Consider the following 57,671-nt stretch of genomic DNA (forward strand, 5'->3'; position numbering starts at 1 on the left):
TCATCCAACTCCTCACGGATACCGCCGAAGACGTGCAACTCGAAGCCCTTCACGCGCTGTCCCGTCGTGCACACGTGCCCGCCAGCGTCTTCGTCCCACTGCTTTCCGCGTCGTCCCCATTACAAGTCCGCCAACAGGCGCTTCGGTCGCTCGTCCTGCGTGGCGACGCCAGTGCTTGCGAACCCATTTGCCGGCTGCTGACGGCCCCTGAATCTTCGCTCCGCAGAATGACGATTCTCGCCACCGCACGGCTCGGCTGCTCCGGTGCGACGCGCGCCCTGCTGGAGATGCTGGCCCGGACACGCGACGAAGATGAACGGGCGGACCTCGTCACCGCGCTCGGTCAACTCGGTGGACCCGAGGCATGGGAGGCGCTTCGCCAGGCACTGTCGGATGAATCCCTCCGCGTCAGGCGCGCCGCCATCTCCGCCTGGACCTCGGACGCCGCACCACCAGACGCAACCACGGTGATGCTGGAGCACCTGCGAGGTGCCCCCGACATAGAAACGCGGAAGGCCGTTGTCCTGGCCCTTCTGAACAACCGCCCGGAGATGGCCCACCGCGCCCTGCGGCTCGCGCTCGAGGACTCCGCGCCCGAGGTCCGGCGGATGGCCGTGCGAGCCCTGGGCCTCGAGGCCAGCCCAGAGGCCCTTCAAATCCTGCGCGAGCACCAAGCCACCGAACGTGACCCAGACGTTCTGCGGCACCTGGGCGCGGCGCTGGAGCGACAGCAAGCCCCTGGCGACACGCCTATCTCAGTGGACTCGCCCGCCGAACGTCTCCTCTTCGACCCGGCGCGAACGGGACAACATGTGGCGGAGTGGCTCGCGGTCCCCGAACGCTACCCCGCGACCGAGCGCTTCTACTTCTACGCAGGCGGAAACCTGGAGCAACTGGGCACCGACAGCCGACTCCACGCCTTCCAGTACACCGCGCTCGGAGACCAACTCCACATTCAACCCGAGGGCGCACCCGGCCGAAGCACGGCCTTCACCGTGACGCCCGAGCCGCCAGCCTCCAACGGCATGCCGCACCGCTTCCGCCTGGAACTGGCCCGGGACATCCTCTTCGGAACGGACGCACCGCGAACGCTGCACTTCATCGAGCCCAAGCAAACCGACACTGAGTCGGACGACGACTTCTGACGCCCCGGGCGCCCCTTACGCCGCGGCGGACCGGGCGCCCTCCCAATCCTCCACCTCGTAGAGGAACTTCGAACCGCCTATCAGCTTCCGGTTGGCCGAGGTGCTCTGCACGAAGACGACGTACTTCTCCAGGCTGGAGGGCCGGATGCGCACCGTCTCGCCGGGCGGCAGACCAAGCATCTCCCGGGCCCGCTCGCCGCTGTAGAGGTCGCCCGTCTTGCGGTCCATCAGCACCACTTCCTTGCGGCCCTGGATGGTCTCCGTCTTGGTGAACTCGTAGAAGCCCCGGCCCGTCTTGAAGCCCAGTCCGTTCTCGTGCACGAAGTCCTTGATGGGCTGGGTCCGGTCCACATCCAGCACCTGGAAGCGGCCCGGAGGCACGGCGCGCAGGTCCGCCTCGCCATGGAGCGGCGGCGCAGTTCGCTGGAGCATGGTGCTGAACATCACGTTGAGGCCGCGGCTCATGCGGCCCTCGCGCACCACTTCCTGCTCAAACGATTGAAGCTGCACGTCCGAGGCCTGCTTGTAGCAGACGGCCAGCAGCAGGTCGGTGACGTGGGCGAACTGGTCCAGGCTCAGGTGGAAGCCACCCGACTTCTCCGCCAACTCCTTGTAGAAAGCCGTCGCATGGCGGCGCGCCAGGGCTTGCACGCCATACACTGGCACGCCCATCCGCCCCAGCGCGGCCACCTCCTTGCGCCAATCCAACTGGTGGGGATTCTGCGAAGGCCCATGGGGTACGTCGTCGCCAATCAATACCAACGCCCGCGTGTACCCGACCGTCCAGGACAGGCTTTGCGCCTGACGCAGCACGAACTCGTAGCATTCGGGCGCATCGCCCCCGCCCGTCTGCTCCACACGGTCCACGAAGCGGACGACGGCGCTCTCGTCGTCCGTCAGGTCCAGCATCTTGGTGACATACGTGGAGCCCGCGTCGCAGTAGTCCCCGTGGGCGATGATGCCGATGCGGATGCCCGGAATCTCCTTCATCAACCGGGACACGGTGCCCCGCAGCTTCTTCCGCACCTGCGCCAGACACGGATACATGCTGCCGGTGGTGTCAAAGCTGAAGACGATTTCGACGCGGTTATCAATGACTGACGTGCTCATTCCGGTGCCCCCTCGTGACCGCCGACGAGGACAAATCTACGCGCCGGGTCTGACATGAATCAGGCCTGGAGACGGCTCGGGAAACGAGGGCTGGACGGGCCTTCGTCGACCCGATGTCACGCAATCGCACCTGCCGCTTGCCCTGGACGCCGCGCGACCGCAGCATGCGTGCCCATCGTGTCCGCCACCGTCGAGCCCCCATCCCCGCATCGTACGTACACCGAGCGCCGTGCCGCCGCGCAGGCGGAGCTGACCGCGCTGGACCGCGTGAGCGCCCGCTACGCCAATTTTCGAACACTCGCCTTCCTTGCCGCGGCCGGCGTCGCGGGCTTCGTGCTGGCGGGGCGTCTGCCCAAGGTGTGGTGGTGGGCCAGCGCCGCCGCGTTGGTGCTCTACGGCGTGCTCGCCATCCTCCACCACCAGGTCTTCCGCCGCGAGGCCCGGACGAAGCTGTATGTGACGCTCAACGAGCGCGGACTGGCGCGGCTGGGGCCCGGCTGGCACGACTTCACCGAGCGCGGTGAGCGCTTCCTGTCCCCCAGCCACCTGTACACCCCGGACCTGGACGTCTTCGGCCAGGGCAGCCTCTTCCAACTCCTCAACGAGACGGCCACGCGCGCCGGAGAAGAACGGCTGGCGGCGTGGCTCTCCGCCCCCGCGTCCGCCCAGGAGGTCGAAGCCAGACAGGGCGCCGCGCGCGAGCTGGCGCCCAACCTGGACTTCCGCCAGGACCTCTGCGTGGACGCGCGGGACGCCTCGCGTGAGAAGGCGGACCCGGCGCTCTTCATCCAGTGGGCGGAGCTGGGTCCGCAACTGAACTCCATCCGCTGGGCCCGGCCGGTGGCGGTGGTGCTGCCCCTGGTGACGCTGGCCGTCTACGTCCTGGGCAAGTTCGAGGTGCTGCCGGAGTCTGCCTTCTGGGTGGGGCTGGCCGCGCAGTTGGGCGTGGCCGTCATCACCCGCCGCCCGCTGAAGGTCATGGACGAAGGCGTGGAGGTGGGTGAGCGCGGCTTCGTGCGCTACGCCCCCATCTTCGAGCGCGTGGAGGCCCAGCGCTTCGAGCACCCGCGCCTGAAGTCGCTCCAGTCCGGCCTCCAGCAGCCCGGCCAGCCGCCCGTGTCCGAGCACTTCAAGCGCTTCAGCCGGCTGTTCTCCTTCATCGAGTTCAAGCGCCACCAGTTCCACCCCCTGATTCACTGGCTCACGCTCTGGGACATCCACGCGCACTTCGCGCTGGAGCGCTGGCGCGAGGCCCACGGCAAGCAGCTGCGCCAGTGGTTCGAGGCCCTGGCCGAACTGGAAGCCCTGTCCTGCGTCGCGGGCCTCGCCCATGACCGGCCGGACTTCACCTGGCCCGTCATGGCCGCCAGTGGCCCCTGCGTGGCGGCGACGGCGCTGGGCCACCCGCTGCTGGACGCGCCGGTGCCCAACGACGTGTCCCTGCCCGGCCCGCGGCACGCGCTGCTCATCACCGGCTCCAACATGAGCGGCAAGACGACGCTGATGCGCGCGGTGGGCGCCAACGTGGTGCTGGCATTGGCGGGCGCGCCGGTGAGCGCGAAATCCTTCCGCCTGACACCGCTCCAGACGCTCACCAGCATGCGGGTGAAGGACTCGCTGGAGCGCGGCGTCTCCTACTTCTACGCGGAGGTGCAGCGAATCAAGGCGGTGCTGGACGCGGCGCAGGCCGCGCGCGGGCAGGTGCTGTTCCTCCTGGACGAAATCCTCCTGGGGACGAACACGCGCGAGCGGCAGATTGCCTCGCGCGAGGTGCTGCGCCTGCTGCTGGGCACCGGCGCCATCGGCGCGGTGACGACGCACGACTTGTCCCTGGCGGTGCTCGCGGACGAGCCGGGCGCGCACGTCGTCAACGTCCACTTCCGGGACCACCTGGAGGCCGGGAAGATGATGTTCGACTACAAGCTGCGCCAGGGCGTGGTGGACACCACCAACGCCCTGCGCGTGCTGCGCCTGGCTGGCGTGCCGGTGGACGACCCGGACGAAGCCGCGACGGCGCGCTGAGCCCGAAACGACACGGGCCCCGGGGTTTCCCCCGAGGCCCGCGCTTGAATCAGTGACTCACGTCGAAGCAGTGACTACTTGGGCGCCTCGATGAGGGCGGCGAAGCCCATGCCGCCGCCGATGCACATGGAGACAACGCCGTAGCGGCCGTTGCGGCGCTTCAGCTCGCGCAGGATGGTGGCCACCATGCGCGCGCCGGAGACGCCCAGCGGGTGCCCCAGGGCGATGGCGCCGCCGTTGGGGTTCACCTTGTCCGCGGGGATTCCCAGCTCGCGCACGCAGTACAGCGCCTGCGCGCCGAAGGCCTCGTTCAGCTCGAAGACGTCGATGTCCTCGACCTTGAGCTTGTTCTTCTCCAGCAGCTTGCGGACCGCGGGAACCGGGCCGATGCCCATGATTTCCGGGGGCACGCCCGCCACCGCGGCGTCCACGAAGTAGCCCAGCGGCTTGACGCCCAGCTCCTTCGCCTTGGCCTCGCTCATCACCACCGCGGCGGCGGCGCCGTCCGTCAGCGGCGACGCGTTGCCGGCCGTCACCACGCCCTTGGGGTTGAAGGCCGGGCGCAGCTTGGCCAGGCCCTCCTGCGTGGTCTCCGGGCGGAGGATGGTGTCCACCGTGACGGTGACGTTCTGCGCCACGCCGTCGTCGTCGTAGTACGTCGTGGTGACGGGGACGATCTCCTCCTTGAACTTGCCCTGCTCGCGCGCGGTGGCGGCACGGCGCTGGCTCTCGGCGGCGAACTTGTCCGAGTCCTCACGCGACACGCCGTAGCGCGACGCGATGTTCTCCGCGGTGGCGCCCATGGAGGTGTAGATCTCCGGCAGACGCTCCATGGCCTCGGGGTTGGCGCTCGCCTTGTTGCCGCCCATGGGGACCATCGTCATGGACTCGGTGCCACCACCGATGCCCACGTCGTACATGCCCGCCTGGATGGCCTGGGCCACCTGGGCGATGGCCTGCGAACCGGAGGAACAGAACCGGTTGATGGTCATCGCGGGCACCGTGACGGGCAGGCCCGCCAGCAGCGTGGCCACGCGGGCCACGTTCATGCCCTGCTCGGCCTCCGGCATGGCACAGCCCAGGACGACGTCACCGATGTCCTCCGGCTTCAGGCCGGGGACCTGGGCAACCGCCTCCTTGATGGCGATGGCGGCCAGGGTATCCGGCCGGGTGTCCTTGAACTCTCCCTTGTGGGCGCGGGTGAAGGGCGTGCGGACCGCGCTGGCAATCACGACTCGACCAGCCATTTTGATGTCTCCTTGCCCGGGGGGCACCCGGGCATTCAGCGAATCTCAGGTTCAGTAGCCTATGGATACTGGCCGGCCGTCAGTTCCGCAGCGGCTTGCCCTTCTCGATCATGTGCTGCAGGCGGTCCTGGGTTTTCTCCTCGCCGCACAGGCTCAGGAAGGCCTCCGCCTCCAGCTCCAGCAAGCGCTCTTCCGTCACGAGCAGCGACGGGCTGGTGTTGCCACCCGTCAGCACCTTCGCCAGCTTCTGGGCGATCTTCCGGTCGTGCGCGCTCACCTGGCCGTTGAGCTCCATGTCGTAGAGCATCATGTCGATGGTGGCCGCGCCGCTGGTGCCCGGCAGGCGGAAGCGCGTGGGACGGGGCGCCTTGAAGCCGGCGTCCGCCATGCCCAGCACGCGGGCCTTCGCGTCGGACAGCAGGAAGTCCCGGTTGGCGCTGATGCCATCCGCGTGCGTCAGGAAGCCCGCCTCACGAGCCTCCTCGGCGCTGGTGGCGACCTTCGCCATGCCGATGGTGAGGAAGATCTTCTTCAGGAAGGGGAAGAAGTCGAAGTCCTTGTCCGTGCCGAACGGGCCGTACACGTTGCGCAGCAGCTGCATGTTGCCGCCGCCGCCCGGGATGAGGCCCACGCCCACTTCCACCAGGCCCATGTACAGCTCGGCGCTGGCCTGGATGGCGTTGCCACCCATCGTCACCTCGGCGCCGCCGCCGAGCGTGAGGTTGAAGGGCGCCGTCACCACCGGCACCGGGCTGTAGCGCATGCGCTGGTTCACGGCCTGGAAGCCCGTCACCAGCTTGCGGATGGACTCGAACTCGCCGCTCTTGGCCGCCCACAGCAGCGCCACGATGTTCGCGCCCGCGGAGAAGTTGGACCCGTCGTTACCGATGACGAGGCCCTTGTGATTCTTCTCCGTCTCGTCCAGCGCGGTGTTCATCATCTCGATGATCTGGTCATCGATGGAGTTCATCTTGGTGTGGAACTCGAGCAGCGTCGCGCCGTCGCCCAAGTCCCACAGCGTGGCCCCGTCGTTGCCGGCGATCTTCTTGTTGCCGCGCTTGAGGTACTCCACGCGCTGCGTGCGGGCGTTCTCCGGCACCACCTTCACGGACTTGGACGGGATGTCCCAGTACGTGTCCTTGCCGTTCTCCACGCCGTAGAAGGACGTGCGGCCCGCGGCCAGCATCTCCTCCACCCACGCGGCCGGCTTCAGGCCCAGGGCCTTCATCCGCTCCACGCCCTTCTTCACGCCGTAGGCGTCCCAGACCTCGAAGGGCCCCAAGTCCCAGCCGAAGCCCCAGCGCACGCCGCGGTCCACGTTGACCACGTCGTCGGCGATCTCCGGGATGCGGCGGCTGGTGTAGGCCAGCACGTCCAGGGTGACGCCCTCGGCGAACTTCGCCGCCTTGTCCTCGGCGTTCATCACCGAGGCCACGCGCTCACGCACGTCCTCGATGTCACGCGCGGCGCCCAGCGACTCGTAGCGCACCTTCGCCTGCGGCCGGTACTCCAGCGTCTTCAGGTCGAGCGCGAGGATCTCCTTGCCCTGCTTCTTGTAGAAGCCGCCGCCGCTCTTGTCGCCCAGCATGCCCTTCTCCACCATCTTCTGGAGGAAGGCGGGGCTGGCGAACACGTCACGCTCTTCGTCGTGCGTCAGCGTGTCGTAACAGTTCTTCGCCACGTGGGTGAACGTGTCCAGGCCCACGATGTCCGCGGTGCGGAAGACGGCGGACTTGGGACGGCCCATGGCCGGGCCGAAAATCTTGTCCACCTCTTCGATGGACAGCTCCGCCTTGTCCATGGCGGCGATGGTCCGCATCATCCCGTACACGCCAATGCGGTTCGCGATGAAGTTGGTGGTGTCCTTGCCGTAGACGATGCCCTTGCCCAGCACCTCTTCGCCAAAGCGGTGCAGCGTCTTGAGCACCTCCGGGGAGGTCTCCTTGCCGGCCACCAGCTCCAGCAGCTTCATGTAGCGGACGGGGTTGAAGAAGTGCGTGACGAGGAAGTTCTTCTTGAACTCCGCGCCGCGGCCCTCGGTCATGCCCACAATCGACATGCCGGAGGTGTTGGAGGACACGATGGTGCCCGGGCGGATGAGCTTCTCCACCTTGGCGAACAGGTCCTGTTTGATCTTCAGGTCCTCCTTCACCACCTCCACCACCCAGTCGCACTCGGCGATGCGGTGCAGGTCGTCCTCGAAGTTGCCCACCTCGATGTTGGTGAAGACCTCACCGGAGACGATGGGGCTCGGCTTCTGCTTGCGCAGGTTGGCCAGCGCGCCCTGGGCGAACTTGTTGCGAAACGCCTTCGAGGAGGTGTCCTCGCCCGGCGCGGCCTTGGGCGGAACGATGTCCAGGAGGAGCGCACGCACGCCCGAGTTGGCCAGGTGCGCGGCGATGCCGCTGCCCATTACTCCGGCGCCCAGCACAGCCACTTTGCGGATCCGCGTCGTCATGTGGAAAAGGCTCCCTGTTGGGAAGGAGGGGATTGCACAAATGTAGGCGATTGACCCGAAAGTCAATCGGATCGGACGGCCAGGGCGCTCGCCACAAGAGGACAAGCCGACTAGATACCGGCCCTCCATGGCTCGCCTAGACCCGCACTCGTACAACGACAGCACGCAGCCTGAGACGGAAACCCTGGACTGGAGGGCCCGCGTCGATTTCAAGACGCAGCGGCTCCACGCGGAGGTCACCCACACCCTCAAGGAAGCCTCGGCTGGGCCGCTGGACCTGGATACCCGGGATTTGGAAATCCGTGACGTCGTCGACGCCGCGGGTCGCCCCTTGCCCTACATCCTCTCCCCTTCCGAGCCGATTCTCGGCAGCCGGCTGCGCATCGAGCTGCCGGTGGGGCTGCGGCAATTCACCGTGCGCTACCGCACGGCGCCGCACGCCAGCGCGCTCCAGTGGCTGACGCCCTCCCAGACAGCCGGGGGGCAGCACCCCTTCCTCTATAGCCAGTGCCAGGCCATCCACGCCCGAAGCGTGGTGCCGCTCCAAGACACGCCGCGCATCCGCATCCGCTACACCGCGTCGCTGCGGATTCCCAAGGCGCTCAAGGCCGTGATGGCCGCCAGCTTCCTGCGGCGCGACGAGCACGGCGTGGAGGCGGAGGAGCACTACGAGATGCCCCAGCCGGTGCCGCCGTACCTGCTGGCCTTCGCGGTGGGCAGCCTGGCGCCGAAGGAGCTGGGGCCGCGCTCGCGCGTGTGGGCGGAGCCGGAGTTGCTGGAGGACGCGGCGGAGGAGTTCTCCGGCGTGGACGACATGCTGCGCGCCGCGGAGTCGCTCTTCGGGCCCTATGACTGGGAGCGGTTCGACCTGCTCACCATGCCGCCCTCGTTCCCCTACGGTGGCATGGAGAACCCGCGACTGACATTCCTCACGCCCACGCTCATCACCGGGGACAAGAGCCTCGTCAACGTGGTGGCGCATGAGCTGGCGCACTCGTGGACGGGCAACCTGGTGACGAATGCTTCGGCGGAGCACTTCTGGCTCAACGAAGGCTTCACCGTCTTCGCCGAGCGCCGCATCCTGGAGGCCCTGGCCGGTCCGGAAGTGTCGGCGCTGCACGGCGCGCTGGGCCGCCGCGCGCTGGACTCCGCGCTGCAGCACTTCCGCGCGCACCCGCAGCTGACGTCGCTGCGCACCCACCTGGCCGGCGTGGACCCGGACGAGGCCTTCTCCCAGATTCCCTACGAGAAGGGCTACCTGCTGCTGCGCGCCATGGAGGACGCGGCCGGTCGGCCCGCCTTCGACGAGTTCCTCCGCCGCTACCTGGCCACCTACCGCTTCCGCGCGCTCACCACCGAGGAGTTCGTCGCCTTCGCGGAGAAGGAGCTGCCCGGAGTGCTGACCAAGGTGGACGCGGAGGCGTACCTGCACCGGCCCGGCGTGCCCCCGGGGGCGCCGTCACCGCGCTCGCTGCGCTTGGAGGCCATGGACGCGCTCCGAGGCAAGGTGCCCACGCCGGAGCAGGCGAAGGACTGGACGCCGGCTGAGTGGCAGCTCTACCTGGAGTCACTACCCCAGGAGACGCCGCGGGACGTCTTCCAGCAGCTCGACGCGCGCTTCAGCCTCACCCAGAGCCGCAACTCGGAGGTGCTGGTGGCGTGGCTGGTGTCGGCGCTGCGCGCGGACTGGGAGCCGGCCGTGTCCCGCACCGAGACGTTCCTCGGCGAGGTGGGCCGGATGAAGTACCTCAAGCCGCTATACGGGGTGCTCTCCGCGTCGCACGCGCACCGGAGCCTGGCGCGCGCGCTCTTCAAGAAGCATGGGGAGCGCTACCACCCCATCGCCCGTCAGGGCGTGGAGCTCATCCTGTCGCGCGCCTGAGTGCGCGCGAGCAGGACGGGACTACTTCGACGCCGCCGCGTTCAGGCGCTTCTCCGACAGGGCGAGGTACTTCTCGTCCATGTCGATGCCCACGTAGCGGTGGCCCAGCTTGAGGGCCGCCACGCCCGAGGTGCCGCTGCCGTTGAAGGGGTCCAGCACCAGCGCGTCCGGGGGGCAGCTTGCCTCCAGGATGCGCTCCAGCAACGCCACCGGCTTCTGCGTGGGATGGCTGCCGAAGGCCTTCTCCTCGCCGCCGCGCGGGACGGTGAGCGTCCACAGCCGGCCCTCGCCGTCCGCCGTCAGCTCGGCGTCACCGGAGGGCGGCAGCACCCACGCGTCGCGCATCTGCTTGCCGCCGTTCTCCGCCTTCATGCGCGAGTAGTTGAACGTGTGCTGCAGCTTGCCGCCGGACTTCGGCGAGGCCCAGATGAGCAGCTCCGTGGAGTGCGTGAAGTAGCGGCACGCCAGGTTGGGGCTCGCGTTGGGCTTGAACCAGGTGACGGTGTTGAGCAGCTTGTAGCCGAGCTTCTGCATCGCGAAGCCGACGTTGAAGATGACGTGCTGGGTGCCGCTCACCCACAGCGTGCCGGTGGGCTTGAGCAGGCGCTGGCAGGCCGCGAGCCACTCGGTGGTGAACTTGTGGTCCTCCTCCACGCCACGCGACACGTCCCAGCCGCCCTTGGCCACCGAGGCGCGCTTGCCGCCCTTGCAGGTGAAGCCGCCGTTGGAGAGGAAGTACGGCGGGTCGGCGAAAATCATGTCGAACGTCTGGGGCTCGAACTGCGACATCAGCTCCAGGCTGTCGCCGTGCAGCAGCGTATAGGCCTCCCCTTTCGCGTAGACGCTCTCGTTGAGCGAACGGCGGACGACTTTCAGGGAAGGGGCTGCTGCAGCGTGCGCGGACATCTCGCCTCCGTCGGACTCTTCGTCGTGGACGCGGCGGACTGTGCGGTCGCTTCGGTGCTACGTCTAATTTCTGGCCTGTAGCACCCTGAAACTTGACGGGTGATTCAGGCCGTAGAAGCGCCGCGAGCAGGGCGGGAGCGCCTCTCGTGGAGGCCCTCCGACACCCTGCTCGACGGGTACTGCCTGGACTGTGGCGGGGCCCATGGAAGGCCCCCGCGGCCTTACGCCTTCTTGGCGGAGGTCGGCGACGCGCCGTACTTCTTGCGGAAGCGGTCGATGCGGCCGGCCGTGTCCACGAGCTTGTACTTGCCCGTGAAGAAGGGGTGGCAGTTCGAGCAGATTTCCACCGAGAACGAGCCGCGGGTGGACTTCGTCTCCACGACGTTGCCGCACATGCAGGTCACGCGGGACGGCGGGTAGACGGGATGGATTTCAGACTTCATGGCACGCTCCAGTATGCCTTGCCCCCACCCGCTGACGGGTAGGAGGTCCGGCGCTGAGGGATGGTCGGCGCTTATAATGGCGCTTGGACCGCTTCACAAGGCCAGCACGGCTCAATGGGCCGCCGAGCCAGGAGGCTCGACGCGTTCCACCCATTTCTGGACGACCGGATCCGCCGGGACGTCACTGCCAAGCTGGATGTACGACAACAGATGCGTGCGCCCGGCGTCCGTTGCGCCGCCGGACAGATCCTTCTGGTAGGCCGCACGCGAGGCTTCCAAGCGGGCAATCGTCGCCTCCAGGGGCTGCTTTTCCGCCGGGTCCTGGGTCCCCGCGAGCCGCGCCTTCGCGCGGGTGAGGTTGCCTTCGAGCAGGCGCAGCTGCTGCCGCGTGCGCTCCTGCACGGAGGCGTCGGCGAAGCGGCCCGTCCCCTCCAACTGGAGCACCAGCTTCGCCAGCTCGCGGCCCCGGGCCCCGGAAGGAATCACCGTGGCCTGGGCCTGCCGCTGAGCGATGCCCTGCCCCCGGCCCTCGTGGGACTGCACCACGAAGTCCACGCCCTCCACCTGGTCAGCCAGTTGGAGCGCCTCGTCGTGGGGCACCGCCGCGAGCACGACCACCAGCTCCACCTTCGACTTCTCACGCAGGCGCTTCGCCTCGGCGGCCACGGCGGGCTGCACCGGCAGGCCCTGCACCTGTTCCTGGGCCTGGCCCGGAACGGCGAGCCCCACCGGCGTGGGCCTGGTCATGGCGGGAGAGACGCCCACCACGCCCACCTTCACGCCGCCCACCGTCGTCACCAGCGATGCGGGGAACAGCAGCTTACCCTGCGCGTCCACGAGGTTCGCCGACAGGAGCTTCAGCTTCGCCTGCCGCGTCTGCTTCCGGAGGAAGCCCACGCCGAACCCGAGGTCGCGCGCGCCCACGGCCATGGCCGCGGTGCCCTGCGCGTCCATCTGCGACAGCACGAGCTCCGCGCGCGCCCGGGCATCCGGCGCCTGCGCGCTGTCCCGGCTCTTGAAGAGCGCATTGCCGGCGTCCAGCACGAGCACTGGCGCGCCCTGCTTGCGCTCCTTCTCAATCGCGACTTTTCGTCTGGCCAGACCGCCAGATGGATTGTGCCTTCAACCACAGGGGGCGACTTCGCCCCCATTGTCTCCGGTGAAGAGGAGGACAAGCTGCTTGGGCGCCGCGCCCGCCACCAGGGGCAGCAGGAGCAGCAGCGCCAGCGCGGCCAGCTTCACCGGGCGCGGGCTCACTTCTTGGCCTTCTTGGCGGGCGCCGCCTTCTTGTCCATCTCGGCGATGCGCTCCTTGGCCGTCTTCGCCTCGGCGGACTTCGGGTAGCTCTTGATGAGCTCCTCCAGCGCCAGCCGCGACTCCTCCTTCATCTTCAGCTGCGCGAAGCAGTCCGACGAGCGCAGGTACGACTCCGGCGCGGACTCCGCCTTCGGGAAGTCCTGCAGCACCTTGCCGTACTCGAAGAGGGCCTCGCGGCACTTGGATTCAGAGAAGTACGTCTCACCGAGGCCGAAGTGGGCGTCCCCCACCAGCGGGTCCTTGGGCCACTTCTTCATGAACTCGTTGTAGAGCTGGCGCGCCAGCAGCACGTCGCCGGCCTTGGCCTTCTCCTTGGCGAGCGCCAGGAACTCCTTCTTGTCCGTGGGGCGCTTGAGTTCCTCGGCCTTCTTCTTCGCCTCGGCCTCCTTCAGCGCCGCCTCGCCCTGCATGGCGATCAGCTTCTGGTCCTGCGCGGCCAGCGCCGTCTCCAGCTCGGTGATTTTGTGGAGGTACGTCTCCACCTGGCCACGAAGCTGGGCGAGGTCCTCGACCGTCTTCTGGAACTGCACGCCGATGTCCGCGTCCTTGCGGCGCGCCGCGGTGTCCAGACCCTTGAGGGCCTTGGTGACCTCCGCGACCTTCTCGTCGATTTTCGGGAGCGTGGCGGCGAGCTGCTCGCGCGTCTCCTTCAGCTCCGTCTGAATCTGGGCGGAGTCGGTGCCGAGCCGGTCGACCTTCGCCTCGAGGGCGCGGCCGCGGTCAGCGGGATAGAAGCAACCAGGGAGGGCCAGCAGGGATATCAGCGCCAAGCTTCGCATCGGGCGCCATCTTAGGCGCAAACGCCCTGCCCGTCCGGTCTTCTCTCGCCCATGTCGGGCTCCGGGGGAGCCTGCCCGGCTGGCCGGTCACCGCTTCTGGATGGAAAACTCCAGCCGCTCGGCAGCATGCGCGCAAGCCACCCGGAGGCGGTCGGGGTTGAGGAAGAAGGCCACGGGGCGCGAGCGGCCCGACTCCAGGGCCTGGAAGGCCCGGCGGTACTCGGAGGCCGCCTCGGCGGTGCGCCGGCACTGCTCCAGGAGCAGCCCGAGCAGGTAACGGGCGGCCGCGTGGTCCGGGTCCAGCGTCAGGCAGCGACGCAGGTCGCGCTCCGCCACGGCGTCGGAGACACCCGAGGCGGCGCCATCCAACACGCAGGCGAAGAGGAGGTCCGCCTCCGCGTAGGCCTCCGGGCCGGACTCGGGTGTGGTGGCCACGGCTCCCCGGGCGCCCCCTGCATCCAGGTGAGCCGGGACAGAAAGCCCATGGTGGGCCTCGGGCCGGGCGCGCTCAGGGGCTCGGCCTGGGGGCACGGTCGTGCCACGCTTCCTTGAAGGAGACGCAGCGCCGTTCCAAGGGTGCTGGACAGCCCGAGCCTCGGACTCCCCTTCCTCCAGCCGGACGTAGAAGAAGGCCTGCTCTCCGCGCTGCACACGGAGCGCCGGTGGGACACGAAGCAGCGGCTCGGACGCGGACAGCACCAACACGCCACCGGGCGACAGGCTCCCCGCGAGCGCCTCTACGGTGCGATGGAAGGCCTCCTCGGTGAAGTAGATAAGGACGTTGCGGCAGAAGATGACGTCGAAGCCGCCTCCGCCGGGCGCCACCGGATATGGCGACTCCATCAGGTTGTGGCACTGGAAGCTCGCGCGCTCCCGCAGCGCGGGCGTCAGGGCTTCTTTCGCGCCGGACCGGACGAAGTACCGCGAGCGCAGCTCCGGTGGGACGCGGCGCAGTTGCTCCCGGCCGTAGGCCAGCCACCGCGCACGGCGCAGCGTGTCCCCGGCGATGTCCGTCCCCAACACCGTGCTGTCCGGGTCGGCCCCTGCCTCCGCGAGCAGGACGAGCAGCGTGGCCACCTCCTCGCCCGTGGCGCAGCCCGCGCTCCAGACGCGCAGGGGCCGCCGATTCCGCGTCACCAGAGGGGTGAGGACCTGCGCTCGGAACGCGGCGAGCTGCACCTCGTCGCGGAAGAGGTCCGTCTTGTTCACCACCACCGCGGCGATGAGGTCCTCCAGGTCCGTCACGCCCGACGGGGACTGGAGGAACATCAGGTACTGGTGCGGCGTGAGGCCCTGGCTGCGCGCCGCCAGTCGCTCATCCAGCCGGCGGACCTGAGGGCCACTCAGGGCCATCCCCGTCCGCGCCGACAGGAAGGCGCGCACTCCAGACCATGGCGCGCCGTCAGTCACCCGGGCTCAGCGCCCCACCGCGAGGGACTCTCCCCGCGCCAGTCGCACCAACGTCGCCGCGACTTCGTCACCGTGGATGAGGTGGTCCACCGCCTTGCGCTCCACCGCCGCGCCCGGCATGCCGAACACCACGCAGGACTCCTCGTTCTGCGCCACCGCCAGTCCGCCCGCCTGCTTGATGGCCAGCAGGCCATCCGCGCCGTCCGCGCCCATGCCCGTCAGCACCAGGCCCACCGCGCGCCGGCCATAGGTGCGAGCGGCGCTCTCCAGCAGCACCGTGCCGGACGGCATGTGCCCATCCCGCTCCACGCCCAGCTTGATCCCCACGCGTCCCCGGAAGGGGATGACGGTGTGCTGCCCCGGCGGAGCGATGAGGACGTGCCCCGGCATCAGCGGCTCTCCGTCCTGCGCCAGCCGCACCTTCAACTTGCTGGCCCCGGCCAGCCACCCCGCCAGGGACTCCGCGAAGGCGGCGTTGATGTGCTGGACGATGACGATGGGCGCCGGGAAGTCCGCGGGCAGCTCCGACAGCATCTTGAAGAGCACCTGGGGCCCGCCCGTGCTCGCCGCCACCACCACGACGCCCATGGACACCGCCGGCAGCACCGACGTGGCCACCCGGGGCGGCAGCAGCGGGCCGCGCTGGGGCCGGCGCAGGTGGCGGATGACGCGCACCGAGGACAGCAGCCGGATTTCGCGAACCAGGTTCCACGCGTCCGGCCCGGCGTCGATTGCGGGCTTGATTTGCAGGGCGAGCGCGCCCAGCTCCAGCGCGCGGTACGTCAGCTCCGGCGCCTGGGAGCGCGGGTCCGCCGTGAGCACCAGGATGGGCGTGGGGCACTCGGCCATGATGTGCTCGGTGGCCGTGAGCCCGTCCATGACGGGCATGTCCACGTCCATGGTGATGACGTGGGGACGCAGCTCCTTGGTCATCTCCACGGCCTGCTTGCCGTCCGCGCAGGTGCCCACGACTTCGATATCGGGGTCCTTGCTCAGCGCCTCGCAGATGAGCTGTCGGCAGATGAGGGAGTCATCGACCACCAGCACCGACACTTTCTTGCCCATGCCCTGTCCATACCCCGTGCGCGAGCCCGGGAGTATAGCCAATGCAAGGGTCTGTCAGCCCAGCAGTCGCCGCACCACATCCACCAGGTCCTGGCGCACCAGGTCGCCCTTGGTGATGTAGCCGTCCACCCCTGCCGCCAGCCCCCGCCGCCGGTCCTCCTCCCCCCCACGGGTGGTGAGGATGACCACCGGGAGCCTCGAATGGACGGGGTGCCCCTTCAGGCGCCGGGCCAGCTCCAGGCCGTCCACCCCCGGCATCTCCAGGTCCGTGACAGCCAGGTCCACGGGATGAGAATCCAGGACCTCCAGGGCCTCGGCGCCGTCCGAGGCGATGACGGTGTCGTACCCCACCGCCTCCAGCAGGTTGGCGATGAGCTCCCGGGTGAGGGGCGAGTCGTCCACCACCAGGATGCGGCGCCGCCGGGCCTCGGGGCCGGGCGCTACCGACGGGGGCGGACGTGGCAAGGCATTTCCATGATGGGCACTGGCGGTGAGGAAGGCCGCCGAGAGCACCATGGCCAGGCGCCCATCCGCCAGGGACGTGGCCCCCGTGAGGTGGCCGAAGCGGCCCAGGATGCCCTTCAAGGGGAGGATGGCCTGAACCCGCTCCTCCAGGACGCGGTCCACCACCAGCGCCGCCGCGCCGCTCTGGCTCTTCACCACCAGGGCCAGCTCACCCTCGCGGGCGGGCCGCGGAGGCCCCAGCCCCAACAGTGACGACAGCGGGGCCAGCGGCAGCACCCGGCCTTCCACCAGGAGCGACGGGCGGCCGGCCACCTCGCATTGGTCCGCCGAGTCCACCTTCAGCGCCCGCGAGACATGGGTGGCGCTCAGGGCCAGCGTCTCCGTCCCCACCTGGATGAAGAGCAGCGGGGCCACGGTGAGGGAGACGGGGACGCGCAGCTCGAAGATGGTGCCCCAGCCCGGTGCCGACTCCACCCCGACGTCGCCGCCCAGGGCCTGGATGGAGGTGCGGACCGCGTCCAACCCCACGCCCCGGCCCGACAGGTCGGTGACGACGTCCCGCGAGGTGAAGCCCGGCAGGAAGATGAGCTCGCGGGCCGCGGCGTCCGACAGGGCGTTGGCGGCGCTCTCATCGAACAGCCCCCGGCGCACGGCCACCTTGCGGAGCTGGACGGGGTCCACGCCCATGCCGTCGTCCTCGACACGGAGGATGATGCGGCTGCCCTCTCGAGCGGCACGCAGCGTGAGACAGCCACGCGGCTTCTTGTCCGCAGTGACGCGGTCCACCCGCGTCTCCAGTCCGTGGTCCAGGGCGTTGCGGACCAGGTGCATCAACGGCTCGCGAAGCGCCTCCACGACGGCGCGGTCGGCGCGAGTGTCCTCCCCGTCGACGACCAGCTCCACCTCCTTGCCCAGCACGCGGGACAGGTCGCGCACCATGCGGGGGTAGGGCTCGAAGAGGACGGAGAGCGGCAGCATGCGCAGCGTCTGCACCTCCTCCACCAGCATGCCCAGGTCGCGCAGCTCCGCGTTGGAGAGCAGCTTCGACTCGCGGTGGAGCACCGCGGCCATCTCCTTGGCCGAGCCCAACCGTGCCGCCAACGCGGCGCCCGCGGGCCCCAGGTCTTCCGCCTCGCGGGCAAGCTGGCTCAGCTCGCGGGCCAGGGCCAGGCGCCGGGCGTTGGCCAACTCCCGGCGACGCGCCACCTGCGTGAGGTTGGTGACGGCACTGGTGAGCAGGTCCAGGCTCTCCACGCCGATGCGCACCGCGGTGTCCGGACGAGGCTCGGGCTGCCGGGGCGCCGAGATGCCGTTGGAACCCTGCACCGTCGGAGCCGAGGAGGTCGCCCGGGCTCCCACGCCAGAGGACGCCGCGGTACCGGAGGCCGGCGGAGAGACGCGGCTCGGCATCGCGCTCCGGCCGGCTGAAGGCACGTGAGGCCGGCTTCCCTCCGCGACGGGGACCGTCAACAGCCGCCCCGGAGAAGCCCCCGGGCTCGCCCGCACGGTGGCGGGTGGGCCACCTTGGGCCCCCACCCTGCCGACAGCCTCCGGACTCGGGGGGGCTCCTTCTGCGGGCGCGAGACTTCCGGGCGGCAGCCGCACAGACTCGGAGCGGACGCACTCCTGCAACCACGCGACGAGCCGCTCCACCGCGGGCGGCGGCTCATCAGCGGCCTGCGTCCCGGAGAACACGAGCACGGCGTCCGCCGTGGTCAGCAACGCATCCGTGGACGCGGGTGAGAGCGCGTAGCGAAGGGGCTCGGTGCAGCGGACCAACTCCTCCATCTCGTGCACCAGCACGTTGACGTCATCGAAGCCCATCATCCGGGCTTCACCCTTCAAGCCGTGCAGCTCTCGCAGCACGCCCCGCCCCGCCTCCGCGCTGGCGCCGGACTCCAGCTCCATCAAGGACCGGGTGATGCGCTCCAGGCGCACCGTCACCAGGTCCCGGAACTGCCTGAGCAGGCGCTCGCTCGGGGTCACCCGCCCTCCTCCCCCAGCGGCTCCTGGCCAATCTGGAAGCGCTCCACCACGCCCTGCAGGTCCCTGGCGAGCACGAGCAGGTCCGTGTTCGCGGTGGTCACCTGCTTGGTGGCGTTGAGGCTCTGCTGGGTGATGCGGAGGATGTCCGCCATCGTGTCGGCGAGCTGGTCGGTGCCCTGCTGCTGCTGCTGCGTGGCCAGGGAGATGCTGCGCACCGCGTAGGACGTCTGCCCGGCCAGGTCGACAATCTGCCGCAGCGACTCGGACACCTGCTGCGCCAGCGTGGTGCCCGTCTCCACCGCGCGCACGCCGCCCTCGGTGGCGGACACGGCCGCGGCGGAGGCCTCGCGCACCTCCTCGATGAGGCCTTCAATCTCCTTCGTGGACTCCAGCACGTTCTCCGCCAGGCGCCGCATCTCAGCCGCCACCAGGGAGAAACCCCGGCCCACCTCACTGGCCTTGGTGCCCTCCAGTTCGGCGTTGAGCGCCAGCAACTCCGACTTGTCGGCGACGCCGTTGATGAACTCGACGATCTTGCCAATCTGCTGCACACGCTTGTTGAGCCGCACCACGGCGGAGGAGATGGCGCCGTTGTCCTGGCGCATGCGCGCCATGGAGCCCAGGAAGGCCTCCGCGCTCCCCTGCCCCTGCTGCGCCGCGCCCAGCGTGCGCTGGGCAATCTCCGCCACCGAGCCCGCGTTCTCGGCGATCTGCCGCGCCGAACGTGCCAGCTCCTCCGTGGTGGCGCTCGTCTCGTCCAGCGAGCTGGCCTGCTCCGTCGCGCCCGCTTCGTAGCGTCCCGACGTGGTGAGAATCTCCTCCGTGGTCGCCGAAATCTGCGCGCCCGCGCGCTGCAACTGCGACATCACGTCCGCCAGATGCACGCGCATGGTGGTGAACGCCGCGGAGACGTCCCAGACCTCGTCCTCCGCGGGCACCACGCGCGGGCTGGCCAGGTCCCCCTCGGCGATGCGCTTCGCCTCGCGCGACAGCTCCCGGAGGGGCCGCCCCAGCATGGTGCCGCCCAGGTAGGCGGCCGTCAGCGCCAGCGCGAAGACGAGCAGCACCAGCCCTCCGCCCTGCGTCAGCGCCTCGACTCGAAGCTCCTGCGCCAACATCAGCTGACGGCTGACGTCCCGCTCCGCCATGAGCCGGGTGAAGATGTGGTTGCTCAGCGCCGACGCGAGCTGCGCGGACAGCACCGCGGGCGTCACCACCGCCACGAAGGCGAAGGCCGCCAGCCGCGCACGCAGCTCCGCGCGCCGGGGCATGGCCTCGATGAGCTGCGCGTGCGTCATGCCCAGCTCCGCCAGCCACAGCACCACCTTGCGCGAACGAAGCACGACGAGGCAGTACACGAGCAGCGCGGTCAGCGGCCCGAAGAGCAGGCCCAGCGCGGCGATGCGAGCGGCCACCGCCAACTCCACGCCCACGCCCAGCCACATGCACACGCCCAGCGCCAGCGTGGTGACCAGCCACAGACCCAGCGAGCCCAGGAAGGCCTCGTCCGGCGCGCGCGTCACCTCCGCCACCGCCGACGCCAGCGTCTGCGGCGTGGTGGGCACATCCCCACGCTCCAGCCCGCGCAGGGTGCGCTGCCGGCCCAGGGACACAGCGGCCCCCGATACCAGCGCCGTCGCGCAGAGCGCGCCGCCCAGGATACCCATCACGCCCATCCGGTCCGCCAGCGGCTCGGCGAAGGTGAGCGAGGCGAAGCGCAGGCTGAGCGCCGCGCCCACCAGGTTGGCCAGCGGGACGGGCGCCATGAGGTGCCGGCTGAACGAGGCCCGCCTGGGGCCCTTCTGCGCGCTCACGCGTCACCTCCCGGCCCGACGTGGAAGCGCTCCACCGCGTCTTTCAAATCACGCGCCAGGGTGGACAGGTCGGCGTTGGCCGCCGCCATCTGCTTGGTGGCCGCGAAGTTCTGCTCGGTGACGCGAAGGATGTCGCCCATGGCGGCCGCCAGCTGGTCCGTTCCCGTCTGCTGCTGCTGCGTGGCCAGGGAGATGCTGCGCACCGCGTGGGACGTCTGCCGGGCCAGTTCCAGGATGAGGCTCAGGCTTTCGTCCACCTGCGCGGCCAGCACCGTGCCCGCGTCCGTCGTCTTCAGCCCCGCCTCGGTGGCCATGACCGCGGCGTGCGTCGCATCGCGAATCTCCGCGATGAGCTGCTCAATCGCCTTCGTGGAACGAATGACGTTCTCCGCCAGGCGCCGCATCTCCGCGGCCACCAATGAGAAGCCCCGGCCCACCTCGCCCGCCTTGGTGCCTTCCAACTCGGCGTTGAGCGCCAGCAGGTCGGACTTGTCGGCAATCTCGTTGATGAACTCCACCACCTTGCCAATCTGCTGCACGCGCTTGTTGAGCCGAACCACCGCGTCCGCGATGGCCTGGTTGTCCTCCTTCATGCGCTGCATCGCGCCCAGGAAGGCGGCGGCGCCTCGCTGTCCCGTCTGCGCGGCGGCGAAGGTCGTCTCGGCGATGGCGGACACCGACTCCGCGTTGCCGGCAATCTGCTGCGCCGAGCGTGCCAGCTCCTCCGTGGTGGCGCTCGTCACGTTGAGCGACGCGGACTGCTCATCCGCGCCGGACTCCTGCTCACCGGACGTGGCCACCAGTTGCTCGGTGGTGGTGGAAATCTGGAGGCCCGCGCGCCGCAGCTGCGCCAGCGCCTGCCCCAGCTGCGTCTGCATCTGCGCGAAGGCGGCGGAGGTGGCCCACACCTCGTCCTCCGCGGCGATGATGCGCGGCGGGCGGAAGTCGCCCTGGGCGATACGCGTGGCGTCCTCGGTGATGGAGCGCAGCGGCTCGGCGATGACGGCGCCGCCCACATAGGCCGTCATCATCACCAGCACCGCGACCAATCCGGCCACCGCGAGCCCGCTCGTCTCACTGGCCCGCCCCGCCACGTCGCGCTGTACGTGGGCTGGCGCGCCCACCATCGCCTCCACCGCGTCCATCGCCCGCGTCACCGACGCGTCGAGGATGAAGAAGGACGGGCTGAGCACGGCGATGGCGGTGAAGAGCACCATCCGCCGGCGGATGTGCAGGCGGCGCGGCGGCGCCGTGGCCACCACTTCCAGCGGGGACAGGCCCTGGGCCGCCACCAACTCCACCGCCTTGCGGGCGCGGCGAGCCACCATCAGGTAGACGAACAGCGCGCTCAGCGGCCCCAGGAACAGGCCCATCAGCGCGAGCCGCATCCCCAGCATCCACGTCCCACCCACCAGCGGGACGAAGATGAGCGCCACGCCCAGCGAGGCCAACAGCCAGCACTGAAGGACGAAGGCGAAGCTCCGCTCCGGGAAGGAGCGCGCTTCCAGCAGCGCCTTGAGCAGGGCCTCGTGCGTGGATGGCAGCCGGCCTTCGCCCAGCCCGTACAGCACCCGCAGCGCGCGCCGTCCATGGACGCCGGTGAACCAGAGCGCCAGCGACAGCGCCACGCCCACCAGCAGCAGGAAGGGCCCCCAGGTGCCCTCGGGCACCGTGTCGGTGAGCTGGCAGTGCAGCAGCACCAGCACCGTGCCCATGGAACTGCCAAACAACGCGGGACGCGCGGTCCACCGCGCCAGGCCCCTCATGCCTCCGGGCACCGTCATGCACCCTCCCCTGGATGCCCGCGCAGGAAGCGCTCGAAGTCCGCCAGGCCCACGAGGGGCCACAGCTCTCCTCGCGCCATCACGAAGCCCTGGAGGCTGCCCCCCGACGCGCGCACCGTCACCGGCGGCGCGGGCAGCACCCGGTGCGGCTCCGCGTCGATTTCCAGCGCGTCCACGCCCACTGCCCCGCCCGAGGCGGACACCAGCACGCGGGCGGAACCCTCCGTCTCATGGAAGGCCCGGCGCGCGGAGGCCGCCGCGTGCCCGGAGGGCGACGCGATGGAGGCCACCTCGTGCGCATGGAAGGCGAGCCGGTGGGGACCGGCATGGCACAGGAGCATTCCCCGGACGTGGCCCGGCGGCTCCATGACTCAGGTCCCCTGACTGAGGTGGTCGAAGAGCCCTTCCGGGTCGATGACGGCCACGTCCCGGGGGCCGCTCTTGGCGGGGCCGCGCAGGTGGACGTGGACGCCCGTGGGGCCCAGGGGCTCCAGCGTGCCCGTCACCGGGGAGACGCCGGCCACCGTACTGGCCGTGAGGGCCAGGGTCCCACGCGACAGGCGCACCAGCACCGCCCTTCGGGAACCCTGACTGACGCCGCCCACCAGCAGGCCCATGTCCACGACGGGGATGACTTCTCCCCGGTGTGCGAACACGCCCAGCAGGTGGGCTGGAGCGCCGGGCACCCGCGTGAGCTCGGGGAAGGTCACGACCTCCGCCGCGCTCTCCGCGGGTACCGCATACCAGCTACTGCCACAGGCGAAGACGAGATAGGACTGACGCGCTTCCGGCTCTTGGACGGCCATCACACGCGCAGCCTACCTCAGACTAGCGCTGGAACTCGACGCGGCGGTTCTCGGACCACGCGTCTTCGGACGAAGCGGAGTTCACCGGGCGGGTCTCACCATAACCCACCGTGCCCAGCCGGCTGGCCGGCACGCCCAGGTCCGTCAGGTAGCGCTTGACGGACGCCGCGCGGCGGTTGGAGAGCTGGAGGTTGTACTCCTCGGTGCCGCGCTCGTCGGCGTGGCCCGCCAGGGTGACGCGGCCCGGAGCGCTCTTCAGGCACTGGGCCAGGTCGGACAGACGCTGCTGCGCGTCCGCGGACAGGCCAGACTCATTGAAGCCGAACGGCACGGGGCTCCAGTCGCAGCGGTCCGCGGAGGCCGTCACGCACTGGCCGGCCTGGCACTCCTGGCCCTCGCCGCAGTCAGAGCTGGACGCGCAGGTGTTCTCGGGAACCTGGCAACGGCCGGACTCGCACTTGCCGCCGCCGGGGCACTGGGTGTCCTGCTGGCACTGGGCCTCGGCGCACTTGCCGGCCTCGCAGATGCGGCCGCTGCCACAGGCGCTGTCCGTGGTGCACTCAGGCGGCTTGGGGGCGCACTTGTTCGCCTGGCAGGTGAAACCCTCCTGGCAGTTGGCGTCGGTGGCGCACTCCTGGCACTGGCCCTGGACGCAAACTTCGCCCTTCTCCGCGCAGTGCTCGTCCTCGTTGCACTTCGGATAGGAAGGGGTGCAGCCGCCCATGATGGCGACGGCGAGGGAGAGCCCCGCCAAAAGGGAAATCTGACGCATTATTTCCTCCAGAATTCTGTAGTCGAAAACGCGCCCGCGCCCGCGGGGTGTAGTCGGTGGCGTGTAGTCTCACTGGCGGGGGTGAGTCAAAACATTTGTCCCTCTCTAGACACCTCCCCGGCCGCCGAAACCCTTGAATCTCCAAATATTTTCCGTGAGATTGTCACGATTGACCCGCGTGTGGCGCGCCCCGTGGCGCGCCTCGGGGAAAGCCCGTCATGCCCGCCTCTGTCCTCATCGTCGATGACGAGAAGAACATCCTCCTCACCCTGAGCCAGTCGCTCCAACTGGCGGGGTATCAGACGCACCTGGCCAACAGCGGGCAAGTAGCCCTGGATGTCGTCAGCGCCCGTCCCGTGGACGCGGTGCTGATGGATGTGAAGATGCCGGACATGGACGGCCTCACAGCCCTGGCGAAGCTGACCGAGCTGAAGCCGGAGCTGCCCGTCATCATGATGTCCGGGCACGGCACCATCGACACGGCGGTGAAGGCGACCCAGCTGGGAGCCAGGGATTTCCTGGAAAAGCCAATCGCCCGGGAACGACTGCTGGTGGCGCTGCGCAACGTGCTCAAGCACCAGGCCGCCATGGCGGAGCTCCAGGAGCTGCGGGCACAGCTGGGCCGATACGACATGGTCGGCGGCGGACCGGCCATGCAGCGCATCTTCTCGCTCATCCAGCGCACGGCGCCGTCCGAGGGCCGGGTGCTGATTACGGGTGAGAACGGCACGGGCAAGGAGCTCATCGCGCGGGCGCTGCACCAGCATTCGAAGCGCAAGGGGCAGCCCTTCGTGAAGCTCAACTGCGCCGCGGTGCCGCACGAGCTCATCGAAAGCGAGCTGTTCGGCCACGAGAAGGGCGCCTTCACCGGCGCGGTGAGCGTGCGGCGGGGCAAGTTCGAGCTGGCCCACGAGGGCACGCTCTTCCTGGACGAGATTGGCGACATGCCGCCGGCGATGCAGGCCAAGCTGCTGCGCGTGTTGCAGGAAGGCGAACTGGAGCGCGTGGGCGGCGCGGAGACACACAAGGTGGACGTGCGCGTCGTCGCGGCGACGAACAAGAACCTGGAGGCGGAGATTGCCGCCGGGCGCTTCCGCGAGGACCTCTACTACCGCATCAACGTGGTGCAGATTCATTCGCCCCCGCTGCGTGAGCGGCGCGAAGATTTGCCGGACCTCATCAAGACGTTCCTCGACGAGGCCTGCGCCAAGAATGGACGCCGGCCGCTGACGCTGTCTCCCGACGCGCTGGCGGTGATGAGCGCCTACGACTATCCCGGCAACGTGCGCGAGCTGCGCAACCTGGTGGAGCGGTTGGCCATCCTGTGTGAGGGCCCCGTCGTCACCCGGACGGATGCGCTGGAGCTGTTGCCCCGGGGCCGGAACGTGCCGCCGCCCTCACCGGTGGAGACACCCGCGAGCCCCCTGCCCCCTCCTTCTCCCGAGACAGCCGTGGCCCTGGCGTCCAGCGTGCCCACGCCCGCCATCGCCACCCCGGTGACGACCGAGCCTCCCGCGCCCGTGGGGTTCCGTCCTCGCGCGGACCGGACGTTCCGCGAGCAGGTAGAGGACGCGGAGCGAGAAATCATCCAGTACGTGCTTGCCCATACACACGACAACGTGACGGAAGCCGCGCGGTTGCTCGACCTGGAACGTGGTCATTTTTACAAAAAAATGAAGGCCTTGGGCTTGCGCCGCGGCCAGAGCGAATCCTGACTGTCTGACAATTATTATCCCAGGCCACTGACTCCCCCTTATCCCCAGACATCCTGGGTGAGGATTGCGCCTCACCCAGGACTGGCCATGGGTCAGGGAGGGTGTATGTCCTGGAAGACGACGTGGAAGCTGGGCTGTCCGGCTGTCCTGCGTCTGGGAATCATGGGCTGCGAGCCCGCGCTCGGCAACACCAACACCGGCACGCCCCTGGCGTACATTGAAGTGAAGTAACGCCCCACAGTCGAAGCAGCGCCCCTTCGGACGCAAAGAAGGCCCGGAGCCTCGGCGTCTCCGCCGCGCGCCGGGCCTTCTCCAACGCAGCGGGCTCAGCTCAGGGTCGCGATGCCCTCGCCCAGCAGATCCGCCTCGCGGCCACGGCGCGACGGATAGCGGTCACCGAAGTCCTCCAGATTGCCCTTCGCGTCGTCCCACCGCTGCTCCGTCACCTGCGCGAAGAAGTTGGGCGTGGCCGTCTTCAGCGAGCCGTACTGGAAGCCCACGGAGGCAATCACCGTCTGCATCTCCCGCGGCAGCTCCGCGAACTTCGGCCGGCTGCCACCGTCCGCGGCGTTCAGGCGCTCAACCTCGGTGTTGTACTCATTGACCACGTTGTCCAGCGCCTCGCCCTTCACGGCCCGGTCCAGCTCCTTGACCTCTTCCGCCGTCAGGTTCAGCGGGTTCTCAGCAAGGAAGTCCGCGGCGTCCTGGCCCTGCTTGCCCAGGTAGGGCTCCAGCTTCGTCTTCAGCGCGTCCGACAGCCCGAGCCGGTCCAGGTCGTTCATGTCCCGGGCGCCCAGGTCCACGCCCGTGCCCACCGTGACACCGCTCTTGCTCCCCGTGGCGTCCGGGACATAGCCATCCTGTACCGCCCGGCCCTCCTGCTCGGCGATGAAGTCCCAGTCGACGTCCGGCTCCGTCGCGGCGGCAACTCCGCCCTCCGCAGCCACGGCCTGGGCCTCGACCGCCGGTTGCGACTGCTTCGCCGCGTGGGCGGGCCGCGAGTCCCAGCCGTCCTTCACCGAATAGCCCTTGGCCTGGTTCTGCTCGGGCTGCCGCGCGTCCTCGCGCCGGTTCGTCTCATTCCGGAGGCCACGGGCGGAGTCCCCTCCCGACACCCGCGATTCCCGCTGGGAGCTTCTCGACGACGAAGAGCGATCGATTCCAGTCATGGCAAGTCCTCACTGAGTCCGGGAAGATTCGACTAACAGTATGGAACCTGCCACCTACATCACCCTCCATCAAGCCGCGGTGCGTGATTTAACCAGAATTCAACCTACGCCCGACATTCGCAACAAAGCTGTAACACCCGCCGCCCCCACCACCACCACGACGAAGGGCAGCTTCCGCCACGCCAGCACGGCGCCAGCGAGCACCCCCGCCGGACGTGCCCAGCCCGAGAAGCCCCCGTTCGACGTCAGCGTGGCCGTGGCCACCAGCGCGGTGAGCAGCGCAATCGCGGAGAGAGACAGCAGGCCCTGGACCCGCGCGGACACCTGCATGCGCTGGCTCAGCAGCGGGCCCGCGAGCCGGAAGGCATAGGTGCCCGCCGCCAGAACCAGGATGGGGAGCAGCGTCATCGCAGCACCAGCCCGAGCGCCAGCAGCGAGAGCAACACAGGCCCCCCCGTGGGAAGAATCGGCGTGGTGGCGAGCGCGATGAGCGCCGCGCCCCCCGCCACCCAGCGCGCCCGGGCAGCCGCCGCGCGGGCTTCATCGGCGCGTGCTGTCGCGACCTCCCCCTCCGCGGTACCGGGCTCGGCGTTCGGAGGCTTGGCGGGGGCGGTCAGCGACGGCAGCAGCAGCGCCAGCAACCCGGCGGGAAACGCGGCATCAAGCCCCATCGCCTCCGGGCTGCCCAGCGCCGTTCCCGCCAAGGCGCCGACGAGGACGCCCACGTTCCAGGCCACGAACAGCGCCCCACCGCACAGCCAGTACGCCGCCTTCCGGCGCTCCGGCGTGGGCTGCGCGAGCGCGAACGCCACGGACTCGTCCACCATCAAATGCGTGCCAATCAGCCGCACGAGCCAGTGCCTTCCAAGCACGTCCGAAATCACCAGGCCGAACGGCAGGTGCCTCGCGTTGAGCAGCAGCCCCGCGATGACCGCGGCCACGGGACTGCCACCTCCCGCCACCACGCCCACGGCCATGAACTGCGAACCGCCCGCGAAGACGAGCACGGACATGGCCGCCGCGACCCACACCGACAATCCCGACGCCACCGAGATGGCTCCGAACGAAGCCCCGATGACGCTAGAGGCGGCGGCAATCGCCGCGACATCCCGAACCAGACTTCGATCCACATGCCCCATGGCCATGGCGCGCATCCATGAAACGAAGGCTCGGGCCGGTCAACGACGAACACCGGCGCGGACCTCGAGGCCCCTGCTTTCGGGCCGGCAAGCCCCCGCGTACGCGCTGCGCCCACCCAACGGCACATTTCTACTGCCCGTCGCCTCCCACCGCCGCCGCGGAGTGAAGCGAAGAGCAACCGGGCTTCACGTGCCCCACCCACGCTGTACTCGAGACATTTTCAGGGGCTGAACGTGCCCACGGGACATGGGAGAGTCAGCGGTGATGAGTACGGGCTCCATCCTTGGCATCGACTTCGGGACCACCAACACCGCCGCGGCCTTCTTCGACAAGGCCGGCAAGCTTCGTGTAGTTCCGGTGACGGACAAGAGCGTCACGCTGCCTTCCGTCGTCTGGTTCCACGCGGCGGACAAGGCCCTCGTTGGCCACGCCGCGCGCCGGCAAATCATTGATGACCCGCGCCACACCGTCTTCGGCGCCAAGCGATTCCTGGGCCGCCGCTTCCAGTCCGAGTACGTCACCCAGCACAAGGACAAGTACGCCTTCGAGCTCGTCGAGGCCGAGGACGGCTACACGGCCGTGACGATGTACGGGAAGCAGACGTCGCTGACGGACGTGGCGCACCTCATCATCAAGCAGATTCTCACGTTGGCGAACCACGCCGCCGGCACGCCCTTCCGCGAGTGCGTGCTCACCGTGCCCGCGCACGCCAGCAGCCGCCAGCGCGCGGCGGTGCGCCATGCCGCGGAGCAGGCCGGCCTCCAGGTGCGCGCCATCATCAACGAGCCCACCGCCGCCGCGCTCTACTACGCCAACCTGCGCAACCCCGAGCAGACGGTGATGGTGTTCGACCTGGGCGGCGGCACCTTCGACGCCACCTTGCTCGCGGTGCAGAACAAGGTGGTGAAGGTGCTGGCCACCGGCGGTGATGCCTTCCTGGGCGGCGCCAACTTCGACGAGCGCATCGTGGAGATGCTGGTGGACGACTTCCAGCAGAAGCACGGCATCGACCTGCGCGGGAACAAGGTGGTGATGCAGCGGCTCGTCTTCGCCGCTGAGTCCGCGAAGATGGCGCTGAGCCAGCGCGACGCCACGGTGCTCCGCGTGCCGTGCATCGCCCAGAAGGACGGCGGCTTCATCGACTTCGACTACACGCTCACCCGCAAGCGCCTGGAGGAGATGGCCTTCCAGCTCATCGAGCGCACCGCCTCCGCCTGCGACGACGTGCTGGAGCGCGCGAAGCTGAAGGCAGACCAGATTGACGAGCTGGTCCTCGTCGGCGGCCAGACGCGCATGCCCGCCATCCGCCAGCGCTTCTCCCACTTCAAGCGCATGTCCTCCGACAAGGAGGTCAACCCGGAGCTCGGCGTCGCGGTGGGCGCGGCCATCCTCGGCCGGAACCTGGCGCGCGGCATCACCGGCCTGGCGGACGTGGTGCCCATGCCCATCAGCATCATGGTCCCCGGCGGCGCGCAGCACGAGGTCATCCCCGCCAACACCCCCGTGCCCGCGACGAAGTCCGTGACGATGGAGCTGCCGATGATTCCCGGGCCGCTCTCCATCGCCCTCTTCGAGGCGCTGGACACCACCACCGTAGACCGCGAGTTGCTGGGCACCGTCCGCGTCGAGTTGGACTGGCGCACCACCTATAAGGGCCCCACCACGCTGGAGCTCCGCATGGGCCAGGACTTCGTCCTCAGCGCCGCGCTCGTCTCCCCTCAGGGCGCCCGGCATCCGCTGGCCATCAGCGACATGCGCGCGCCCAAGCGCTCCGCGTAACGCTGCGTGACGTACGTCGCCGTGCGAGGATGCGCGGGCAACCTGGGAGGTACACAGCATGGTGGGTAAGTCCGCGGTGGGTTTGACGTTGATCCGCGTGGTGTTCGGTCTCTCGTTGGCGCTGGGGCACGGCCTGCCCAAGCTCACCGGCGACATGAGCAAGTTCGCGGCGGGCGTGGCGCAGCTCGGCTTCCCGTTTCCGACGTTCTTCGCCTGGTGCGCGACGATGGCGGAATTCCTGGGCGGGCTGCTGGTGGCCGTGGGCCTCTTCACGCGCCCGGCGGCGGCGATGGCGGGCTTCACCATGGCAGTGGCCCTCTACCGGCACCGCGCGGACCCCTTCGGCCGCATGGAAATGGCGCTGCTCTACCTCGCCGTCATGGCCGGAATCGCGCTCATCGGCGCGGGACCGTGGAGCCTCGACGCGAAGGTCCGCCGTCGCGCCTGAGCCACGCGAATCAGGCGGCCACGCGTTCCACACACTCCGGGGTGTCGTTGGCGGGGGAGTTCACCACGCGCGACACCTCGTATGCGTCCAGCGACTCCTCGGCGCAGGGCACCAGCAGCGGGAGCAGCACCGAGGACTCCTGCGGCTCTGGACGCAGCCACACCTCCTGGGCCTCCGGCTCGAGGATGACGGGCATCCGGTCATGGATGGGCGCCATCAGCGCGTTGGGCCCGATGGTGATGATGGTGCAGGTGTTGAGCACCTCGCCCGTGTCGGGCGCGGTCCACTCTTCCCACAGCCCCGCGAGCGTCAGGAGCTGCCCGTCCTTGCGGTGGAAGTAGTACGGCGTCTTCGGCTTCGTGGACTGCTTCCACTCGTACCAGCCATCCACCACGACGAGGCAACGGCGCCGCTTGAGTGCGGAGCGGAAGCTGGGCTTCTCCGCCACTGTCTCGCCCCGTGCGTTGATGAGCTTGTTGCCAATCGCGGGGTCCTTCGCCCACGACGGGACGAGCCCCCAGCGGAAGGCATCCAGCATCCGCGCGCCATCGTTGGTCACCACGGGCATCAACTGCGTGGGACAGAGATTGAAGCGCGGCCGTTCAACGGCGGTACGGATGCCCGCGAGGCCCAGCCCGGTGACAATCTGCTCAGGAGAGGTTCGAACGGTGACACGGCCACACATGGGCAGGAAGTATCGCCCTGGCTGGCCGAATGCCCAAGAAGACGCCTTGCCAGTGCAGCCAAACAGGCGGGGGGCCGCCGCGGTAGCATGGACGGCATGAGCGACGGCCCCAAGAAGAACCCGAAGGTGTTTGGCGTTCCGGTGAAGATCGACCCGTACACGTCGGTCCGGCCTGAGCACCCCACCGGCGAGTTCGGCATGCCGAGCGCGAAGAAGAAGGATGACAAGCCCTTCGACCCCTTCGCCGTCGTCATCGAGTCACCAAAAGGCGGCGGCTGAGCAGCGGAATCCGGAGCCTGCCGCCTGTCTGCTGGACTACAACGGGCGGGCCATGAACCGGACTACTCTGCTTTCTCTCTGTGTCGCCGCCTCGCTCGTCGCCTGCACCGAGCGAACCTCGAGCCCCGCCGCCGGAGTCGACTCCGGTGTCACCGCCGCGCCTGTCGCTCCTGCCACACCGGGCAAGGGACAGACACCCGCCCCGAGCACGGAGCCCCAGGGTGCGGGCAGCCCGGATGCCGCGGCACCGGGCTCGGCAACAGCCGAAGCGGCAAACGCCGATTCAGGCGTCGGCGAGTACACGGGGGCGCCGGCCGCGGAGAAGGGCACCTGCTCAGCGGCGAGCTTGCCTCCGCGCGTGGCACCAGCCTCTCCGGCGTTGCCAGCGCCCGTGGAGTCGATGCGCCAGCGCATCATCGCCGCGGCGGTGGCCTGTGATTACACGGCGCTCAACACGCTGGCGGACGAGAACGGCAAAGCCGTGCGGTTCACCTTCGGCGACGACACTGACGCGGGCGAGTACTGGCGCGCAGCGGAGAAGCTGGGCAACCCGGAGCTGGCCCGTATCGTCAAGGTCCTGAACCTGCCCTACGCGAAGCAGGACAATCTCTACTTCTGGCCGGCCGTCCACGTCACCGGCGCGACGTCCGACAAGGATTGGGGCGCGCTCAAGGGCATCTACTCGGATGGGGAAATCGAGGGGATGAAGGACCAGGGCAGCTACCTCGGCCTGCGCGTGGGCATTACCCCCGAAGGCGACTGGCAAATTGCCGTCGCGGGGGACTGATTTAGAAATTTACGGGCAGCCTTCGCAAACATCATCTGTACTCATCCGGTGGACGAAGTACCGGACCGGCTGAAACCAACGGAGGACGTGTGCGTATTCCGGCGAAGGTGAGCACCCAGTCCAGATCAAGCCGAGCAACCGATCCGGCCATGGCGGTAAGCGTCCGGCCAACGACGTGCTGAGGGGCGTTGAGTGGGGAGTCGCCGCCATGGACCCTGGCGCATATGTCGAAGCCGGTGGAGAAGCACGAGTGGTTCCGGGTCGCCGAAGCATTTGAGGCGAGCGGGCTGACGCAGAAGGAGTTCTCCGCGCAGCGAGGAGTGCGGCTGAGCACGCTTCAGTCGTGGGTGTACCGGCGTCGGCGTCAGCAGGCCGAGAAGGGCGAGGCGATGCGCTTGCTGCCTGTGGAAGTCGCGACGACGCCCCCGGCAACGGAGTCGATGTTGGAGGTGGTGGTGGCCAGCGGAGCGCGCCTGCGATTCTCCTTGGGCACCGACGTGGACTACGTGGCCCACCTCGTCGCGGCGCTGGGGCGGTGAGGCGGTGTTCGCGCTGCCTGCGTCGGTGCGCGTAGTGTTGGCCACGGAGCCGGTGGACATGCGCAAGTCCATCGATGGCCTCATGGCGCTGGTGCGCACAGCCTGGGGCGAGGACGTCTACTCGGGGCACCTCTTCGCCTTCGTGTCGCGGAGAGGAGACCGCATCAAGGTACTGACGTGGAGCCGGGGCGGCTTCATGCTGCTGCACAAACGGCTGGAGACGGGGCGCTTCCGGCTGCCGCCGGTGGACGCGGGCGCGCAGGTGGTGCACCTGGACGCCACGCAGTTGGCGATGCTGCTGGACGGCATCGACGTGGCCCAGGTGAGGCCCAGCCCGCCTGGACGCCCCCCGGGCGGACTGGCACGTGACGGCTCCAGCCCGGGACGCGGCTCAGCGGCGGCGTGTTGAGGCCGGGTGCCGCGAGAGCTTCCTCAAGACCACTTCTGCCCCTGGCGCGAGGAGGCGGAGGAACTCAAGGCCGAGGTGAGCCGCATTGGCGGGGAGGTGGACGCGCTCAAGGGGCAGCTGGCAGCCCTGCAGCGTCACGTCTTCAGCAGACGGGCGGAGAAACTGCCGACGGTGGCCGCCGAGCTGCGAGGGGACGCGGATTCGACGGCGGCTCGGGCCGAGGCCGCGAAGCAGAAGCGCCGGGAGAGGGCCACTCGGAAAGCCGAGGAGGCGCCCGCGCGGTATCCGTCCGGCCAAGGACGTGCTGAGAGGCGTTGAGTGAGGAGTCGGCGCCGAGGACCCTGGCGGGAATGTCAAAGCCGGTGGAGAAGCAGGAGTGGTTCCGGGTCGCTGAAGCCTTCGAGGCGAGCGGACTGACGCAGAAGGAGTTTTCCCAGCATCGAGGCGTGCGGTTGAGCACGTTGCAGTCGTGGGTGTACCGGCGTCGACGACAGCAAGGCGAGAATGGCAAAGCGGTTCGCCTTCTGCCGGTGGAGGTGGCGACGACGCCAGCGGCGACGGAGTCGATGCTGGAGGTGGTAACGACGAGCGGAGCGCGGGTTCGCTTCGCGGTCGGCACCGACGTGGAGTACGTGGCCCGGCTCGTCGGCGCGCTGGGGCGGTGAGACGGTGTTTGCCCTTCCAGCCTCGGTGCGCGTGGTGCTGGCGACAGAGCCGGTGGACATGCGTAAGTCGATTGACGGCCTGATGGCACTGGTGCGCAGCGCATGGGGCGAGGACGTCTACTCGGGGCACCTCTTCGCCTTCGTCTCGCGCAGGGGCGACAGAGTCAAGGTGCTGACGTGGAGTCGAGGCGGCTTCGTGCTGCTGTACAAGCGGCTGGAGACGGGCCGCTTCCGCCTACCACCGGTGGACGCGGGCGCGCAGGTGGTGCACCTGGACGCCACGCAGTTGGCGATGCTGCTGGACGGCATTGACGTGGCGCAGGTGAGGCGCCAGCCTGCCTGGACGCCTCCCGGGCGCACGGGCACCTGACGCGCCGGGCCCGGGACGCAGCGTGGCGGAGGCATGTTGAAGCTGGGTGCCTCGAGAGCTCCCTCAAGACCACTTCTGCCCCTGGCGCGAGGAGGCGGAGGAACTCAAGGCCGAGGTGAGCCGTATCGGCGGGGAGGTGGACGCACTCAAGGGGCAGTTGGCGGCCCTGCAGCGTCACGTCTTCGGCCGCAGGGCGGAGAAGTTGCCGACAGTGGCTGCCGAGCTGCGAGGGGACGCGGACTCGACGGCGGCCCGGGCCGAGGCCGCGAAGCAGAAGCGCCGGGAGAGAGCCTCCCGGAAGGCGGAGGAGGCACCCGCACGGGAGATTCGCCACGCGGTGCCAACCGAGGAGCGCCGCTGCCCTGCGTGTGGCGGCGAGGACATGAAGCCACTGGGCAAGGGCCGCGCTTCGGTGCTGTACGAGTACGTGCCGGCGCGCTTCGAGAAGCAAGTGCACGTGCAGGAAGTGCTGGCGTGCGCGTGCGGCCGGGGCGTCGTCACCGCCCCGCCTCCGGCCAGAGTAGTGGACAGGGGCGAGTACGGCCCGGGCTTCATCGCGCATGTGGTGACGTCGAAGTGTGCCGACGCCATGCCGCTGCACCGGCTGGCCCAACGTGTTGAGCGCAGTGGCGTCCCCATGAGTCGCAGCACGCTGACGGACCTCTTCCACCAAGCCGCCTCGGTGCTGCTGCCGCTGTCGCAGCACCTGCTGCAATGCATTGCAGCCGCGGACGTGGTGTGGGCGGACGAGACGCCTCTGCGCGTGCTGGACGTGAAGAAGACGCGGCTGGGTTACCTCTGGACTTTCCTCACCCAGAACGAAGCCGGTGAGTGGCTCATTGGTTACCGCTTCAGCATGGGCCGGGCGAGCAGGACGCCCACGGAAGTCCTGGGAGGTACCTCGGGTGCGCTCGTGGTGGACGCATACACCGGCTACAACGCGGTGACGCTGCCCCAGGGCCGGGTGCGCGCCGGCTGCTGGGCGCATTGCCGCCGCCGATTCTTCGACGCGCTGGCCACCGCGCCCGAAGCGCGCCATGCCATGGACCTCATCCTCGAACTCTACCGAGTGGAGGCCCAGGCGAGAGGCGCGGACGTGGTGCGCACCGCCGCCCACCGCGCTCTGCGCCAATTGCACAGCGCCCCCGTCCTCGCGCGACTGCACGTCTGGCTTGAAGAACAGACGCCGCGGCACCCACCCAAGAGTCCGCTGGGCCAGGCTATTTCCTACGCCCTCAAGCAGTGGGCGGCCCTCACTGTTGCCGCGCACGCTTTTTGATGGTTCCACGGCGTTCCACGGACCGGCTCGTTGATGGGCACCTCCAGCAAGCACGCGAAACCACTGGAGTCCATCACGAGCGCGCGCGGCCGGGTGTCACCGCCGATGATGGCCTCTTCTTGAGGCGATTCCCTTTGGGGAATCGACGGTTGCAGCTTGAGCCGGAGCACGAGGCGGCTCAAGGCTGCCCGGAGGGCACCGCCGCCAGGCGGCCGTAGGGCCTTGAACCGACTCGGGATTCCGGCGTCCATCATCCAGCCGGCTCACCCGTCCATCAACAAACGTGCTCGGCAACACTCACGCGCTTCGTCGAGAATGAGCGCCTACCCCTGGACAACAACCGCGCGGAGGCGGCGCTGAGAAAGGCCGCCCTGGGGAGGAAGAATTTTCTCTTCGTCGGCCACGAGGCCGCGGGGGAGAACCTGGCCGGTCTCTACGCGCTGGTGGCCACCTGTGAGGCCAACCAAGTCAATCCCGAGGCATACCTCGCGGACGTCCTGCTGCGCGTTCAGACGCACCCCAACTCCCGCATCGACGAACTGCTGCCCCACGAGTGGAAGCGACGGCGTATCGCCGACCCGCCCAACTCACCTCTCCAGCTCTGCATCTGAACAGGTCGCTCGTCGCGGCGCCCGCCGAACACGCTCCTCGTCCGCCTGCAACCTCTCGCGCCACATCACTGGCCGGACGGTTACCCCGCGCGGGAGATTCGCCACGCGGACCCCTCCGAGGAGCGCCAGTGCCCGGCGTGCGGCGGCGATGAATTGAAGCCGCTGGGCCAGGGACGCACCTCGTTGGTGTACGAGTACGTGCCGGCGCGCTTCGAGAGGCAGGTGCACGTGCAGGAAGTGCTGGCGTGCGCGTGCGGCCGGGGCGTCGTCACGGCTCCGCCTCCGGCGAGGGTGGTGGACAGGGGCGAGTAGGTCAAGTCCCGAATCGTGAGCTGCTGCCTCACGAGTGGAAGCGGAGACGCGCCGCCGACCCGCCCGATTCCCCCCCCCTCCAGCCCAGCCTCTGAACAGCTCGCTCCTTGCGGCGCTCGCCGACCACGGTCCTCGTCCATCTGCAACCGCTCGCGCCACGTCACTGACCGGACGGTTACGCCCCCCCCAAAGCGCTCGGCCTGCCGACTCGAAGAAACCCCATGCGCGCGTTTCTGGTCCGGCAGGGCCGTCACTGACAGCCCTTGTCCGCTACTCCGTCCAGGAGATTCGGCGCCTGCTGCTGGCCTTCTGGCGGCGCACGCTCCCGCCAGTTGCCGATGTCCTCCCATGGAGTCGGTAGCGACGGCACCATCAAGCCGTCGCTATGCGCTGCCACTATCGAGCACGTGGCGCGAGACTCAAACTGCAACTACAGGGCTAAACCGGAAGCGGATGGCGTCTGCCCACTGGCCTCAAACGCCTCCGCGACCCGGCCCCACTCCGGCCTCTTTGCCTGCTTCGCCACGCCCTGAGGCATCCGCCGCTGCCGCTCCCCCGGCAATCATCCCTCACGGCACGTCGTTCTCCAGAGGGCTAACTACAGCAACTATTTATTCAACACTGGCGAACAGTACAACCCTGATGGCCCCGGACTACGGAGCCGACAAATCGAGTACTCAGGGCATGGCGGCAGTCCAGCACCACACCTTTGCGCACAAATGGAGATCAGCGCTGGCAACCCAGACGACAAATACTCCCCTTGCCACAACAGACAAGCCTGCCCCTGCGGACAAGTCACATCGCCAACACAATCAAGATCAACCCCCCCGCCACACAAAAACCAAACTACCCCAGCGAAAATCGCCCCCACAAACAAAGAAACCACAACCTTCCCAAAACCACTAATCACCAAAGCACTTACCCGTCAAATTGGCCGCATTTTGCCCCCACAGAGGGAAAATACCATCAGTCGTCCATTGCGGAAAATCAAAGGTCTTCGGGTCTATCTCATGCAAATTCCATCTATACGCCTTATACATATGCAACGCCTCGTGAAGAAGAGCTCTCGCAAGAATCCCCTTCGCTTTTCCGTCACCCCTAAAACACAAGCTCTGCTTGAATTCGCCCCACATCAAAACTGGCCCAACATAAGGAACCTCAATGTACGAATACGCAATAGCGTTATATTTTTTCTCCTCCAGTCGGTAACCAGAGGGAAACGGCTCTCCATTCGCTCGCACATTGGTGGTTGATGGAGTCTGAACAACAAAGGCACTCGGACCACTCCCATCCTCCAATATTTCACAGACCTGCCTTGGAATCTTTCCTGCGCAACCACACTTCTGAACTGGTCCTTGCGTGCACCCGGCTGCCTCCCTCGCCATTTTGATAGCGTCCGGCCAACTTGGGCATTCATCCACGAGCACATAAAGCCCCGAACGATCCGCGTTCTTCACGGATTGTTTTTAGCGTATGCATATGCAGGCCAAGCGGCTGCCCGTGCGCCGACAGTCATGATCGGCTCCGGCTGAAGATACCGTCCCACACTCGGGTCATAGTATCGGTTCCAGTTCTCGAAGAGATCAGTCTCGGCGTCGTGGTACTGACCAGGGAAGCGAAGTGGTGTCCAGAAAGGCTGAGCGCCCATTTGCAGGCGCCTGTACTCATAAGCGGACACAGCAACTCCCATCTGAGAGCGATCCGCAGTCGGCGCATTCCCAGTACAAGCGCAGCCAACCGACGCAGGATCACAATCGCCCGCGCTTGCAAGCGCTAGCTGAATACCCGCACTTCCAGGGCTTACCCAGTCCGTCCATCCATGACTCCGGTCAGCACCGAACGTTGCGAACACGACTCCACTGCTTGCATCGCGCACCTGAAGCGCATCCGTCGGACTGCCGCTGCACGCAGGCCCTTCCGGCGCGTACAGTTCTACTGCGTCAAGCAAAACCCGCATCTGCACGCTTGTATTCGGAGGGGTGGTCTGCTTAAGCGCCGGTCCAAACGTCCCGGTCTGCGTACCGTAAGGATGGGCCGTTTCCACGTCTACACTAACACGGTTGACATGGCCGAATGCATCGTACTCACCCGTGCCCGTTACGCGCCCCTGCCCATCCAACAATAGAGCGGGCTTGCCAAGATAGTCAGTCATCAGCGAGTACACTCCGCACGACGCCAATTCACCTGCGCGGCGGCAGTCCGCGGTGTCGTCCGACATCCGGCCCCAGGCGAAGCTCAACTGCCCACGAATGAGCGCTACCGGTCGGCCGGCCAGCCAGACATACTCGTCAGTTGGGTGAGCGCCAGGCGACAGAAGGGAGGCATTTCCTACGTCCACAAGGAGGTTGTTCCTTAGGTCATAGAAATATTCATCCTCCACCCCCGTCGGGTATACCTTTGCCCGGCGCCGGTTCGCTGCGTCGTAGTAATAGCTATAGCTAGCGCCATCCACGCTCGCACTTCGAAACACCGTGTCATTGCCGCCATGGGCCCACGCTCCCGCAGTGAAATCGATAACGCGAACGGGGTTCCCGGCGGAATTATTCGGCCACACCTTTTGCGATACTCTGCCATCGGCGTCGTAGGCGTAACCATGAGAGAGCCAACTACCAGCCTGCTGACTCGTGCGTTGAGTAAGCCAGTCGGGGTGCGCAGGCGCAGCGCCATAGGTGAGTGTCCAGGAATTGGCCTCGCCTACTTCGGAAATACGATTGCCGCGCCCGTCATATCCAAACGAACGTTCACCAAAGGGCCCGCCTCCAGAATTCACCGTACCAGTAGCAGACGCCAGACGATACATTCGATCATACTCGAACATCTGGACTGGCGTTGTGGACATGGAGACATTCGAGGTCAACAAGCAACTGATACTTCTCCTCACATGGTCCGCGCGCCAATCATAGGTCTGGCGCAGCACCGCCCCATTACCCGTACCGGGTATCCATGAGGCCCCAGATGCAAGCGTTGAAACCCACAGTGCTCGGACCCGTCCAGTCTTGTCATTGGTTCCGAGATCGCCGTTGGTCTCCGTCGCACATCTGCCGGTCTCTTTTGTCGCAGCTCCCAGCATGTACTCAACGCTGACAGAGGAACCACTCTCCTGCGGGTGCTGCCGGTATCCGCGAAGGCCACCATAAGGCTCCCATGCGACCTGAGACAGCAGCGTGACTTCAGAAGAACTGCCTCCTGCACCGAAAACAGTCACACGGACCTCTAGTACGCGATCCGTCCATGCCCCCTCTCCGTGAACGTAACGGACAGTTCGACCATATGGATAGACGATAGAAGTCAGGTTTCCATTGACACTATACACATAAGCCGTATGGGGATTGGTATGAGGAGTGGAACTGCTGCATTCCGTGCTTCCATGACGGATACGCACCTCGCGCAAGACCCGCCCCGCCCAATCATATCCATACCAAGTGCGCCCGAAAGAGTCATCGCGCCAGCGCTTGCGGCCCTGAGTGAACGCCAGCACTCCGCAGGACGAGGGGGGCACCTCGGTTGCTTCGTACCCCTGGCGGTAGAGCACTTCCACACCAGCCGGGGGACTCAACCGAGCGACTTGCGTCAGTCGCCCAAGCACATCGTACGTGGATTCAACGAAATCTCGCGGAGACGAAGCTGCCTGCGATGGAGTCTGCTTGACGAACTGTTGGCCCGCAGCGTCGTACGCGTAGCGAGTCGTCCCGCGCGCGCTTCCAACTCCCATCGCGGGGCTCTCAATTTGAACCAACTGACCGAAGTCGTCGTGGGTGTAAAGCGACGCACCAGTCCCAGGGCTATAGGTTTCACAGTCGGTGGAGGCAGTGAGCCCCGACTCTACGCTCGTGATGTTGCCGTGCCGATCGTGCTTGAAGCAGGTACGGTGGCCGTTCGCAACGATGTTCGTGGGATATTCATCGACCCGGCTGAGACGATCTGCCCGATCATACACCATGTTGTTACATATCGTACCACCGGTGGTGCAGTCCGCGAAGGTGCCACTCCCTACGCCCGTCACGTTGTCATTCGCGTCGTAGCCTCGGCCACGCGTAACGCTGAGAGATTCTCCCCACGACTCCATCTTCGGCCTGCGGTGAGCATCAGCGGAATAGCCACGGACGAGACGAACGACCCCAGACGCATCCAGGTGCCGCTCATGCTGCACGGTTCCGTCCTCCCAATATGAGTACGTCACCTTTTCGCTCCAGGTAGCCCCATCCGCTACGGCGGACTTGCCGCGCCACTGAAGCTTCGACGTCATGCTCCCTCCCGAGCAGGCCGCCGACGGCGTGCCCGTCCGGTAACAGGACACGTCGTAGTTGCCTTCCGGCAACCGAACCCATGTCAGGTGCCCAGCGGAGTCATACCCGTATGTGGTTACTACGGCAGTTGCGCCGCTGTCCGGTAGGACACGAGTGCTCACCAAGCGCCCGTTGAGGGAGCGCGACTCCCTCACCACTCCGTTTGCATCCGTCTGCGACTCCATTTCCTCACCGGTCGTGGTGTCGAAGGCATAGTCGAAATAGGTGGCCAGAGGCGTCACGCTTGGCCCCAACTCCCTGACTTCACTCAGACGACCTGCCCGAGGCCAACCTGCACTCTGCGGCCAGTAGTGGTAACGCACGATTTTATAGCTCGTGCCCGTCGGGCAATCCGTGGCACTCTCACTATCTACCCAGCACGGTCCATGCGCTTCGAGCGTACGCCCCTCAGGATCGGGCGTCGTGTCTCCCTCGGTCCGTGCCGCAAAATAGAAGGTGCCACGAACGCGGGGCTCATCGGTCCAACTTCCTGTATTGGCGTTGAAAACGCGTGTCCATCCCGATTCCAGGACTGCGGCGACGCGTGAGGCACCTGGCACATAGCGAGTCACCTTACGTGCTTTCCCGCCAGACGGCATCAGCAGGCTATCGCGCTCTGTAATGGAAGGTAGTTGTTGGCTCGCGTTGTCATAGACATAGGAAAACTGCGTCTCCTCTAGCGCCACGCCGCCATCTTGATGAAGTGCCCCCTTGCGCTCCGTCCGCTTTTCCGGCCGTACCGTTCCCGAGGAGTCCGTTACGAAAGCGTAATCAAAAACGGTCCAGTTGCTTCGTTTATCCTGAATCCCCTTGAGAACCGGAGGCTCTCCAGTGCTCCCGCAAGTCCAGTCGTAGCGAATCGTGCCTGGGCTACATCCACCATTGAAGCACGTTTCGGACACCCTCAGCAGGGTTTGATTCGCTCCCGAACTCACTCCCGCAATAAAATCATAATCACGTACGAGATTCGACTTTGCCGCACTCAACCTTCCCGTATGCGCGGTCGCATCGGAAGCGCGCCGGCGCATATACTGTGTGCCGCAGCAATTGAGACCTGAGGGGCAGGTAGTTCGACTTAAATTACCAATTCCAAGCTGAACGTCTGCTTCATTCGCAGCCGCGACTCGTCCTGTAGAGTCGTATGAATGATGAACTACCAGCACGTCAGAGCGTGACACCACAAGGCTGCCTTCCGGATACTGATACGTATCCTCCTCTCCCGAAGAGAACGCGACCCTGGATAGCAGCCCAGCCGACTCGACCCCTGCGAGTTCCTCATAATGATACGTAGCGTGCAACTGTTCATGAACAATCCCAGACGCAAGCGTGGCTCGACGGTACAAATGGCGCACCACACATTGAGCATATCCCGTCGGACTACCCAATTTCACGTACTCAAACCGTAGGCCGACTCCATTGGGCAGTGCCACTTGCGACAGATAGGGCACACCTTCGCTACCAGAGACCGTCCCCTGGACGCAGGACGATCCTGATGGCACCGCATACGTCAGGTCGGCCAGTACCTTCCCACTCGAGGCTTCAATACGAGACAAGAAATAATGACTCGGCGTCACCGGAGCATCTTCTTCGACCCATGGGGCAGCGTAGATATGGCGCTCACCTGACGAAGTCACCAATACGAAACCCTGTGCGGTGCGCTGGAGCTTATCGCCAGCAGATTCACTCGGGCGCTTGCCTGCCCAGCACGGCACACCTTCGCAGGGGGTAAAATGGAGTTCAGCCCCGTTCCCCCGCTTCAGAATGTAATGGTGCGAATCTTCACGCACATAGCTCCAAAGGCCGTGCGTCCATAGGGCAGTCCGCAAATTTGCCGGTGCCGAGCCAAATGGTTTGGGCGCTCGCGTGTAGGCAACAGGAACGACGCCAGTCCCCCCTTGAGGAGACTCAATGCCAGGCGGTAAACTCGGAATGCCCTGGCCCGACACATAACTTCGAGAGAACCCCACCGATGCGTTGTCCCGCGACTCGCCAAAATCATTCGCCCACAACACACTGCTACCACGCGTCATATCCACGGGGTCGCCCGCTACAGGGAGCGGGGTTCCCGATGAAGAGCAAGTACAGTGCGAATCACGACAATCCGACTGAGCACATGACGAGACAGCGCAATACACCTTCGGTTCCGATGACTGCTCACCATCATCGTCCACAGCATACGTCGGATCAAAAACACAAACTCCCGAACAACCATCAGAAACACAGGCACTCCCAGGCTGGCAAGGCCAGTCTGGGCAACTCCCTCCCTTGAACTGATTCTGCACCGGCTGACAGGTTCCCACTGGCGTGCAGGTGATGGCACTCATGCAAGTACCATCAGGATTCGTCTGACTACCATTACACACCCTTGTGCAATCAGCGCCGTCACAAGGACAATTCCACAAATGCATGACCGGTATGCCGCCACCACAGGTGCCGCCTGTAGGGATGCAATAGTCGATTTGCGCCTCAGCGGGGACTGCAAACAGTCCTACCAACAGAACAAAAAGCACAAGACGTGATCTACGACACAGCCACCAATGAAGTTCCACGAAGACCTCAAACAAGAGGCGTCGCCTACCTTGCGACGAAGCATTGAAAATCAAGACGCCAAGAACCAGAGATGGCCCCTGTCTCAGCGAGTGTTCGTTTGAGGATTGGCAGCACGAGGCGCCCAGCCCTTGGGCGGCACACAGGCGCGACCTCCTTCCCCAGGGTAAAACTGGACACAGCTCCATTCTTCTGGACACTGAGTTTGAGTCGCACACGGCGTGCTGCATACATACCCTCCCGCCCGCCCCGCCGATAGGGTCTTCACGTTCATTGACTGAAGACACAGCTTCGATTCGCAATCCGAAGCCCCTCCTGCGGAGCAATCCACGCCCACCTTCCCGGTGCCGCTCCCCGCCTGCAAATTTCGATGCTCAGTGATTGGTGGAGCCAAGGCGGGCTGCACTGAGTCCACTCGCTTGTCTTCCCAGCACGCCCCCAAGACCATCCCGGCCGCCACGACGGTCCATGCGCGCACACCCACTAAAGAGGCGACCATCCGATGATTCGAACAAGCGGATGATGGATTACGCCGCTGCATCATTTGCAAACTCCAACGTTGACTGGACGGGGCCTGAACGGATGCACCGAACCACTAACCTCTCAGAAGTCACTCCAAGCACGCAACCCTGTCCCTGAAAGAGCGCCTCGTCGCCCCAAACGCCTCGACAACGCCGCAACATCACAACAAAAGTCAATCCGCCCTGGGCACAAAAGAACAGCGCATGCGCGCCGGGGCACCCTTTCGTGAAGGCAACTTCACTCAGAATATTAGCACATGAGCCAGGTCCGATCTGACCTCGACTGCAGAGCCCAGCCCCTGTCGGAAAGTACCGGGACAAGAGAGGAGAGCCCCACAGGAGCACGTACATCAGGCGGCAGCTCTGTGGGAGCCTTCGTGACCAAGCTGATACACGTCACATCTACTACGTCGGAAGCTTGATGCCAGACAGGCGCTGAAACAGCTCCACCGCGAAACCGTCTGTCATCCCAGAGATGTAGTCCGTCACGCAGAGCAGCCGCTGGTACTTCGACAGCCGGGCCACCGCCTCGGTGATGGCCTCATCCCGGGACGCGGGCTCATCCCTCGCGTCCCGCGCATGCTCCGGCCGTTGGAAGAGGTCCGGTGGAAGCAGCTGCCGCAGCTTCTTCTCCTCGCGGTTCGGCGTGTCGGTGACGACCGCCATCGCGAACATGTCCAGCAACCCGCCCAGTGTCTTGAAGCCCGCGCTCTCAATCTGGAGCACGCGCTCGCTCTCATAGCCGTAGCGCCGCGTGAGGTTGCGGATGGCATCCAGCGGCTTCTTCACGTCGTCGCGCGCGGAGGCCAGCGGCTTCTCCCACCGCCCCTCCTCCATCGCCTCCACGTTCTCCAGGAACACCTTCACGCACGCCTGGATGAGCTCGCCAATGGCCCGCGCTCGCGCCTGCGCCAGCCGCGTCTCCGGATGCGACGGTGGCGGACGCACCGGCCCCTTCACCGGCTTTGGCAACACCGCGTCCAGCAAGTCACACGCATCCTTGATGGGAATCAGTCCCAGCTTCGCGGAGTCTTCCAGGTCGATGACCGCGTAGCAGATGTCATCCGCCGCCTCGACGAGGAACGCCAGCGGATGCCGGGAGAACACCCCAGCCTCCCGCTCCACCAGGCCCACCGCGCGGTACGCCTCCAGCGCCAGAGCCTCGTCGTCCTGGAAGTAACCGAACTTCTTCTCAGACACGCGCCCCTTGTCCCGCCCCCGCCCGCCCGGCAGCACCGATGCGCGCGGGTACTTGCTCATGGCCCCCAACGTCGCCGCCGTGTAGCGCAGGCCGCCCCGCCGCTCGCGCGACTGGAGCCGGTTGAGAATGCGGAAGCCCTGCGCGTTGCCTTCGAAGGCCTCCAGGTCCTGCCACTGCTCCACCTTCTCGAAGGGGCTCTTCCGCCCGTCCACCTCGGCACCGGGCCGCGCCAGCCGCTGCGACACCCAATGCTGGATGGCCGCCTCCCCGGAGTGGCCGAAGGGCGGATTGCCAATGTCATGCGCAAGGCACGCCGCCGCGACGATGGTGCCCAGATGCGAGGGATTCACCATGACGTCCCGCGCCCGCAGCCCCCGCCCCGCCAGATTCCCCAGCGAGCGCCCGACACAGGAAGCCTCGATGCTGTGGGTCAGCCGCGTGCGCGTGTAGTCGCTCGTGGACAGCGGAAACACCTGCGTCTTGTCGTGCAGGCAGCGGAACTCCGCGGAGAAGACGATGCGGTCATAGTCCCGGTCGTAGTCGGTCCGCTCGTCCTGGAGCAGCGCGTCCATGTCACTCAGGACGGGCGCCGGCTCCTCCACCGGCTTCTTCTCCGAGCCCACCCGGTAACCTGAAAGAAGCCGCCGCCAACGCTCCGTTCGACTGCTGCTGCTCACGCCTGCCTCGCTGTGCGAAGGGACCCGGAGCGACATGCTGCTCCCCTCACGCACCGAGGCAAGTTTTACCAGCCGGGCGGACGGGCCCCCGTCACCCTTCCCATGAGACACCGCGCCGCTGGACGAAGGCGCGGCCCCCGGGCAGCCTCCCGACCGGCGAACACCGCCCATCTGACGGAGGCGTCCTCACGTATGAAGCTCAAGGCCCTGTGCATCACCGTGTCGCTACTCACCCTTCCCGGCGTGGCCGCCGCGCAGGGCGGGTTCGGCGCCCTCACCAAGGCGGCGGGCGATGCCGGCAAGTCCGCCGTGGAGAAGCGCGTCAACACCAAGCTGATGGACGAGGGCCGGCAGAACCAGTGCAGCTTCAAGACAGGCACCGCTCAGCTCGATGCCGGCTGCGACGCCAAGCTCAAGAAGCTGACCAACGCGCTCGTCGACGCCAAGAAGCAGCTCGTCGCCGCCGGCGTGAAGTCCTACAAGTTCGAGGTCTCCGGCCACACCGACTCCACCGGTGACGCGGCCAAGAACAAGAAGCTCAGCGAGCAGCGCGCGGAGACCATCGTCAAGGAGCTCATCGCGCGCGGCATCCCCCGGAGCGAAATCGTCGCCGTGGGCTACGGCTCCGAGAAGCCACTGGTGAAGCCCGACGACACCGCCGCCAAGAAGGCGAAGAACCGCCGCTACGAACTCCAGGTCCGGCTGTAGCCTCAGCCCGCGCGAGCGCCCGAGGACGCGGGCACCTCGGGCACTGCCACCTCGTCCCGCGGCGCCGTCCGGGCCGCGGGAATGAAGGTCATCGCGCGCTCGGCCAACGCCGTAATCGTGAGCGACGGATTGACGCCCGGGTTGGCGGAGATGGCGGAGCCGTCCACCACATACAAACCCTCATGGCCGAACACGCGGTGCCGCGAATCAATGACGCCCGTCTCCGCCGAGTCGCCCATGCAGCAGCCGCCCAGGATGTGCGCCGTCGTCGGGATGCCCAGCAGGGTCTCGCTGACGATGGTCATCGGATAGCCATCCAGCTTGTCGGCCACGCGCCGGGCCAGGTCGAACGCCTCCGGCATGTTGGCGCTCGGCGCCGGGCCCTCCTGGAGCGCCGTGCTCAGCCCCAGCCTCCGGGAGCGCTTCATGCGCAGGTGCCCTTCCAGGGTGCGCATGTAGAGCAGAATCATCGTCCGCCGCGCGAAGTCAGGGACGAACCACGCCTTGAGGAAGCGCAGCGGATGCCGGACCAGCAGGCCCACCAGCCGCGCGAAGCGCTGGAGCATCGTGGCCCCGGACACCTGCGGCGCCATCAGAAGCCGGAAGAAGCCCGAGCCAGCCGAGTAGCGCACCGGCTCCAGGTGGGACTGGGCATCGGTGTGCAGGATGGAGCCGATGGCGATGCCCCGTGACAAATCCTGCCCCTTGCGGCCGCTCACCACACCCACGAGCGCCTCGGAGTTGGTGCGCACGCCGTCTCCCAGCCGGTCCGACAGGCGCGGCAGCCCGTCGGGGCTCGCCTTCAGCTTGAGCAGCAGGTCCAGGGTGCCCAGCACGCCCCCCGCGAAGACGACGTGCTTCGCGGTGAAGCGCACCTTCTTCCGGAAGAAGCGCCGCGCCCCTTGGAGCGCTTCGACCTCGTAGCCCCCTTCCGGCAGTGGCCGCACCCAGGTGACTTCGGTGTCCGCGTGCAGCGTGAGGCCGCGCCGCTCCGCCAGGTGGAGGTAGTTCTTGTCGAGCGTGTTCTTGGCGTCGAAGCGACACCCCAGCATGCACCCGCCACACGCGTTGCAACCCGTCCGGTCCGGTCCCTCTCCGTTGAAGTATGGGTCCTTCACGGTGACGCCCGGCTCGCCGAAGTACACGGCCACGGTGGTGGGCTGGAAGTCGGTGCGGCCCAGGTCCGTGCCCACGTCCTGGAGCACCTGGTCTGGGACGGTGCGCACTGGATTCGGCGTGGCGCCCAGCATCCTCCGCGCGGTGGTGTAGTGCGGCGCCAGCTCCTCCTTCCACGCAGCGAGATGGCCCCACGAGGAGGCCTGGAAGAAGTCGTCCCGGGGGATGGGGAGCGTGTTGGCGTACACGAGCGAGCCGCCGCCCACGCCCACGCCCGACAGCACGGTGACGTGGCGGAAGAACGTCATCTCGAACAGGCCCCGCCACCCCAGCGTGGGCATCCAGAGCCAGCGCTTCAGCTCCCAGTTCGTCTTCGGGAAGTCCGGGGCGCGCAAGCGCCGCCCCTTCTCCAGCACCACGACGCGGTAGCCCTTCTCGGTCAGCCGGAGCGCGCTGACGCTGCCGCCGAACCCCGAGCCGATGATGAGCCAGTCGCAGTCCATGGCCATCCTGCCTCCCGTCGGGCACCACGCCACACAGGTCACGCACCAGCGCATGCCGGCGGCGCCACTCTACGACAAAGGGATGCATCAACCCTGCGCGAGATTCAGGCGGTGCGGGGAACGAAGCGCCTGCCCGCCCAGCTCGACTTCACCCTGGGCATGTCTTCTTTTCCACACTCCAACCAGGACTCAGAAAGCCTTTATTTCTCGAAAAGCAGAGGCTCCTCCCCGCAGCCCGTCCCCCGTGCTGCGACGCAACGCCGTCTCCCTGGAGGAGCAATGCGGATGAAGACCTGGATGCCGGTCTCGCTGTTGCTGCTGAGTGCCCCGCTGGCCCTTGCCGAGCCGATCAAGGCAAAGCCAGATGACAAGACTGTGTGGATTGCGATTGGCACGGATGCCATCGCGCCCATGCAGGAGACCTTCGCGGCCGAAGGCTGGAACGTGCCCACCGCCCTCAAGCAGCAGGAGCACGCGGGCGTGTTCCAGATGAAGGAATCCCAGCTGTCGCGGCTGGCGCTGATGATGCACGAGAAGTTCGACCGGTGCGCGGGCTTCATCACCTACGAGACACAGGAGGAAGCACTGGCGTCCCTGGCGCCCGTAGCCCCCAAGGCGACCCAGAAGGCCGTCAGCTACACCCTCACCAACGCCGCGACCGTGAACACGCTGGTGGGCGCGCTCTCGGCCGCGAACATCCGCACCACCATCGCCGAGCTGTCCGCCTTCCCCACGCGCAGCCAGAGTTCGCAAGGGGGCGTGGACGCCGCGGCCATGCTCCTGACGAAGTGGCAGGGCTACGTCACCGGCGCGGGGCGCACGGACGTCACCGTGGCGTACTACCCGCACACGGGCTGGCGGCAGCCCTCGGTCATCCTCACCATCCCCGGTACCATTCTGGCCAACGAGGTCGTCGTGGTGGGCGGACACCTGGACTCCATCAGCTCCACCAGCGCCGCACCTGGCGCCGATGACGACGCGTCCGGCATCGCGACGTTCACCGAAGTCATCCGCGCCGCCATGGCCCACGGCTACCGGCCCGAGCGCACGGTGAAGTTCATGGCCTACGCCGCGGAGGAGACGGGCCTGCGCGGCTCACGGGAGATCGCCACCTTCCACAAGACCAACAACATCAACGTCGTGGGGGTGATGCAGCTCGACATGACGAACTACAAGCACCCCAACGCCACAAGGGATGTGGGCATCGTCACCGACAACACGAACGCCGCCCAGAACCAGTTCATCCGCAACCTGATAACGACGTACGTCGGCGTGCAGTTCACCGACACGACCTGCGGCTACGGGTGTTCGGACCACGCCTCCTGGCACAACCAGGGCTTCGCGGCCTCCATCCCCTTCGAGGGGACCGTCGTCCAGAAGAACCCCAACATCCACACCCCCAGGGACACCCTGGCGAACTCTGACAGCACCGCCGCGCACGCGCTCAAGTTCTCCAAGATTGCCGCCGCCTACGTCGCCGAACTGGCCAAGGGCACCGCGCAGTAGGCCCTGAAGCCCAGGGGCCCCGGCGCGAGACATGCGCCGGGCCCCTGCATCACCAGTTTTGTCGGGATTACAACTTTGGCGGCATCTGGACTAGCCTGCGTGCAATGGGCTTGATTCAGAATCCGCCGCTGAGCCACGCATCCCTTCGTCGCGTCCTGGCACTGGCTCGTCCCGAGTGGAAGCTGCTCTTGCTCGGTACGTGCTTCCTCTTCATCGGGAGCGCGGGAGGCCTGCTCTTCCCACAGGCCATCCGGGTCATCCTCGACGAAGCATTGACCACCGCCACGCTCGAGATGGTGAACGACACCACCCTGTGGATGCTGGGGGTGTGTCTCATCCAGTCGGTGGCCATCGGGCTGCGCTTCGCCTTCTTCAACATCGCGGGTGAGCGCATTGTCAGCGACCTGCGGGAGCTGCTGTATCGCAGCTTGCTGGAGCAGGAGATTGCGTTCTTCGATCAGCACCGCACTGGCGGCCTCACCAGCCGGCTCTCCACGGACACCGCCCTCATCCAGGGCGCCGTCAGTACGCACATCGCCATCATGCTCCGCAACGCGACCACGTTGATTGGAGGGCTGGCGCTGCTGCTCTACACCTCGCCCCGGTTGACGCTCGTCATGTTGGCGGTCGTCCCCCCCGTGACGCTGGGGGCGCTGTTCTACGGCCGCAAGGCCCGACAGCTCGCGCGAGACGCCCAGGCCGCGGTGGCCGAAGCCAATGAAATCGCCGCCGAGTCACTCTATGGCATTCAGACCGTCCAGGCCTTCGTCGCCGAAGACGCGGAGCGCCGGAGCTATGGCCGTGCCATCGGCAAGGCCCTGGCGCTGGCGCGCACGAGAATCGTCTCCTCGGGATTCTTCATGGGAGGAACGGGCTTCACCGGCCTGGCGTCGACCCTGCTCGTCTTCTGGTACGGCACGCACATGGTCGTTTCGGGCGACATCACGGTGGGTGGACTGACCTCCTTCCTGATGTACACGCTGATGGTCGTCATGGCCGTCGGCGCCCTGAGCGAGCTGTGGGCGGAGTTCATGAAGGCAGGAGGCGCCACCGAGCGCGTCTTCGAGCTCATCGACCGTACGCCCGCCATCTCCGTCAACGGCGGCGAGCGGCCCGCGAGCATGGAAGGCCACCTGCGCGTCCGCGACGTCAGCTTCAGCTACCCCACGCGCCGGGACGTGCCCGTCCTCCAAGGCCTGGACCTGGACGTCGCCCCCGGTGAAGTCGTGGCGCTGGTGGGACACTCGGGCGCGGGCAAGTCGACTGTCGCCTCGATGTTGATGCGCTTCTACGATCCGGACAAGGGGGCCATCCTCGTCGATGGGACGGACCTGCGAACGCTCGACGTCCGCTGGCTCCGTCAGAACATCGGCATCGTGTCGCAGGAGCCCACGCTCTTCTCGGGCAGCATCGCCGACAACATCCGCTACGGACGCACCGACGCCACCGATGCGGAAGTGGAAGCCGCGGCCCGCGTCGCCAATGCCCACGACTTCGTGAGCCGGTTTCCAGAAGGCTACCGCACGCGCGTCGGCGAGCGGGGCATCCAGCTCTCGGGAGGACAGAAGCAGCGCGTCGCCATTGCCCGCGCGGTCCTCAAGGATCCACGGCTGCTCATCCTGGACGAAGCCACCAGCGCGCTGGACTCCGAAAGCGAGCACCTGGTCAAGGAGGCGCTGGACCGGCTCATGGTGGGACGCACCACCCTCATCATCGCCCACCGCCTGTCCACCGTGGCGGGCGTCGACCGCATCTTCGTGCTGGACCAGGGCCGCGTCGTCCAGCACGGAAACCACGAGGCGCTCATCACCCAGGACGGCCTCTACAAGCGCCTCGTGGAACGGCAGTTCATCGCCGCCTGAGCCCTCACTCCTCGCGCATGGCCATGCTGGGCGGGACGCGCGCGGCGCGCCAGGCGGGCACGTAGCCCGCCACCAGCGCCACGAAGAGCAGCACGCAAGCCGTCCCGAGGAAGACGAGCGGGTCCGCGGGGCTGACCTCGAAGAGCAACTTCGACAGGCCACGCGCCAGGACCAGCGCCAGCACGGAGCCGATGATGACCCCCAGCCCGGCGAGCCGCAGCGCCTGGCTCAATATCAACCAGAAGATGCTCCCCTCCCGCGCGCCCAGTGCCATGCGCACACCAATCTCCGTCCGCCGCTGGGTGACGGAGTAGGCCATGATGCCGTAGACGCCCCCAGCGGCCAGCAGCAGCGCCACGCACGCGAAGAACCCCAGCAGCGCGGCCAGCAGGTGCCTGGAGCCGAACGACTCCGCGATGAGCTCCTCCAAAGGCCGCGGCGACGGCGGTGGTTGCTCGGGGTCCAACGACGCCATTCCCTCACGCAAGGACAGCGCCAGCGACGACGCCGCCGCCCCCGTCCCTCCCACGGTCACCATCATCACCATCGCGTCACGCGGGGCCTGCGCCAGCGACAGGTAGAACTCCGGCACGGATGAACGCACCTGCCCGCGCCACAGCGTCCGGACGTCACCCACGACGCCAATCACCTCCCACGGCTCGGTGCCTCCCGTGAAGAAGCGCTTGCCCAGCGGCGACTCTCCGGGCCAGAAGCGCCGCGCCAGGGCCGAGTTGATCATCGCGACCCGGGGCGCATCCTCCACGTCCAACGCGCTGAAATCGCGCCCCTCGTGCAAGGGGATGCCCATGGTCCGGAAATAGCCCGGGGAGATGACGCGCTGACTGGCCTCGGGCAGTTGCCCGGGCAGCGGCTTCGGCTGCCCCTCCAGATAGATGTTCGAGCTCTGACTGCGACGGCTGATGGGCGGCAGGCTGGCCGCCGAGACGGCTTGGGCTCCCGGCATGGAGGACAACCGCTCCTGCAGCGCATGGAAGAAGCGAACCCGCTCGGCGTCCGTCGGATACTTGGTCTCCGGCAGCGTGACGTCGAAGTAGAACACGCGTTCGGCGGCGAAGCCGGGTGAGGTCCCCTGGAGTTGGTAGAGGCTCCGAAGCATCAGGCTCGCGCCGACGACCAGCATCAAGGCCAGGGCCACCTCCGCCGTCACCAGGGCCGAGCGGATGCTCTTTCGCCCCGCCGTGGCGCCCGCCCCCTCCCGCATCGCCTCCAGCGGGTTCTGCCGCGACATCTGGAACGCGGGCGCCAGACCAAACAGCACCCCGGTGATGGCGGACAGCCCGACACAGAACAGCAGCGCCCCTCCATCCACCTGGATGGATTGCCACCCTGGCAGGCGCTCCGCCAACCCGGGCGGCAGCATGGTGGCAATCATGTGCGTGCCCCACAGCGCGCCCAGGATTCCCAATCCCCCTCCCAGGAGCGACAGCAAGACGCTCTCGGTCAGGGCCTGGACCATCAGGCGCGTAGGGCTCGCCCCCAGCGCCCCACGAATGGCCAGCTCCCGCCTCCGGGCCGCCGCGCGCGCAGCAGCAGGCTCGCGACGTTCGCGCACCCGATGAGCAATACGAAGCCCACCGCGCCCGCCAGGGTGATGAGCAGCGGCCTCAAGGGCCCCAGGTAGGCCTCGCGCACGGACGTCAGCCGCACGGTGCGCTCCGAATCCGTGTCGGGGTACCGCTCCGCCAGTTGCCCCGCGAGGACCCGCAGGGCGTCCTCCGCCATCGACACGGAGAAGCCAGGCTTGAGGCGGCCCACCACCCGCACCTTCCGGTCCCCACGCGCATCCAGCTCCGCCTGCGTCGGCGCGAGCGGCACCCAGGCTTCGGCGCCAGGCGGGAAGTCAAAGCTCTTCGGCATCACGCCCACGACCGTGTAGGGCTCACCATCCAGCGTGACGGACTCACCCAGCACGGAGGGCGCGCCACCAAACCGGCGCCGCCACAACCCGTCCGACAGCACCACCACCGCCTCGCCACCCACGCGGTCTTCTTCCGCGGAGAACGCCCTGCCCAGCGAGGGCCTCGCCTCCAGCGCGGGGAACAGCGCGGCCCCCACCCGAAACGCATGGAGCCGCTCCGGCTGCAGCGCGCCGCCCAGGTTCAAGCTCCGCGGGACAATCCCCGCCACGTGCTCGAAGACCCCCGCCTGCTCGGTCCAGTCCGCCAGCGTCGCCAGGGACGTCTCGCTCCGCTCGACACCCGCCTTGGGAAGCGAGTCCCACACCATCACCAGACGCTCCTCATGCGGGAAACGCATGGGCTGCAGCCAGATGGAGTTGACCACGCTGAATATCGCCGTGCTCGCGCCAATCCCCAGCGCCAGCGTCATCATCGCGACCAGGGTGAACGTCGGACTCTTGAGCAACAACCTGGCGCCAAACCGGATGTCCTGACGAATTGTATCCATGACCCTCTCGCGCAAGAGCATGCCATGCGGCATGCACCTCGGCGACGCGCATCACCACGAAAGCCCAGGCCCGGCGCGCGAGAACACCCAAGTCCGCGAAATTCCACAGCTGGCAGACATTTCATTAAAAACATGTCTGAGTCTGGACATCCGTTCGAGGTTCGCCGTACTCTTGGAGATCCGAGCTGAAGGCATCAACTGGCGTCAGGCTCGGCACGTTCGGCGACAAGTTCGTGCCGCGCGTGTGTTTTGATTCACCTCCCCAGGAGTTCCTCATGGTTGAGAGCAACATCGTTCTGAAGCCCGAGGTGGTGACGTTCAAGCAGCTGGATCCCGCGAAGGTGGACGCGCTCCGCGGCCAGCTGAGCATGATCCTGGGCCGTGGCGATTTCGCCACGCTCTCCGCTCGCGCGGGCGCCGTCGTCGTCAAGGAGCCGCAGGATCACACCAGCCACACGTCTGACGGCTGGTTCTAGCAGGTTCCTGCTCCCCGGCGCTCATCCCTGGGCACCGGGGAGCAGGTTGTCTTGACGCAAGGATTGCCCCCCTTCCCGCCGCAGGAGCATCACTCGCTCCGAGCCCCGGTGGTGTTCACCTGGATGGGATTGGAGACCGGCTCCTCGCCCTCCCCGACCCGCGAACCCTGAGTCAGCCGTACCCGGGTCAAGCGCGCCGAATCTCACTTGTAGCAGTTGTTTCAGCGAAAACACGTCTACGCCTGGACATTCGTTCGAGGGACGCCGTACTCTTTGGGATCCGAGCCGCTGACATCCACGGGTGTCAGGCTCGGCACGTTCGGCGACAAGCTCGTGCCGCGCGTGTGGTTTGATTCACCTCCCCTGGAGTTCCTCATGGTTGAGAGCAACATCGTTCTGAAGCCCGAGGTGGTGACGTTCAAGCAGCTGGATCCCGCGAAGGTGGACGCGCTCCGCGGCCAGCTGAGCATGATCCTGGGTCGTGGCGATTTCGCCCAGATCACCGCGCGCGCGGTCGGCCCCGTCAAGGACCAGGAGCCGCAGGATCACACCAGCCACACGTCTGACGGCTGGTTCTAGCAGGTTCCTGCTCCCCGGTGCCCATCCAGGGGCACCTGGGAGCAGGTTGTCTTGACGCAAGGATTGCCCCCTCCATGCAGCAAGAACTTCGTTCTGCCCAAGCCCCCGTCGTATTTCACCTGAATGGGATTGGGGACCGGCTCCTCGCCCTTCCCGCCCTGCGAGCCCTGAGTCAGCTGTACCCGGGTCGAATCAGACTGGTGGGTGCGCCAGGTGATTCAAGCCTGTTCTTCTATCAAGAGCTCGGGCTCATGAAGATTCACGAGGTCCGCGCGACCACCCAGGGCACGGAGCGGAGCATCGACGCCGAGACGCTCCGGCAGGCGGTGGGAGCTTGCGACTTGTTTGTCTGTTTCAACACCTGGCACGCGACAGGTGTCTCCGAGCTGCTCGAGGGGTTTCCGGCGGCCACCGAGACGGTGGGCCTGTATCGCCGTTACAAGCAGTGGGTCCGGAGTGAAGAATCCCAGCATTCCGCGGACCGGCTCTTCTCGCTGGCCCAGCAGATGGATCCCTCCCTGCGGCTGGAGGACTTCGCCCAGGCCCCCGTGCTGACGGCCGAGGCCACCGAGGCCGCCAGGCACTTTCGTGACAGCGCCCCCGATGGGGCCAAGGTGCTCGCGCTCCATACGGAGACCGGCGCCCGGAAACAGTGGCCCGTCGCCCGCTACCGCGCCGTGCTGGATGCCTTCCTGACAGCCCATCCCGAATGGCTCGTGCTCAACGTGGACTACAACGCCACGGAGCTGGCGCCCATGGTCCATGAGGGCCGCGTGCTGTCCGTCCCAGGCGCCCCACTCGATGTCGCCATGGCGCTGCTCGGCGCCTGTGATGGCTTCCTCGGCATCGACTCCTGCATGCTGCACGCGGCGGACTTCTTCCGGCTCCCATCGGTGGGCCTGTTCGGAACGACCTCCCCCCAGCAATGGGGCTTCCGTTTCACTCCGGCCTTCCGCGAGCCCACCGGGAACGGGAGCATGGACGACATCACCGAGGAAGAAGTCCTCGGCGCGCTCACGGACCTCGCCGCCGGGCGGCTGCGCCCCGCCTGAGCGGCGGCGAGGGCGCCAGCCCCGGCTGGCCTCAGCCGCTCTGCACGCTCAGCATCGGCGGCATGGCCTGCGAGGAAGGCTCTGTCGGCAGACCGTTGGCCATCTCCACCAGGGCGGCGTCCATTCCAGGCATCATCCGCAACAGGGGGATGGGGTCCTCCACGAGCTTGCGCAGGACCCACTCCACCACCGCCAACGTCTGCAGGCATTCCTCGGACGCATGGGGGCGCGGCGTCGCGTCCCCGGTCCGGGCATAGTCGAGCACCGGCAGCACGCCGCAGTAGGGATTGAAGGCGCACTCGCGGCACTGCGGGTCACGATCCCGCAGCGACAGGTTCATGGACCGGAACGTGGCCTTGTTGCGGATGAGCGCGTCATAGGTCGTCCCCTTCACGTTGCCCAAGCCGAACTCGGAGCGCATCGAACGGGCTTCGTCCGACGGCAGGATTTCGCCGTCATGGTCATAGGTGATGGCCGAACCGAAGTCCCCGACCGGGTTGCGCCAGTCCACGAAGCCCGTATCCGTCGACTGGAGAATCTTGGCCAGGACGACCCGGACCACGCGCTCGGAGTAGTTCTCGTTCTCCTGGCGGTTCTTCTCGTAGATGTAATCGAGCGCGTCCAGGTAGTAGTGGAGGAAGTCCTGGATGTCGAAGGGCAGCTTCTCCTTGCGGGCGTTGCCCAGGGCCTTGAGCTTCAGGATGGCGAGGTCCTTGAAGCCCTCCGAATGATAGAAGTCGATGGTGCGCTTCAACTCCTTGGCGTTGGAGGCCCCCACCACGCACAGGGGCGACGCGCTGAGCACGCCGGGGAATCGGTCGCGGAAGTGGGTCAGCCGCTCCATGACCTTGCGGAAGCTGCCCGCCCCGCTCCGCGTGACTCGGAATGAGTCGTGAATGTCCTCGGGACCGTTCAACGAATACGACACGTTGATGCGGTTCTCCTTGCAGTACGCGATGTGCTCGTCGGTGGCGACCATGAGGTTGCTCACCACGGAGAAGCGGAGCCGCTTGCCCACGGCTTCGTTCTGCCTGCGGGCCTCCTCGACGAAGTACTTCATGCCCTCGAAGTTCAAGAAGGGCTCGCCGCCCTGGAACTCGAAGCCCAGGAAGGGGGCCGGAGAGCCGAGCGCGAAGCGGATGATGGCATCCGCGACGTCGGGCTGCATGTCGAAGCGCTTGGAATCCGCGGAGATGTTCTCCGGGTTCATGTGGCAGTAGGTGCAGTTGAGGTTGCACCGCTTGGACAGCACGACGATATGGAGCCCCGGCCCCGCGTAGGTCCGGTCATGCCAGCGCTTGAGGTCCTCCAGCACGCGCGACGAGTTCTGCGCGGTGATGAGGTGGCTGGTCTGCTCGAGCCGCTCGAACAGGGCCTCATCCATGGAGATTTCGTCGAGCTGGGCATTCTCCGCGCCGGACAGCAGCTGCATGGCGCCCGTCCGGGACAGCCGCACGAAGTGGTCCGGGCCCACCTGCTTCGCGGGGAAGAAGTTGGGCAGCCACTCGTCGCGATAACGCAACCCTGGGACCCTCATGCGGCACCTCCGGCGTGCTGGGTATAGCGGGCCGCGAGCACTGCCGTCTCGCGCCAGTCCATGTATGTCTCGGCGTCATTCACCACGGGGCCGCTGGCGGCCACCCGCGAGAAGTGCTGCTTCATCCAGGCATCGAAGGCCTGGTCCATGTCCGCATCCGCGACGCGCTCGATGAGCGGGTGCTGCTCACTCAGGGCCTGGGCCATCTGCGCGAGGAGCCCGCGCCCTGCGGGCGTGGGACGCTCGAAGTCCAGGAGGGTCCGGAAGGAGAGCAGGTTGCAGCGGTGTGATTTGAGCAACTGGAAGCGCCACTCCCGCTGCTTGAACTCGGGCCTGTCCAGCGCCAGCAGCCGGAGCCGGTTCACCGCCAGGAAGGAGTGCAGGCCCAGATGCAAGCCCCGGAGGGGGCGAGGGTCGGTGCGGTAGGCGGAGACGAACTCGGGACGTGAGTCGTCCCACCGCCCGAATGCGCGCGAGTCGAGCAGCAGGTACATGCGCTCGTGTTGCAGCTCGTGGACCAGGTCCTCCGCATGCTCCAGGCCGTGGGCCACGCGCGTGAGGAAGACGGGCGTGCCAGCCCCATACGAGGACGAGCAACGCACGCTCCGGTTCTCCGGGCCCCCCATGTCGACGAGCGCGGGGAGCAACACGCGGGCCCAGTCGAGCACCTCGGGCCACAGCTCCCTCAGGATGTGGAAGGCCTCCTCCGTGCTTCGCAGCAGGGGCATGGGCCGCCACGTGCCCGTGCTCCCATCGTCCGGGATGCCCGCGTGCTCGCGCCGGCCGGTGATGCCGAGCATCTCGCTGTCGTCCAGCACCGGAACGTTCCAGGTCTCGGACCAGGGCAGCGGCTGGATGCTCACGGGCGCATCGCCCGTGAGCGGCAGCGGGATGCGCAGCCCGGGGCCGGCGTGCCCCTCGGCGGAGAGCAGACACTCCGCGCCAGAGAAGTGCCACACGAGGCGCCCCTCGCCGGGGCCGCGCACGTCGAGCCGCTCACCCCGAGGCAGGCAGTAGAGGGTCCGCGGCGTCACGAAGAAGGCTTCGCCGTGGGTCACCTCTCCCCGCAGCCGCT

General features: G+C 67.3%; 50 protein-coding genes and 1 pseudogene (2 of these 51 cut by a window edge). 23 read left to right on the forward strand and 28 right to left on the reverse strand.

Features of this window, described 5'->3' with window-relative positions; all coding sequences use genetic code 11:
- Window positions 1-1,145, forward strand: partial view of a HEAT repeat domain-containing protein gene (locus OZ403_RS27080; RefSeq protein ID WP_268782132.1) — the 3' portion only. Its footprint begins 577 nt before the window's first position; only the last 1,145 of its 1,722 coding nucleotides appear in the window; its start codon lies beyond the left edge, outside the window; it ends in the stop codon at window positions 1,143-1,145.
- 15 nt (window positions 1,146-1,160) lie between these two features.
- Here OZ403_RS27080 and OZ403_RS27085 read toward each other — a convergent pair whose 3' ends face one another.
- Window positions 1,161-2,255: a vWA domain-containing protein gene (locus OZ403_RS27085; protein ID WP_268782133.1), complete on the reverse strand. Its 1,095-nt coding sequence runs from the start codon at window positions 2,253-2,255 to the stop codon at window positions 1,161-1,163.
- A 177-nt stretch (window positions 2,256-2,432) separates the two neighbouring features.
- Between OZ403_RS27085 and OZ403_RS27090 the strand changes: the two genes are divergently transcribed.
- Entirely contained in the window at window positions 2,433-4,277 is a 1,845-nt protein-coding gene (locus tag OZ403_RS27090; protein ID WP_268782134.1) for a MutS-related protein, read from the forward strand.
- 74 nt (window positions 4,278-4,351) lie between these two features.
- Here the strand turns inward: OZ403_RS27090 and OZ403_RS27095 are convergent, their stop codons facing one another.
- Window positions 4,352-5,524, reverse strand: coding sequence for a thiolase family protein (locus tag OZ403_RS27095; protein WP_140794268.1), 1,173 nt, complete (start codon window positions 5,522-5,524; stop codon window positions 4,352-4,354).
- Window positions 5,525-5,603: 79 nt separating this feature from the next.
- The gene (locus OZ403_RS27100; protein WP_268782135.1) at window positions 5,604-7,982 is read right to left on the reverse strand and encodes a 3-hydroxyacyl-CoA dehydrogenase/enoyl-CoA hydratase family protein; all 2,379 of its coding nucleotides are present in this window, start codon (window positions 7,980-7,982) and stop codon (window positions 5,604-5,606) included.
- A gap of 127 nt (window positions 7,983-8,109) precedes the next feature.
- Between OZ403_RS27100 and OZ403_RS27105 the strand changes: the two genes are divergently transcribed.
- Window positions 8,110-9,864, forward strand: a complete 1,755-nt coding sequence (locus tag OZ403_RS27105) for a M1 family metallopeptidase (RefSeq protein ID WP_268782136.1) — start codon at window positions 8,110-8,112, stop codon at window positions 9,862-9,864.
- Window positions 9,865-9,885: 21 nt separating this feature from the next.
- Here the strand turns inward: OZ403_RS27105 and OZ403_RS27110 are convergent, their stop codons facing one another.
- From OZ403_RS27110 to OZ403_RS27170, 13 genes are all read right to left on the reverse strand, one after another.
- Complete coding sequence (locus OZ403_RS27110; RefSeq protein WP_140794271.1) at window positions 9,886-10,770, reverse strand: DNA-methyltransferase; 885 nt, start codon at window positions 10,768-10,770, stop codon at window positions 9,886-9,888.
- Between the two features lie 221 nt (window positions 10,771-10,991).
- Window positions 10,992-11,213, reverse strand: a complete 222-nt coding sequence (gene rpmE, locus OZ403_RS27115) for a 50S ribosomal protein L31 (protein WP_140794272.1) — start codon at window positions 11,211-11,213, stop codon at window positions 10,992-10,994.
- A gap of 111 nt (window positions 11,214-11,324) precedes the next feature.
- Window positions 11,325-12,263, reverse strand: coding sequence for a 5'-nucleotidase (locus OZ403_RS27120; RefSeq protein ID WP_268782137.1), 939 nt, complete (start codon window positions 12,261-12,263; stop codon window positions 11,325-11,327).
- A 72-nt stretch (window positions 12,264-12,335) separates the two neighbouring features.
- The gene (locus OZ403_RS27125; RefSeq protein WP_002634075.1) at window positions 12,336-12,470 is read right to left on the reverse strand and encodes a hypothetical protein; all 135 of its coding nucleotides are present in this window, start codon (window positions 12,468-12,470) and stop codon (window positions 12,336-12,338) included.
- Complete coding sequence (locus OZ403_RS27130) at window positions 12,467-13,309, reverse strand: tetratricopeptide repeat protein (protein ID WP_140794274.1); 843 nt, start codon at window positions 13,307-13,309, stop codon at window positions 12,467-12,469. Before OZ403_RS27130 ends, OZ403_RS27125 begins: the two co-directional genes overlap by 4 nt.
- 87 nt (window positions 13,310-13,396) lie before the next feature.
- Window positions 13,397-14,719, reverse strand: coding sequence for a CheR family methyltransferase (locus OZ403_RS27135; protein ID WP_140856196.1), 1,323 nt, complete (start codon window positions 14,717-14,719; stop codon window positions 13,397-13,399).
- A gap of 6 nt (window positions 14,720-14,725) precedes the next feature.
- Entirely contained in the window at window positions 14,726-15,784 is a 1,059-nt protein-coding gene (cheB, locus tag OZ403_RS27140; protein WP_140794276.1) for a chemotaxis-specific protein-glutamate methyltransferase CheB, read from the reverse strand.
- A gap of 54 nt (window positions 15,785-15,838) precedes the next feature.
- Window positions 15,839-18,235 (reverse strand): hybrid sensor histidine kinase/response regulator, encoded by a 2,397-nt coding sequence (locus OZ403_RS27145; RefSeq protein ID WP_268782138.1) that lies wholly within the window; start codon window positions 18,233-18,235, stop codon window positions 15,839-15,841.
- On the reverse strand, window positions 18,232-20,049 hold the full coding sequence (locus tag OZ403_RS27150) for a methyl-accepting chemotaxis protein (protein WP_140794278.1): 1,818 nt from the start codon (window positions 20,047-20,049) through the stop codon (window positions 18,232-18,234). The genes OZ403_RS27145 and OZ403_RS27150 overlap by 4 nt, the downstream gene beginning before the upstream one ends.
- Window positions 20,046-21,833, reverse strand: a complete 1,788-nt coding sequence (locus OZ403_RS27155) for a methyl-accepting chemotaxis protein (RefSeq protein ID WP_140794279.1) — start codon at window positions 21,831-21,833, stop codon at window positions 20,046-20,048. Before OZ403_RS27155 ends, OZ403_RS27150 begins: the two co-directional genes overlap by 4 nt.
- On the reverse strand, window positions 21,830-22,201 hold the full coding sequence (locus tag OZ403_RS27160; protein WP_140794280.1) for a protein CrdC: 372 nt from the start codon (window positions 22,199-22,201) through the stop codon (window positions 21,830-21,832). The genes OZ403_RS27155 and OZ403_RS27160 overlap by 4 nt, the downstream gene beginning before the upstream one ends.
- Before the next feature lie 3 nt (window positions 22,202-22,204).
- Window positions 22,205-22,639 carry a chemotaxis protein CheW gene (locus OZ403_RS27165; RefSeq protein ID WP_174258901.1) on the reverse strand — a complete coding sequence of 145 codons (435 nt, stop codon included), beginning with the start codon at window positions 22,637-22,639 and terminating at the stop codon, window positions 22,205-22,207.
- A gap of 22 nt (window positions 22,640-22,661) precedes the next feature.
- Window positions 22,662-23,411, reverse strand: coding sequence for an OmpA family protein (locus tag OZ403_RS27170; RefSeq protein WP_140794282.1), 750 nt, complete (start codon window positions 23,409-23,411; stop codon window positions 22,662-22,664).
- 218 nt (window positions 23,412-23,629) lie between these two features.
- Here OZ403_RS27170 and OZ403_RS27175 point away from each other — a divergent pair, with 218 nt between their 5' ends.
- Together OZ403_RS27175 and OZ403_RS27180 are read left to right on the forward strand one after the other, a co-directional pair.
- Window positions 23,630-25,126, forward strand: a complete 1,497-nt coding sequence (locus OZ403_RS27175; RefSeq protein ID WP_268782139.1) for a sigma-54-dependent transcriptional regulator — start codon at window positions 23,630-23,632, stop codon at window positions 25,124-25,126.
- A gap of 105 nt (window positions 25,127-25,231) precedes the next feature.
- On the forward strand, window positions 25,232-25,357 hold the full coding sequence (locus OZ403_RS27180) for a hypothetical protein (protein WP_268782140.1): 126 nt from the start codon (window positions 25,232-25,234) through the stop codon (window positions 25,355-25,357).
- Between the two features lie 95 nt (window positions 25,358-25,452).
- Here OZ403_RS27180 and OZ403_RS27185 read toward each other — a convergent pair whose 3' ends face one another.
- The 3 genes from OZ403_RS27185 to OZ403_RS27195 form a co-directional block, all read right to left on the reverse strand.
- Window positions 25,453-26,295: a pesticin C-terminus-like muramidase gene (locus tag OZ403_RS27185; RefSeq protein ID WP_268782141.1), complete on the reverse strand. Its 843-nt coding sequence runs from the start codon at window positions 26,293-26,295 to the stop codon at window positions 25,453-25,455.
- A gap of 99 nt (window positions 26,296-26,394) precedes the next feature.
- Entirely contained in the window at window positions 26,395-26,703 is a 309-nt protein-coding gene (locus tag OZ403_RS27190; RefSeq protein WP_140876517.1) for an AzlD domain-containing protein, read from the reverse strand.
- The gene (locus tag OZ403_RS27195; protein WP_237081451.1) at window positions 26,700-27,440 is read right to left on the reverse strand and encodes an AzlC family ABC transporter permease; all 741 of its coding nucleotides are present in this window, start codon (window positions 27,438-27,440) and stop codon (window positions 26,700-26,702) included. The genes OZ403_RS27190 and OZ403_RS27195 overlap by 4 nt, the downstream gene beginning before the upstream one ends.
- Before the next feature lie 259 nt (window positions 27,441-27,699).
- Between OZ403_RS27195 and OZ403_RS27200 the strand changes: the two genes are divergently transcribed.
- Both OZ403_RS27200 and OZ403_RS27205 read left to right on the forward strand, forming a co-directional pair.
- Window positions 27,700-29,214, forward strand: coding sequence for an Hsp70 family protein (locus tag OZ403_RS27200; protein ID WP_268782142.1), 1,515 nt, complete (start codon window positions 27,700-27,702; stop codon window positions 29,212-29,214).
- A gap of 58 nt (window positions 29,215-29,272) precedes the next feature.
- On the forward strand, window positions 29,273-29,662 hold the full coding sequence (locus tag OZ403_RS27205; protein WP_140876523.1) for a DoxX family protein: 390 nt from the start codon (window positions 29,273-29,275) through the stop codon (window positions 29,660-29,662).
- A 10-nt stretch (window positions 29,663-29,672) separates the two neighbouring features.
- Here OZ403_RS27205 and OZ403_RS27210 read toward each other — a convergent pair whose 3' ends face one another.
- Window positions 29,673-30,347 carry an SOS response-associated peptidase gene (locus OZ403_RS27210; protein ID WP_090491701.1) on the reverse strand — a complete coding sequence of 225 codons (675 nt, stop codon included), beginning with the start codon at window positions 30,345-30,347 and terminating at the stop codon, window positions 29,673-29,675.
- A gap of 96 nt (window positions 30,348-30,443) precedes the next feature.
- Here OZ403_RS27210 and OZ403_RS27215 point away from each other — a divergent pair, with 96 nt between their 5' ends.
- The 10 genes and pseudogenes from OZ403_RS27215 (at window position 30,444) to OZ403_RS27260 (ending at window position 35,598) form a co-directional block, all read left to right on the forward strand.
- Window positions 30,444-30,626: a hypothetical protein gene (locus OZ403_RS27215; protein WP_090491820.1), complete on the forward strand. Its 183-nt coding sequence runs from the start codon at window positions 30,444-30,446 to the stop codon at window positions 30,624-30,626.
- Between the two features lie 52 nt (window positions 30,627-30,678).
- The gene (locus tag OZ403_RS27220; RefSeq protein ID WP_237081452.1) at window positions 30,679-31,413 is read left to right on the forward strand and encodes a hypothetical protein; all 735 of its coding nucleotides are present in this window, start codon (window positions 30,679-30,681) and stop codon (window positions 31,411-31,413) included.
- A gap of 224 nt (window positions 31,414-31,637) precedes the next feature.
- Window positions 31,638-31,952, forward strand: coding sequence for an IS66 family insertion sequence element accessory protein TnpA (gene tnpA / locus OZ403_RS27225; RefSeq protein ID WP_140795586.1), 315 nt, complete (start codon window positions 31,638-31,640; stop codon window positions 31,950-31,952).
- Window positions 31,953-32,010: 58 nt separating this feature from the next.
- Window positions 32,011-32,361, forward strand: coding sequence for an IS66 family insertion sequence element accessory protein TnpB (tnpB, locus tag OZ403_RS27230; protein WP_140876525.1), 351 nt, complete (start codon window positions 32,011-32,013; stop codon window positions 32,359-32,361).
- Window positions 32,362-32,367: 6 nt separating this feature from the next.
- Window positions 32,368-32,679: a hypothetical protein gene (locus OZ403_RS27235; protein WP_140876527.1), complete on the forward strand. Its 312-nt coding sequence runs from the start codon at window positions 32,368-32,370 to the stop codon at window positions 32,677-32,679.
- A gap of 32 nt (window positions 32,680-32,711) precedes the next feature.
- Window positions 32,712-33,026 (forward strand): IS66 family insertion sequence element accessory protein TnpA, encoded by a 315-nt coding sequence (tnpA, locus tag OZ403_RS27240; protein WP_140792488.1) that lies wholly within the window; start codon window positions 32,712-32,714, stop codon window positions 33,024-33,026.
- Window positions 33,027-33,030: 4 nt separating this feature from the next.
- Window positions 33,031-33,396: an IS66 family insertion sequence element accessory protein TnpB gene (gene tnpB / locus OZ403_RS27245; protein WP_140787624.1), complete on the forward strand. Its 366-nt coding sequence runs from the start codon at window positions 33,031-33,033 to the stop codon at window positions 33,394-33,396.
- A gap of 46 nt (window positions 33,397-33,442) precedes the next feature.
- The gene (gene tnpC, locus OZ403_RS27250; RefSeq protein WP_268782143.1) at window positions 33,443-34,675 is read left to right on the forward strand and encodes an IS66 family transposase; all 1,233 of its coding nucleotides are present in this window, start codon (window positions 33,443-33,445) and stop codon (window positions 34,673-34,675) included.
- Window positions 34,676-34,998: 323 nt separating this feature from the next.
- Window positions 34,999-35,286 (forward strand): annotated as a pseudogene (locus OZ403_RS27255) (transposase domain-containing protein); the annotation flags it as partial.
- A gap of 153 nt (window positions 35,287-35,439) precedes the next feature.
- Entirely contained in the window at window positions 35,440-35,598 is a 159-nt protein-coding gene (locus tag OZ403_RS27260; RefSeq protein WP_268782144.1) for an IS66 family transposase zinc-finger binding domain-containing protein, read from the forward strand.
- A 902-nt stretch (window positions 35,599-36,500) separates the two neighbouring features.
- Here the strand turns inward: OZ403_RS27260 and OZ403_RS27265 are convergent.
- From OZ403_RS27265 to dgt, 3 genes are all read right to left on the reverse strand, one after another.
- Window positions 36,501-37,055 carry a hypothetical protein gene (locus OZ403_RS27265; RefSeq protein ID WP_268782145.1) on the reverse strand — a complete coding sequence of 185 codons (555 nt, stop codon included), beginning with the start codon at window positions 37,053-37,055 and terminating at the stop codon, window positions 36,501-36,503.
- On the reverse strand, window positions 37,052-40,570 hold the full coding sequence (locus OZ403_RS27270) for an RHS repeat-associated core domain-containing protein (RefSeq protein WP_268782146.1): 3,519 nt from the start codon (window positions 40,568-40,570) through the stop codon (window positions 37,052-37,054). Before OZ403_RS27270 ends, OZ403_RS27265 begins: the two co-directional genes overlap by 4 nt.
- Window positions 40,571-43,357: 2,787 nt before the next feature.
- Window positions 43,358-44,776, reverse strand: coding sequence for a dGTP triphosphohydrolase (gene dgt / locus OZ403_RS27275; RefSeq protein ID WP_328285552.1), 1,419 nt, complete (start codon window positions 44,774-44,776; stop codon window positions 43,358-43,360).
- A gap of 246 nt (window positions 44,777-45,022) precedes the next feature.
- Here dgt and OZ403_RS27280 point away from each other — a divergent pair, with 246 nt between their 5' ends.
- Window positions 45,023-45,538, forward strand: a complete 516-nt coding sequence (locus OZ403_RS27280; RefSeq protein ID WP_140799454.1) for an OmpA family protein — start codon at window positions 45,023-45,025, stop codon at window positions 45,536-45,538.
- Between the two features lie 2 nt (window positions 45,539-45,540).
- Here the strand turns inward: OZ403_RS27280 and OZ403_RS27285 are convergent, their stop codons facing one another.
- Window positions 45,541-47,157, reverse strand: a complete 1,617-nt coding sequence (locus OZ403_RS27285; RefSeq protein WP_174260164.1) for a GMC family oxidoreductase — start codon at window positions 47,155-47,157, stop codon at window positions 45,541-45,543.
- 285 nt (window positions 47,158-47,442) lie between these two features.
- Here OZ403_RS27285 and OZ403_RS27290 point away from each other — a divergent pair, with 285 nt between their 5' ends.
- Both OZ403_RS27290 and OZ403_RS27295 read left to right on the forward strand, forming a co-directional pair.
- On the forward strand, window positions 47,443-48,663 hold the full coding sequence (locus OZ403_RS27290) for a M20/M25/M40 family metallo-hydrolase (RefSeq protein ID WP_268782148.1): 1,221 nt from the start codon (window positions 47,443-47,445) through the stop codon (window positions 48,661-48,663).
- A gap of 104 nt (window positions 48,664-48,767) precedes the next feature.
- Window positions 48,768-50,525: an ABC transporter ATP-binding protein gene (locus tag OZ403_RS27295; RefSeq protein WP_140794293.1), complete on the forward strand. Its 1,758-nt coding sequence runs from the start codon at window positions 48,768-48,770 to the stop codon at window positions 50,523-50,525.
- A gap of 4 nt (window positions 50,526-50,529) precedes the next feature.
- Here OZ403_RS27295 and OZ403_RS27300 read toward each other — a convergent pair whose 3' ends face one another.
- Window positions 50,530-52,098: an FtsX-like permease family protein gene (locus tag OZ403_RS27300; RefSeq protein ID WP_328285467.1), complete on the reverse strand. Its 1,569-nt coding sequence runs from the start codon at window positions 52,096-52,098 to the stop codon at window positions 50,530-50,532.
- Entirely contained in the window at window positions 52,002-52,952 is a 951-nt protein-coding gene (locus OZ403_RS27305; protein WP_268782150.1) for an ABC transporter permease, read from the reverse strand. Before OZ403_RS27305 ends, OZ403_RS27300 begins: the two co-directional genes overlap by 97 nt.
- A 275-nt stretch (window positions 52,953-53,227) precedes the next feature.
- Between OZ403_RS27305 and OZ403_RS27310 the strand changes: the two genes are divergently transcribed.
- The 3 genes from OZ403_RS27310 to OZ403_RS27320 all read left to right on the forward strand — a co-directional run bounded on the left by OZ403_RS27310 (window position 53,228) and on the right by OZ403_RS27320 (window position 55,059).
- On the forward strand, window positions 53,228-53,428 hold the full coding sequence (locus OZ403_RS27310; RefSeq protein ID WP_013941731.1) for a hypothetical protein: 201 nt from the start codon (window positions 53,228-53,230) through the stop codon (window positions 53,426-53,428).
- 375 nt (window positions 53,429-53,803) lie between these two features.
- Window positions 53,804-54,007, forward strand: a complete 204-nt coding sequence (locus OZ403_RS27315; RefSeq protein ID WP_237077443.1) for a hypothetical protein — start codon at window positions 53,804-53,806, stop codon at window positions 54,005-54,007.
- Between the two features lie 251 nt (window positions 54,008-54,258).
- Window positions 54,259-55,059 (forward strand): glycosyltransferase family 9 protein, encoded by an 801-nt coding sequence (locus OZ403_RS27320; protein WP_268782151.1) that lies wholly within the window; start codon window positions 54,259-54,261, stop codon window positions 55,057-55,059.
- Window positions 55,060-55,090: 31 nt separating this feature from the next.
- On the opposite strand, the gene OZ403_RS27325 is transcribed toward OZ403_RS27320, so the two are convergent.
- Window positions 55,091-56,596, reverse strand: a complete 1,506-nt coding sequence (locus tag OZ403_RS27325; RefSeq protein WP_140794297.1) for a radical SAM protein — start codon at window positions 56,594-56,596, stop codon at window positions 55,091-55,093.
- Window positions 56,593-57,671: the 3' portion of an aKG-HExxH-type peptide beta-hydroxylase gene (locus OZ403_RS27330; RefSeq protein ID WP_140794298.1), read on the reverse strand. 343 nt of this gene lie beyond the right edge of the window; only the last 1,079 of its 1,422 coding nucleotides appear in the window; its start codon lies off the right edge, out of view; its stop codon occupies window positions 56,593-56,595. The genes OZ403_RS27325 and OZ403_RS27330 overlap by 4 nt, the downstream gene beginning before the upstream one ends.

The organism is Myxococcus sp. NMCA1 (assembly GCF_026810205.1).
In the GTDB taxonomy this organism is placed as follows: domain Bacteria; phylum Myxococcota; class Myxococcia; order Myxococcales; family Myxococcaceae; genus Myxococcus; species Myxococcus xanthus_A.

Coding starts and splice junctions, on each gene's coding strand:
- OZ403_RS27085 (WP_268782133.1), bottom strand. CDS start 2,255: ATGAGCACGTCAGTCATTGATAACCGCGTCGAAATCGTCTTCAGCTTT.
- OZ403_RS27095 (WP_140794268.1), bottom strand. CDS start 5,524: ATGGCTGGTCGAGTCGTGATTGCCAGCGCGGTCCGCACGCCCTTCACC.
- OZ403_RS27100 (WP_268782135.1), bottom strand. CDS start 7,982: ATGACGACGCGGATCCGCAAAGTGGCTGTGCTGGGCGCCGGAGTAATG.
- OZ403_RS27105 (WP_268782136.1), top strand. CDS start 8,110: ATGGCTCGCCTAGACCCGCACTCGTACAACGACAGCACGCAGCCTGAG.
- OZ403_RS27110 (WP_140794271.1), bottom strand. CDS start 10,770: ATGTCCGCGCACGCTGCAGCAGCCCCTTCCCTGAAAGTCGTCCGCCGT.
- rpmE (WP_140794272.1), bottom strand. CDS start 11,213: ATGAAGTCTGAAATCCATCCCGTCTACCCGCCGTCCCGCGTGACCTGC.
- OZ403_RS27130 (WP_140794274.1), bottom strand. CDS start 13,309: ATGCGAAGCTTGGCGCTGATATCCCTGCTGGCCCTCCCTGGTTGCTTC.
- cheB (WP_140794276.1), bottom strand. CDS start 15,784: ATGGGCAAGAAAGTGTCGGTGCTGGTGGTCGATGACTCCCTCATCTGC.
- OZ403_RS27155 (WP_140794279.1), bottom strand. CDS start 21,833: ATGACGGTGCCCGGAGGCATGAGGGGCCTGGCGCGGTGGACCGCGCGT.
- OZ403_RS27160 (WP_140794280.1), bottom strand. CDS start 22,201: ATGGAGCCGCCGGGCCACGTCCGGGGAATGCTCCTGTGCCATGCCGGT.
- OZ403_RS27165 (WP_174258901.1), bottom strand. CDS start 22,639: ATGGCCGTCCAAGAGCCGGAAGCGCGTCAGTCCTATCTCGTCTTCGCC.
- OZ403_RS27170 (WP_140794282.1), bottom strand. CDS start 23,411: ATGCGTCAGATTTCCCTTTTGGCGGGGCTCTCCCTCGCCGTCGCCATC.
- OZ403_RS27175 (WP_268782139.1), top strand. CDS start 23,630: ATGCCCGCCTCTGTCCTCATCGTCGATGACGAGAAGAACATCCTCCTC.
- OZ403_RS27180 (WP_268782140.1), top strand. CDS start 25,232: ATGTCCTGGAAGACGACGTGGAAGCTGGGCTGTCCGGCTGTCCTGCGT.
- OZ403_RS27185 (WP_268782141.1), bottom strand. CDS start 26,295: ATGACTGGAATCGATCGCTCTTCGTCGTCGAGAAGCTCCCAGCGGGAA.
- OZ403_RS27190 (WP_140876517.1), bottom strand. CDS start 26,703: ATGACGCTGCTCCCCATCCTGGTTCTGGCGGCGGGCACCTATGCCTTC.
- OZ403_RS27195 (WP_237081451.1), bottom strand. CDS start 27,440: ATGGCCATGGGGCATGTGGATCGAAGTCTGGTTCGGGATGTCGCGGCG.
- OZ403_RS27200 (WP_268782142.1), top strand. CDS start 27,700: ATGAGTACGGGCTCCATCCTTGGCATCGACTTCGGGACCACCAACACC.
- OZ403_RS27205 (WP_140876523.1), top strand. CDS start 29,273: ATGGTGGGTAAGTCCGCGGTGGGTTTGACGTTGATCCGCGTGGTGTTC.
- OZ403_RS27210 (WP_090491701.1), bottom strand. CDS start 30,347: ATGTGTGGCCGTGTCACCGTTCGAACCTCTCCTGAGCAGATTGTCACC.
- OZ403_RS27215 (WP_090491820.1), top strand. CDS start 30,444: ATGAGCGACGGCCCCAAGAAGAACCCGAAGGTGTTTGGCGTTCCGGTG.
- OZ403_RS27220 (WP_237081452.1), top strand. CDS start 30,679: ATGAACCGGACTACTCTGCTTTCTCTCTGTGTCGCCGCCTCGCTCGTC.
- tnpA (WP_140795586.1), top strand. CDS start 31,638: ATGTCGAAGCCGGTGGAGAAGCACGAGTGGTTCCGGGTCGCCGAAGCA.
- tnpB (WP_140876525.1), top strand. CDS start 32,011: ATGCGCAAGTCCATCGATGGCCTCATGGCGCTGGTGCGCACAGCCTGG.
- tnpA (WP_140792488.1), top strand. CDS start 32,712: ATGTCAAAGCCGGTGGAGAAGCAGGAGTGGTTCCGGGTCGCTGAAGCC.
- OZ403_RS27280 (WP_140799454.1), top strand. CDS start 45,023: ATGAAGCTCAAGGCCCTGTGCATCACCGTGTCGCTACTCACCCTTCCC.
- OZ403_RS27285 (WP_174260164.1), bottom strand. CDS start 47,157: ATGGACTGCGACTGGCTCATCATCGGCTCGGGGTTCGGCGGCAGCGTC.
- OZ403_RS27290 (WP_268782148.1), top strand. CDS start 47,443: ATGAAGACCTGGATGCCGGTCTCGCTGTTGCTGCTGAGTGCCCCGCTG.
- OZ403_RS27295 (WP_140794293.1), top strand. CDS start 48,768: ATGGGCTTGATTCAGAATCCGCCGCTGAGCCACGCATCCCTTCGTCGC.
- OZ403_RS27305 (WP_268782150.1), bottom strand. CDS start 52,952: ATGGATACAATTCGTCAGGACATCCGGTTTGGCGCCAGGTTGTTGCTC.
- OZ403_RS27310 (WP_013941731.1), top strand. CDS start 53,228: ATGGTTGAGAGCAACATCGTTCTGAAGCCCGAGGTGGTGACGTTCAAG.
- OZ403_RS27315 (WP_237077443.1), top strand. CDS start 53,804: ATGGTTGAGAGCAACATCGTTCTGAAGCCCGAGGTGGTGACGTTCAAG.
- OZ403_RS27320 (WP_268782151.1), top strand. CDS start 54,259: ATGAAGATTCACGAGGTCCGCGCGACCACCCAGGGCACGGAGCGGAGC.
- OZ403_RS27325 (WP_140794297.1), bottom strand. CDS start 56,596: ATGAGGGTCCCAGGGTTGCGTTATCGCGACGAGTGGCTGCCCAACTTC.